This is a genomic window from Nocardioides sp. NPDC057772 (genome assembly GCF_042798075.1).
Taxonomy (GTDB): Bacteria; Actinomycetota; Actinomycetes; order Propionibacteriales; family Nocardioidaceae; genus Nocardioides.
Genome location: NZ_JBHVKN010000019.1, coordinates 1 through 44,420 on the forward strand (window position 1 = coordinate 1; position 44,420 = coordinate 44,420).

Annotated in this window: 50 protein-coding genes; 28 read left to right on the forward strand and 22 right to left on the reverse strand. The window is 70.1% G+C overall.

The window, feature by feature from the left end; all coding sequences use genetic code 11:
- The first annotated feature begins 114 nt into the window (after positions 1-114).
- A complete protein-coding gene (locus ACFVJS_RS05780; protein ID WP_378877949.1) occupies positions 115-918 on the forward strand; it encodes a M57 family metalloprotease in 804 nt (267 codons plus the stop codon).
- Between the two features lie 61 nt (positions 919-979).
- Here ACFVJS_RS05780 and ACFVJS_RS05785 read toward each other — a convergent pair whose 3' ends face one another.
- The gene (locus ACFVJS_RS05785) at positions 980-2,842 is read right to left on the reverse strand and encodes a glycoside hydrolase family 3 protein (RefSeq protein WP_378877950.1); all 1,863 of its coding nucleotides are present in this window, start codon (positions 2,840-2,842) and stop codon (positions 980-982) included.
- A 264-nt stretch (positions 2,843-3,106) separates the two neighbouring features.
- Here ACFVJS_RS05785 and ACFVJS_RS05790 point away from each other — a divergent pair, with 264 nt between their 5' ends.
- Positions 3,107-4,159: a WD40/YVTN/BNR-like repeat-containing protein gene (locus tag ACFVJS_RS05790; protein WP_378877951.1), complete on the forward strand. Its 1,053-nt coding sequence runs from the start codon at positions 3,107-3,109 to the stop codon at positions 4,157-4,159.
- A gap of 8 nt (positions 4,160-4,167) precedes the next feature.
- Here the strand turns inward: ACFVJS_RS05790 and ACFVJS_RS05795 are convergent, their stop codons facing one another.
- The 4 genes from ACFVJS_RS05795 to ACFVJS_RS05810 are packed head-to-tail and all read right to left on the reverse strand — an operon-like array spanning position 4,168 to position 8,074.
- On the reverse strand, positions 4,168-4,575 hold the full coding sequence (locus ACFVJS_RS05795; protein ID WP_378877952.1) for a VOC family protein: 408 nt from the start codon (positions 4,573-4,575) through the stop codon (positions 4,168-4,170).
- A gap of 40 nt (positions 4,576-4,615) precedes the next feature.
- Entirely contained in the window at positions 4,616-6,205 is a 1,590-nt protein-coding gene (locus tag ACFVJS_RS05800) for a PH domain-containing protein (protein ID WP_378877953.1), read from the reverse strand.
- Positions 6,202-6,717 carry a PH domain-containing protein gene (locus ACFVJS_RS05805; protein ID WP_378877954.1) on the reverse strand — a complete coding sequence of 172 codons (516 nt, stop codon included), beginning with the start codon at positions 6,715-6,717 and terminating at the stop codon, positions 6,202-6,204. The genes ACFVJS_RS05800 and ACFVJS_RS05805 overlap by 4 nt, the downstream gene beginning before the upstream one ends.
- A gap of 28 nt (positions 6,718-6,745) precedes the next feature.
- Entirely contained in the window at positions 6,746-8,074 is a 1,329-nt protein-coding gene (locus tag ACFVJS_RS05810; protein WP_378877955.1) for a GH1 family beta-glucosidase, read from the reverse strand.
- 80 nt (positions 8,075-8,154) lie between these two features.
- Here ACFVJS_RS05810 and ychF point away from each other — a divergent pair, with 80 nt between their 5' ends.
- Together ychF and ACFVJS_RS05820 are read left to right on the forward strand one after the other, a co-directional pair.
- Positions 8,155-9,228, forward strand: a complete 1,074-nt coding sequence (gene ychF / locus ACFVJS_RS05815; protein ID WP_378877956.1) for a redox-regulated ATPase YchF — start codon at positions 8,155-8,157, stop codon at positions 9,226-9,228.
- Between the two features lie 51 nt (positions 9,229-9,279).
- Positions 9,280-9,573 carry a DUF1330 domain-containing protein gene (locus ACFVJS_RS05820; RefSeq protein WP_378877957.1) on the forward strand — a complete coding sequence of 98 codons (294 nt, stop codon included), beginning with the start codon at positions 9,280-9,282 and terminating at the stop codon, positions 9,571-9,573.
- Between the two features lie 77 nt (positions 9,574-9,650).
- Here ACFVJS_RS05820 and ACFVJS_RS05825 read toward each other — a convergent pair whose 3' ends face one another.
- The gene (locus ACFVJS_RS05825) at positions 9,651-10,400 is read right to left on the reverse strand and encodes a hypothetical protein (protein ID WP_378877958.1); all 750 of its coding nucleotides are present in this window, start codon (positions 10,398-10,400) and stop codon (positions 9,651-9,653) included.
- 275 nt (positions 10,401-10,675) lie between these two features.
- Between ACFVJS_RS05825 and ACFVJS_RS05830 the strand changes: the two genes are divergently transcribed.
- Complete coding sequence (locus ACFVJS_RS05830; protein WP_378877959.1) at positions 10,676-11,254, forward strand: helix-turn-helix domain-containing protein; 579 nt, start codon at positions 10,676-10,678, stop codon at positions 11,252-11,254.
- A gap of 157 nt (positions 11,255-11,411) precedes the next feature.
- Here the strand turns inward: ACFVJS_RS05830 and ACFVJS_RS05835 are convergent, their stop codons facing one another.
- Positions 11,412-11,540 carry a hypothetical protein gene (locus tag ACFVJS_RS05835; RefSeq protein WP_378877960.1) on the reverse strand — a complete coding sequence of 43 codons (129 nt, stop codon included), beginning with the start codon at positions 11,538-11,540 and terminating at the stop codon, positions 11,412-11,414.
- A 211-nt stretch (positions 11,541-11,751) separates the two neighbouring features.
- Between ACFVJS_RS05835 and ACFVJS_RS05840 the strand changes: the two genes are divergently transcribed.
- Positions 11,752-12,408 carry a hypothetical protein gene (locus ACFVJS_RS05840; RefSeq protein WP_378877961.1) on the forward strand — a complete coding sequence of 219 codons (657 nt, stop codon included), beginning with the start codon at positions 11,752-11,754 and terminating at the stop codon, positions 12,406-12,408.
- Between the two features lie 321 nt (positions 12,409-12,729).
- Here the strand turns inward: ACFVJS_RS05840 and ACFVJS_RS05845 are convergent, their stop codons facing one another.
- Entirely contained in the window at positions 12,730-13,398 is a 669-nt protein-coding gene (locus ACFVJS_RS05845) for an ArsR/SmtB family transcription factor (RefSeq protein WP_378877962.1), read from the reverse strand.
- 127 nt (positions 13,399-13,525) lie between these two features.
- On the opposite strand from ACFVJS_RS05845, the gene ACFVJS_RS05850 reads away from it, so the two are divergent.
- The 3 genes from ACFVJS_RS05850 to ACFVJS_RS05860 all read left to right on the forward strand — a co-directional run bounded on the left by ACFVJS_RS05850 (position 13,526) and on the right by ACFVJS_RS05860 (position 16,993).
- On the forward strand, positions 13,526-14,299 hold the full coding sequence (locus ACFVJS_RS05850) for a methyltransferase domain-containing protein (protein ID WP_378877963.1): 774 nt from the start codon (positions 13,526-13,528) through the stop codon (positions 14,297-14,299).
- Between the two features lie 100 nt (positions 14,300-14,399).
- Positions 14,400-15,743, forward strand: coding sequence for a rhodanese-like domain-containing protein (locus tag ACFVJS_RS05855; protein WP_378877964.1), 1,344 nt, complete (start codon positions 14,400-14,402; stop codon positions 15,741-15,743).
- Complete coding sequence (locus ACFVJS_RS05860) at positions 15,740-16,993, forward strand: MFS transporter (RefSeq protein WP_378877965.1); 1,254 nt, start codon at positions 15,740-15,742, stop codon at positions 16,991-16,993. Before ACFVJS_RS05855 ends, ACFVJS_RS05860 begins: the two co-directional genes overlap by 4 nt.
- Before the next feature lie 39 nt (positions 16,994-17,032).
- Here ACFVJS_RS05860 and ACFVJS_RS05865 read toward each other — a convergent pair whose 3' ends face one another.
- Positions 17,033-17,383, reverse strand: coding sequence for a nuclear transport factor 2 family protein (locus tag ACFVJS_RS05865; protein ID WP_378877966.1), 351 nt, complete (start codon positions 17,381-17,383; stop codon positions 17,033-17,035).
- Between the two features lie 114 nt (positions 17,384-17,497).
- Between ACFVJS_RS05865 and ACFVJS_RS05870 the strand changes: the two genes are divergently transcribed.
- On the forward strand, positions 17,498-18,286 hold the full coding sequence (locus tag ACFVJS_RS05870; RefSeq protein WP_378877967.1) for a helix-turn-helix domain-containing protein: 789 nt from the start codon (positions 17,498-17,500) through the stop codon (positions 18,284-18,286).
- On the opposite strand, the gene ACFVJS_RS05875 is transcribed toward ACFVJS_RS05870, so the two are convergent.
- Positions 18,276-18,728: an Lrp/AsnC family transcriptional regulator gene (locus ACFVJS_RS05875; RefSeq protein ID WP_378877968.1), complete on the reverse strand. Its 453-nt coding sequence runs from the start codon at positions 18,726-18,728 to the stop codon at positions 18,276-18,278. The genes ACFVJS_RS05870 and ACFVJS_RS05875 overlap by 11 nt on opposite strands.
- 63 nt (positions 18,729-18,791) lie before the next feature.
- Here ACFVJS_RS05875 and ACFVJS_RS05880 point away from each other — a divergent pair, with 63 nt between their 5' ends.
- The 4 genes from ACFVJS_RS05880 to ACFVJS_RS05895 all read left to right on the forward strand — a co-directional run bounded on the left by ACFVJS_RS05880 (position 18,792) and on the right by ACFVJS_RS05895 (position 20,959).
- Positions 18,792-19,520, forward strand: coding sequence for an AzlC family ABC transporter permease (locus tag ACFVJS_RS05880; protein WP_378877969.1), 729 nt, complete (start codon positions 18,792-18,794; stop codon positions 19,518-19,520).
- Positions 19,513-19,842 carry a branched-chain amino acid transporter permease gene (locus ACFVJS_RS05885; protein ID WP_378877970.1) on the forward strand — a complete coding sequence of 110 codons (330 nt, stop codon included), beginning with the start codon at positions 19,513-19,515 and terminating at the stop codon, positions 19,840-19,842. The genes ACFVJS_RS05880 and ACFVJS_RS05885 overlap by 8 nt, the downstream gene beginning before the upstream one ends.
- A gap of 52 nt (positions 19,843-19,894) precedes the next feature.
- On the forward strand, positions 19,895-20,293 hold the full coding sequence (locus tag ACFVJS_RS05890; RefSeq protein WP_378877971.1) for a low affinity iron permease family protein: 399 nt from the start codon (positions 19,895-19,897) through the stop codon (positions 20,291-20,293).
- Between the two features lie 225 nt (positions 20,294-20,518).
- Complete coding sequence (locus ACFVJS_RS05895; RefSeq protein WP_378877972.1) at positions 20,519-20,959, forward strand: YkvA family protein; 441 nt, start codon at positions 20,519-20,521, stop codon at positions 20,957-20,959.
- Here ACFVJS_RS05895 and ACFVJS_RS05900 read toward each other — a convergent pair.
- A complete protein-coding gene (locus ACFVJS_RS05900) occupies positions 20,934-21,068 on the reverse strand; it encodes a hypothetical protein (protein WP_378877973.1) in 135 nt (44 codons plus the stop codon). The genes ACFVJS_RS05895 and ACFVJS_RS05900 overlap by 26 nt on opposite strands.
- Before the next feature lie 55 nt (positions 21,069-21,123).
- On the opposite strand from ACFVJS_RS05900, the gene ACFVJS_RS05905 reads away from it, so the two are divergent.
- From ACFVJS_RS05905 to ACFVJS_RS05915, 3 genes are read left to right on the forward strand one after another with little or no spacing between them, the layout of a single operon-like run.
- A complete protein-coding gene (locus ACFVJS_RS05905) occupies positions 21,124-21,354 on the forward strand; it encodes a helix-turn-helix transcriptional regulator (protein WP_378877974.1) in 231 nt (76 codons plus the stop codon).
- Between the two features lie 44 nt (positions 21,355-21,398).
- Complete coding sequence (locus ACFVJS_RS05910) at positions 21,399-22,586, forward strand: winged helix DNA-binding domain-containing protein (protein ID WP_378877975.1); 1,188 nt, start codon at positions 21,399-21,401, stop codon at positions 22,584-22,586.
- Positions 22,587-22,623: 37 nt separating this feature from the next.
- A complete protein-coding gene (locus ACFVJS_RS05915; RefSeq protein ID WP_378877976.1) occupies positions 22,624-23,496 on the forward strand; it encodes a carbohydrate kinase family protein in 873 nt (290 codons plus the stop codon).
- Between the two features lie 25 nt (positions 23,497-23,521).
- Here ACFVJS_RS05915 and ACFVJS_RS05920 read toward each other — a convergent pair whose 3' ends face one another.
- The 5 genes from ACFVJS_RS05920 to ACFVJS_RS05940 form a co-directional block, all read right to left on the reverse strand.
- The gene (locus tag ACFVJS_RS05920) at positions 23,522-24,751 is read right to left on the reverse strand and encodes an MFS transporter (RefSeq protein ID WP_378877977.1); all 1,230 of its coding nucleotides are present in this window, start codon (positions 24,749-24,751) and stop codon (positions 23,522-23,524) included.
- 74 nt (positions 24,752-24,825) lie between these two features.
- A complete protein-coding gene (locus ACFVJS_RS05925) occupies positions 24,826-25,569 on the reverse strand; it encodes an IclR family transcriptional regulator (protein ID WP_378877978.1) in 744 nt (247 codons plus the stop codon).
- 90 nt (positions 25,570-25,659) lie between these two features.
- A complete protein-coding gene (locus tag ACFVJS_RS05930; protein ID WP_378877979.1) occupies positions 25,660-26,640 on the reverse strand; it encodes a DUF5829 family protein in 981 nt (326 codons plus the stop codon).
- A gap of 45 nt (positions 26,641-26,685) precedes the next feature.
- Complete coding sequence (locus ACFVJS_RS05935; protein ID WP_378877980.1) at positions 26,686-27,324, reverse strand: LysE family translocator; 639 nt, start codon at positions 27,322-27,324, stop codon at positions 26,686-26,688.
- A gap of 73 nt (positions 27,325-27,397) precedes the next feature.
- Entirely contained in the window at positions 27,398-27,544 is a 147-nt protein-coding gene (locus tag ACFVJS_RS05940) for a hypothetical protein (RefSeq protein WP_378877981.1), read from the reverse strand.
- A gap of 67 nt (positions 27,545-27,611) precedes the next feature.
- Here ACFVJS_RS05940 and ACFVJS_RS05945 point away from each other — a divergent pair, with 67 nt between their 5' ends.
- Entirely contained in the window at positions 27,612-28,289 is a 678-nt protein-coding gene (locus ACFVJS_RS05945; protein ID WP_378877982.1) for a phosphatase PAP2 family protein, read from the forward strand.
- On the opposite strand, the gene recQ is transcribed toward ACFVJS_RS05945, so the two are convergent.
- Together recQ and ACFVJS_RS05955 are read right to left on the reverse strand one after the other, a co-directional pair.
- Positions 28,286-30,100 (reverse strand): DNA helicase RecQ, encoded by a 1,815-nt coding sequence (gene recQ / locus ACFVJS_RS05950; RefSeq protein WP_378877983.1) that lies wholly within the window; start codon positions 30,098-30,100, stop codon positions 28,286-28,288. The genes ACFVJS_RS05945 and recQ overlap by 4 nt on opposite strands.
- Before the next feature lie 86 nt (positions 30,101-30,186).
- On the reverse strand, positions 30,187-32,670 hold the full coding sequence (locus ACFVJS_RS05955) for an MMPL family transporter (protein WP_378877984.1): 2,484 nt from the start codon (positions 32,668-32,670) through the stop codon (positions 30,187-30,189).
- Positions 32,671-32,864: 194 nt separating this feature from the next.
- Between ACFVJS_RS05955 and ACFVJS_RS05960 the strand changes: the two genes are divergently transcribed.
- The 3 genes from ACFVJS_RS05960 to ACFVJS_RS05970 are packed head-to-tail and all read left to right on the forward strand — an operon-like array spanning position 32,865 to position 34,239.
- On the forward strand, positions 32,865-33,386 hold the full coding sequence (locus ACFVJS_RS05960; protein ID WP_378877985.1) for a TetR/AcrR family transcriptional regulator: 522 nt from the start codon (positions 32,865-32,867) through the stop codon (positions 33,384-33,386).
- Positions 33,387-33,445: 59 nt separating this feature from the next.
- Positions 33,446-33,895, forward strand: a complete 450-nt coding sequence (locus ACFVJS_RS05965; RefSeq protein WP_378877986.1) for a methyltransferase family protein — start codon at positions 33,446-33,448, stop codon at positions 33,893-33,895.
- Between the two features lie 47 nt (positions 33,896-33,942).
- Entirely contained in the window at positions 33,943-34,239 is a 297-nt protein-coding gene (locus ACFVJS_RS05970) for a GNAT family N-acetyltransferase (protein WP_378877987.1), read from the forward strand.
- Here the strand turns inward: ACFVJS_RS05970 and ACFVJS_RS05975 are convergent, their stop codons facing one another.
- Complete coding sequence (locus ACFVJS_RS05975) at positions 34,240-35,151, reverse strand: hypothetical protein (RefSeq protein ID WP_378877988.1); 912 nt, start codon at positions 35,149-35,151, stop codon at positions 34,240-34,242.
- 137 nt (positions 35,152-35,288) lie between these two features.
- On the opposite strand from ACFVJS_RS05975, the gene ACFVJS_RS05980 reads away from it, so the two are divergent.
- Positions 35,289-36,950 (forward strand): FAD-binding dehydrogenase, encoded by a 1,662-nt coding sequence (locus tag ACFVJS_RS05980; RefSeq protein ID WP_378877989.1) that lies wholly within the window; start codon positions 35,289-35,291, stop codon positions 36,948-36,950.
- A gap of 11 nt (positions 36,951-36,961) precedes the next feature.
- On the opposite strand, the gene ACFVJS_RS05985 is transcribed toward ACFVJS_RS05980, so the two are convergent.
- Positions 36,962-37,285 (reverse strand): DMT family transporter, encoded by a 324-nt coding sequence (locus tag ACFVJS_RS05985; RefSeq protein ID WP_378877990.1) that lies wholly within the window; start codon positions 37,283-37,285, stop codon positions 36,962-36,964.
- 84 nt (positions 37,286-37,369) lie between these two features.
- Here ACFVJS_RS05985 and ACFVJS_RS05990 point away from each other — a divergent pair, with 84 nt between their 5' ends.
- A complete protein-coding gene (locus ACFVJS_RS05990; protein ID WP_328532028.1) occupies positions 37,370-37,921 on the forward strand; it encodes a TetR family transcriptional regulator in 552 nt (183 codons plus the stop codon).
- Here the strand turns inward: ACFVJS_RS05990 and ACFVJS_RS05995 are convergent.
- Together ACFVJS_RS05995 and ACFVJS_RS06000 are read right to left on the reverse strand one after the other, a co-directional pair.
- Positions 37,913-38,791 (reverse strand): hypothetical protein, encoded by an 879-nt coding sequence (locus ACFVJS_RS05995; RefSeq protein ID WP_378877991.1) that lies wholly within the window; start codon positions 38,789-38,791, stop codon positions 37,913-37,915. The genes ACFVJS_RS05990 and ACFVJS_RS05995 overlap by 9 nt on opposite strands.
- Entirely contained in the window at positions 38,788-39,798 is a 1,011-nt protein-coding gene (locus ACFVJS_RS06000) for an SPFH domain-containing protein (protein WP_378877992.1), read from the reverse strand. Before ACFVJS_RS06000 ends, ACFVJS_RS05995 begins: the two co-directional genes overlap by 4 nt.
- A gap of 88 nt (positions 39,799-39,886) precedes the next feature.
- On the opposite strand from ACFVJS_RS06000, the gene ACFVJS_RS06005 reads away from it, so the two are divergent.
- The 5 genes from ACFVJS_RS06005 to ACFVJS_RS06025 all read left to right on the forward strand — a co-directional run bounded on the left by ACFVJS_RS06005 (position 39,887) and on the right by ACFVJS_RS06025 (position 44,380).
- Positions 39,887-40,600, forward strand: coding sequence for an NUDIX domain-containing protein (locus tag ACFVJS_RS06005; protein WP_378877993.1), 714 nt, complete (start codon positions 39,887-39,889; stop codon positions 40,598-40,600).
- Positions 40,601-40,954: 354 nt separating this feature from the next.
- Positions 40,955-41,995, forward strand: a complete 1,041-nt coding sequence (locus ACFVJS_RS06010; RefSeq protein ID WP_378877994.1) for an ABC transporter substrate-binding protein — start codon at positions 40,955-40,957, stop codon at positions 41,993-41,995.
- Positions 41,996-41,997: 2 nt separating this feature from the next.
- Entirely contained in the window at positions 41,998-42,780 is a 783-nt protein-coding gene (locus ACFVJS_RS06015) for an ABC transporter ATP-binding protein (RefSeq protein ID WP_378877995.1), read from the forward strand.
- Positions 42,780-43,577: an ABC transporter permease gene (locus tag ACFVJS_RS06020; RefSeq protein WP_378877996.1), complete on the forward strand. Its 798-nt coding sequence runs from the start codon at positions 42,780-42,782 to the stop codon at positions 43,575-43,577. Before ACFVJS_RS06015 ends, ACFVJS_RS06020 begins: the two co-directional genes overlap by 1 nt.
- On the forward strand, positions 43,574-44,380 hold the full coding sequence (locus tag ACFVJS_RS06025; RefSeq protein ID WP_378877997.1) for an ABC transporter permease: 807 nt from the start codon (positions 43,574-43,576) through the stop codon (positions 44,378-44,380). The genes ACFVJS_RS06020 and ACFVJS_RS06025 overlap by 4 nt, the downstream gene beginning before the upstream one ends.
- The last annotated feature ends 40 nt before the right edge of the window (positions 44,381-44,420 follow it).

The window sequence follows — 44,420 nt, forward strand, 5'->3', positions numbered from 1 at the left end:
GTACTCGGCCGCACGAGTTACAGCGCTGTCGAAGAGCAGGAGGCCGAACTGCTCGCCAGTCTTCTCGCGCACCGTGTCGCGGGCGGCCGTTCACAAATCCAGGAGGAAAGAGCTATGCGAGTTCGTATTCCCATGATGATCGCCGCGGCTGCGGGTGCCGCAGCGCTGACTGCGTCGATGGTTCCCGCATTCGCCGAGGAGGCCCCGAGCTATCAGGAGTTCGAGGCGTCAACCTACGTCGACGTCGATGGTCAGTACATCGTCAACGGCGACGAGGTCGTGTCCAACCAGGGTGACCTGCACAAGTTCTACGAGTCGATGGTCTCGACGCCGAAGCACGTCCCCGAGGACGGCCTCATCGTCAACACGATCAGCGGCAAGGACGACAAGTGGTCGGCCTCCCAGGCTCTCAACCTGACCTACTGTGTCTCGGACAAGTTCGGCAGCAACAAGGCCGCCATCGTCACCGCGATGGCGCAGGGCGAGGGGCTGTGGGAGGCGGCGAGCTCGGCGGTCGAGTTCATCTACGTCCCCAGCCAGGACGCCTCGTGCAACACCCGCAACTCCAACGTGCTGTTCTCGGTCGAGCCGGTGAACACCACGCAGTACATCGCCCGGGCGTTCTTCCCGTCGACGTCGAAGCGCTCGCGCAACGTGCTCATCGACGACTCGATCTTCTCGGCTGGCAACTGGGAGCCGGGTGACATCCTCGCCCACGAGCTCGGGCACACCCTCGGGTTCCGTCACGAGCACACCCGCCCGGAGGCGGCGACCTGCTTCGAGGACAACAACTGGCGTGCGCTGACTCCGTACGACTCGTCCTCGATCATGCACTACCCGCAGTGCAACGGCGGCTCGGAGGACCTGGAGTTCCAGGCCTCCGACGCGGCCGGGGTCCGGGCGCTGTACGGCTCCTGATCGCCTAGCGGCACAGAGGCGGCCCTCCCGGTTTTCCGAGAGGGCCGCCTTCGTGCGTTGCCTAGTAGGACAGTCCGTGACCGAGCGGGAAGAGATCGGGGATCTCCACCGGAAGCTTGCCGCTCGGGTCGACCTCGCCGTGGAGCACCCGCACCAGCGACTCGAGCTGGTGGGAGGTGTAACCGTAGGTGTCGAGCACCGTGGTCGCCTCGGGGAAGGACGTGACGTCGTAGGGGTTGCGCATCGCGGTCACGATCACCGGGGTGTCGGTGGCCAGCAGGGCCTTGACCAGCTTGGTCTGCGCCACGGATGCCGCCGTGGGCTGGCCGGTCGCCGGGTTGATCTGCCAGGCGTTGTTGGTCGGCACGACCACCAGGTCCTTGCCCTCGGCCGCTGCCACGGCGGCCTCGATCTGCGCGTCGGTGGGGGTGGTGCCCGACTGCAGCACCTGGGTCGTCGCTCCGCGCTTCTGGAACCCGGTCGCGATGCCGGCGGTCGTGTCGACGCCCCAGCCCGCGACCAGGACGTCCTTGGGGCCGGCGGTCAGCGGCAACAGACCGTCGTCGTTCTTCACCAGCGTGGTGGTGCGGTCGGAGATCGCCTGGGCGTCGGCCTTGTGCACCGGGTTGGCGAAGACCGCCGGAGCGGCGGCCGGGTCGACGTAGGGGCTCTCGAAGATCTTGTTGTCGAGCTTGTGCTTCAGGATCCGGTAGACGGACTCGTCGAGCCGCTGGCGGGAGATGGTGCCGTCCTTGACGGCACCGAGGACCGCGGCGTACGCGGTGTCCATCTGCGGCGGGATGAGCAGCTGGTCGGCGCCGGCGAGGAAGGCCTCGACCGAGGCGACGTCGGGCGGGTAGGTCCCGCTGGCGCCCTGCATGTCAAGAGCATCCGTGACGATCAGACCGTCGAAGCCCATCTCCTCGCGGAGCAGGCCGGTCAGGATCGGCTCGGACATGGTGGCCGGCTCGCCGCTCGGGTCGATCGCGGGCACGGTCACGTGGGCCGTCATGATCGCGTCGATCCCGGCGTCGATCGCCGCCTCGAAGGGCGGCAGGTCGATCTGCTCGAGCTGCTCGCGGGTGTGGGTGACCTCCGGCAGGCCGTAGTGGCTGTCGGTTCCGGTGTCGCCGTGGCCCGGAAAGTGCTTGGCGATCGAGGAGAGGCCGCCCTTGTCGAAGCCGCCCACCTCGGCGGCCACGATGTCGGAGACCGCGGCGGGGTCGGCCCCGGCGCTGCGGATGCCGATGACCGGGTTGTTGGGGTTGAGGTTGACGTCGGCGACGGGCGCGTAGTCCTGGGTGACGCCGACGGCGGCCAGCTCGGTGCCGATCACCTCGGCCGACCGGGACGCGTCCGCGGTCGAGCCGCCGGCGCCGAGCGCCATCTGCCCGGGCATCTGGGTCGCGCCGCTGGCCGGACCGAAACGGGCCACGAGCGCGCCGCCCTCCTGGTCGACCGCGATGTTGAGCGGGATCTTGGGCCGCTGCTGCAGCGCGGCGCTCTGGAGGCCGTTGGAGAGCCTCGCCACCTGGGCCGCGTCACCGATGTTGTCGGGGCCGCGGGTGGTGAAGTAGATGACTCCGCCGGGCTGGTATTTCGCGATCGCCTGTGCCGGGGTGTCCACGCCGTAGAGCTTCTGGTTGCCGGCCTTCGCCGCGTCGCTGACGTTGTTGGCGTCGCGTCCGTAGACCTCGATCACGAAGAGCTGGCCGACCTTCTGCTGCAGCGACATGTGGCGCATCAGCGAGACGATCTGGCGGTGCTGCGGCGAGGCCATGTCCGTGGCGGTCTGCCCGGCGGTCGTCCTGGGCGGGTCGGGCTCCACGGCGTGGGTTGCTGCGTACGGCATCGCAACCGCCACCGCGGCGGCCAGCCCCGCAGCCGCCAGTCTTCCACCTCTGGTCAGTGTCGTTCTGCTCATGACAACCTCGCCATCTGCACCGCTGCTGTGCGGCACGGCGACTCACTCTAGGCGCTACCAACCGGTCACGGAAGAAAATTGCCCACTCCGCGCAAGAGGACACGCCGAATCGGTTGTTGTGGCGACCGAAACGGTCGCCATGGCGGACGAAGCTCGACTTTCGTCGCCCACATCTGCAGATTCGCCTGCCGCAACTGCCGATTCGGCGGATGAATTTGCTCGATCGGTGGACAGATCGACGTCGCCGGGCCAGGGTGAACCTTCGTGCGCATCGTTGTCGGAGCCGCAGCGGCGGCCACCCTTGCCCTCACCACCCTCACCTTGGCGCCGGCGGCGCAGGCCGTGCCGCCAGGAGGTGCGTACGACTGGACGTCGGTGAACGTCGAGACGACGCAGGGCTTCCGGGCGCTGGACGCCGTCGATGCGGAGACCGCGTGGGTCGGCGGGGACCGCGGGGGAGTGTTCCGTACGACGGACGGCGGTGACACCTGGGATCAGGTCTCGCCGCCGGGATCCGAGGGGCTGCTCTTCCGTGACGTCGAGGCCCGTTCGGCGGACGAAGCGGTGGTGCTCTCGATCGGTGAGGGCGAGGCGAGCCGGATCTACAAGACCGTCGACGGCGGCGCGACCTGGACCGAGACGTTCCGTTCCGCGGAGCCGACGGCGTTCTACAACTGCGTCGACTTCTGGCCCGGCGGCAAGCGGGGCATCGCGATGAGCGACCCGGTCGGCGGCGAGTGGCGGATCATCACCACGGCCGACGGCGGCGACACCTGGGAGATCGCGGACACGAGCGGGCTCGAGGCGCCGGGCGAGTTCGGCTACTCGGCGAGCGGGACCTGTCTGGTCACCGCCGGTGCCCGCGACGCCTGGATCGGCGGTGGTGGTGCCGCAGCGTCGATCTACGTCACCCACGACGGCGGTCGCTCCTGGTCGTCGGCCGACTCGACGATCGCGACCGGTGAGGCCGCCGGCGTCTTCGGCCTCGGCTTCCGCAACCCCCGGCAGGGGATCGCGGTCGGAGGGGACTTCGGTTTCGAGGACGACGGTGTCGACCGCGCCGCCTACTCCACCGACGGCGGCCGCACCTGGACCAACTCCACCTCTGACCTGGGCGGATACCGCGAGGCGGTGGACTGGATCGGCGGCCGCACCGCGATCGCGGTCGGCCCCAACGGCAGCGACATCAGCCACGACAACGGCCGTTCCTGGAAGCCGTTCGGCGCGACCCAGACCCGCTTCCACACCGTCGACTGTGTCGGCGGCGTCTGCTGGGCCGCCGGAGCCGGCGGGCGGGTCGGGGTGCTCGGCCGCTGACGGTCAGGTCAGATCGTGAGGCCGATGGTCATCGGGCCGCTCGGCGTCATCTCGAGGTCACCGCGCTCGATGCAGAACTCGTTGCCCTCGGGGTCACGGAGCGCGACGAAGCCGCTCCCGTCCTCCTTACGGTGATCGCCGAAGACGGTGGCGCCGAGCGAGAGCGCCCGCTCGACCAGCTCGTCGCGGGTGGTGTCCTCCGGCTTGATGTCGATGTGGACCCGGTTCTTGGCCGACTTCGCCTCGGGCACGGGGACGAAGAGGAACATCAGCTCTTTCGACGGGAAGCTCTTGGCGACGACGACCTCGGGGTCCTCGTCGTAGAACAGGTGCCAGCCGGTGACCGCCGACCAGAACTCCGCGAGCTTGCGGGGGTCGGCACAGTCGAAGGTGAGATGGCGGATCTGGATCGTCATGGGCGGATCATCCTCCGAAGCCGTTCGTAGTTCGAACGGGTTATTCGACGAACCCCGAGACCGTACGCGGCGTGGCCGCCGTCGCGAGCGCGACGGCGGTCTCGAGCGGCACGTCCGGGATGTCGACGTGCTCCTGCCCGGCCGCGGTCATCGCGGTGACCTGGGCGAGCCCGATGCGGCGGTCGAAGAAGGTCTGCCGGACCCGCCAGCCGATGATGCCGTCGGTCTGAAGGGCGGTGCGTACGGCGGTGTAGGAGCCGGAGCGGACCACCAGGTAGCGGTCGGTGAGGGCGTGGCCGAGGTGGCGGTGACGCAGCTCGGCGCCGAACACGCAGAGGACGAGGGCGACCACCATGACGACGACGGGAACCCACCAGAGCCAGGTGTCACCGAAGGTCCCGATCAGCACCGTCGGGACGAGCGCGACCAGCGTCCAGATCACGGTGGCGACGGCCGCGCGGAACCGGTAGCGCCGGCGCGGCCTCGGACCGTGACCGGTGAGCTCCGCCGAGAACGCGTCCTCGCCGAGGATGTCGGTGCCGACGGCCGACACGACGGACTCCGGCGCCGTCGGCAGGACCGCGGGGAAGTTGTCGTCGAGCCCGGTCGTCAGCAGGTTGAGATCGGCACCCCCGGCCAGCCCGATCAGCGGGCCGACGGTGGAGCTGGCGCCGCGGACCTTCGCCTCCTCCACCGTCGTCGCGCGGGTGCTGGTCAGGCCGAAGCTGCGCCGCAGCGTGGTGCCCTCGCGGCCCTGCTCACGCACGACCTGGAGGTCCCACCAGCGCACCGCGTAGCCCACGCACGACCCGACCGCCCACACCACGACCGCGGCGACCAGGGCGATCGGGATGGCGATGATCAGCATCTGCAGGAAGGAGTCGATCGGCGCGCCGTTGATCTCGCCGTCGTCGACCCGGATCCCGATCGTCCGCTCCCACGGGATGATGTCGGAGAACGCGCCGAAGAACGCGGCCAGACCGCCGAGCGCGATCGCGAGGTTCTTGAGGTTCAGCGGGGCGTACTTGATCCAGGACCAGTCGAGCTTCGCGATGACCTCGCCGCCGGGGTCTGCACGAAGTGGCCCCGGGCTGGTCGCGATCTTCGCTGAGGCATCGCTGCCGGAAGCCTCCGCCGACACGGCGTCCGTGGGTGATGCGGGCGCGGCGTGGAGCAGCTCACGCCGGAGCCGGGCAGCGGCGTCCTTGGTCAGCGAGTCGAGCGTGATCTGGCCGTCGTCGACCCCGGTGCCGACGTTGACCTTGGTGACTCCCAGGGCGCGGTGGATGAGTGTCGAGCTGAGGTCGACGCTGCGCACCCGGTCGAGCCGCGCGGTGAGGGTGGTGCGGTTGAGCAGCCCCTTGCGTACCTCCAGATGCATCGGTGTCACCCGGTAGGTCGTGGTCAGCCACGGGACCAGGCCTGCCAGTGCCGCGACGACCGCGATGCCGACCGCGACGAGCAGACCGATGAGCACGTTCGCCTGACCGGCACCGAACGCGCCGACCGCGGCCGGGATGACCGCCTGGCGCAGCGTCGAGAGCGGGCTGACGATCGCGGTCCAGCCGGCCAGCCGCTGCCACTCCGCGTCCGGGATCTCCGGGATCTCGGGGATCTCAGGTGTGCTCACGTCGCGTCCTCGGGCGTCGCGGCGGTGATCGCGACCAGCTTCGCGACGACCTCGAGCGCGAGCGCGTCATCGAGGCAGGCGATCGAGACGGTGCCTGCCGAGGAGGCCGTGGAGACCTTGACCGTACGCAGCCCGAACTGCCGCATCAGCGGCCCCTGCGTCGAGTCCACCGTCTGCACCCGGGACAGCGGCACGATCTCGTCGACGACGGTGAGCCACCCGTGGCGTACGTAGACGGCGATGTCGGTCACCTCCCACCGGTGGATCCGGAACCGGATCGACGGCACGAAGGTCAGCCCGGGCACCGGCGCGAGGACGAAGAGCACCGCGGCGAGCCAGAGGATCCAGGTCCAGAAGCCCTCCGGCACCAAGACCGCCGCAATCACCGCGCCGACCGCGAGGGCCAGCCAGACCACCGCGCCGATCGCCTCCGCCGTACGCCAGTAGGCCGGTGCTCGTTCGGAGACCTGATGGGCGGGTTCGCGCAGTCGCTGTGGTGCGTCGGCATTCACGGGCGCGAGCCTATTGCGTCCTGTCCCTTTACCGTCTGGATTTGTGCTCGGCGATTACGGACGCGTACCACTCGAACGAGTCCCGCGGTGTGCGCGCCAGGGTGTCGTAGTCGACGTGCACCAGCCCGAACCGCTGGGTGTAGCCCTCGGCCCACTCGAAGTTGTCCATCAGCGACCAGCAGTAGTAGCCGGCGACGTCGATGCCGTCGGCGACCGCGCGCTCGACCTGGCGCAGGTGGAGGTCGAGGTAGGCGATGCGATCGGCGTCGCCGCCACCGGGGTCGGTGTTGTAGGACGCGCCGTTCTCGGTGACCACGAACGGCGGGTGGCCGGGGTAGCGCTGGTGCAGCGCGGTCAGCAGCTCGTGGAGCCCGTCGGGGACCACCGGCCAGCCGAAGTCGGTGGTCGGGTAGCCGGTGATCGGCGGTTGCGCGATCGGGTTCTCGGAGCCCGCGGGAGCCGCGGCCGCCGCGGTCGGGTTGTAGTAGTTGAGCCCGTAGAAGTCGAGCGGCGTGCCGATCACGTCCAGATCGCCGTCCTGCACCGGGAACAGCGCGGCGAGATCGTCCGGGTAGCGACCGAGCAGCACCGGGTCGGCGAAGGAGTGGTTCCACAGGGTGTCCAGCAGCCCGGCGGTCGCCACGTCCGCCTCCGACTCGGTCGCGGGCCAGACCGGCATGTGGTTGGTGGCCGTGCCGATGCTGCGCGCACCCGCGGCGCGCAGCGCCTGGACCGCCAGCCCGTGCCCGAGCAGCAGGTGGTGACCGGCCGGCAGGGCATCGAAGACCAGCGTCTGGCCAGGGGCATGGATGCCCAGCGCGTGCCCGAAGACGGTCACCACGTTCGGCTCGTTCACCGGGCACCAGTGGGCCACGCGGTCGGCGAGCCGATCGCCGATCACCGCCGCGTACTCTCCGAACCGCTGGGCCGTCTTCCGGCTAAGCCAGCCGCCGTGGGCGTCCTGCAGCACCTGCGGAGTGTCCCAATGGAACAGCGTCGCCATCGGTGCGATGCCGCGCTCGAGCAGACCGTCGACGAGGCGGTCGTAGAAGTCGAGGCCCTTCGGGTTGATCCCGCCCGAACCGGTCGGCAGCACCCGCGACCAGGAGATCGAGAAGCGGTACGCATCCAGCCCGAGCCGCTCCATCAGGGCCAGGTCCTCGTCGAGCCGGTGATAGTGGTCGCACGCCACCGCTCCGCTGCTCTGGTCGACGATCCGTCCCGGCTCGGCGCAGAAGGTGTCCCACACCGACGGACCCCGGCCGTCCTCGTCGGCCGCCCCCTCGATCTGATAGGCGGCGGTGCTGGCGCCGAACTGGAAGCCGGTCGGGAGGCTGGTGCCGGGAAGCTCGCTCACGCGACCACAGTGTGCCCGCCCGACCGGGGTCTCGTCCGCGTTTCGGCCGCGGTCGGCGTACGACTCTAGGATTGTCGATCGTGGCACTCACCATCGGCATCGTGGGACTTCCCAACGCGGGCAAGTCGACCCTCTTCAACGCTCTGACCAAGAACGACGTCCTCGCGGCGAACTACCCGTTCGCCACCATCGAGCCCAACGTCGGTGTCGTCGGGGTGCCCGACGAGCGGCTGGCCGAGCTGGCGAAGATCTACGGGTCCCAGAAGGTGCTGCCGGCCACCGTGCAGTTCGTCGACATCGCCGGCATCGTGCGCGGTGCCTCGCAGGGTGAGGGTCTGGGCAACAAGTTCCTCTCCCACATCCGCGAGTCCGACGCGATCTGCCAGGTCACCCGGGTCTTCCGCGACGACGACGTGACCCACGTCGACGGCAAGGTCGAGCCCGCCAACGACATCTCCACGATCCAGACCGAGCTGATCCTCGCCGACCTGGAGACGGTCGAGAAGGCGATCCCGCGGCTGGAGAAGGAGTCGCGCAAGCAGCCCGACCTGAAGGCCAACCTCGCCGCCGCACAGGAGGCCAAGGAGGCCCTCGAGGCCGGCACCCCGATCATCGCCACGAAGATCGACCGCGACCTGATCCGCGACCTGATGCTGCTCACCGCGAAGCCCTACATCTTCGTCTTCAACTGCGACTCCGACGAGCTCGCCGACGAGGCCCTCAAGGACTCGATGCGCGAGCTGGTCGCCCCCGCCGAGGCGATCTTCCTGGACGCCAAGTTCGAGTCCGAGCTCGTCGAGCTCGACGAGGACGAGGCTCGCGAGTTCCTGGCCGACGCCGGCGTCGAGGAGCCCGGCCTCGACATCCTCGCCCGCGTCGGCTTCGACACCCTCGGCCTGCAGACCTACCTCACCGCCGGACCCAAGGAGGTCCGTGCGTGGGAGATCCCCAAGGGCGCCACCGCCCCCGAGGCCGCCGGTGTCATCCACACCGACTTCCAGAAGGGCTTCATCAAGGCCGAGATCGTCTCCTACGACGACCTCATCGCCGCCGGCTCCGTCGCCAAGGCCCGTGACCTCGGCAAGGTCCGCATGGAGGGCAAGGACTACGTCATGGCGGACGGCGACGTGGTGGAGTTCCGCTTCAACGTCTGACCGACGGCCGTCATCGGTCGTCCCTGCACTCACGCCAACACTGGAGGTTCCATGCCCAAGGGCTACTGGGTCAGCGTCTACCGCAGCATCTCGGACCCCGAGAAGCTGGCTGCCTACGGCAAGCTCGCCCCTGCGGCAGTCGAGGCCGGCGGGGGCCGGGTCCTCACTCGTGGCAGTCGGGTCGTGGCGCATGAAGCCGGGGTCGCCGAGCGCACCGTCCTGATCGAGTTCGACAGCTTCGAGCAGGCCGTCGCGACCCATGAGAGTGCGGCCTACCAGGAGGCGCTGGCCGCCCTCTCCGGCGGCGTCGAGCGCGACTTCCGCATCGTCGAAGGCATCGACTGACCGGACCGCCGAGCGTACGGCCGACAGCCACGGCTGAACCCTCCTGCGCCACGTCGCATCGGGCGAGTTGGATCTGCCTACGGTGAGCCGTCGGCCGGTGATGAACCAAGCGCCTCCCTGGCTTCGTCGCTGTCCATGAGGTCGGCCATCGTCGTCGATCCGGTCGATGAGTTCGAGACCGCGCGCACCGCGGCGAGGGCCGTGAGTCGGCCGGTGGCCTCGGACTGTCCGGTGCCGTGGGCTCGCAGGTGCTGCCCGGTGCGGCGGTTGCGGGCCAGGACCTGCCAGTCTGCGCTCCCGATCCGCGGCGCGTGACGGAGCAGCCCGTGCAGCCGCGGCAACCGCCCCACCGCGGCGAGGACAGCGGTCGCGGGGGCGGAGCTCAGCGCGAGGTAGGAGCGGATCGCGAGCCCGCGGTCGGCGCCGAGCAGGACATGGTCGGGGAAGTCCGCGCGGAAGTGGCGACGGGTGCGTCCGTCAGGTCCCTCGGCCTTGGTGCTCGTGACCAGATTCCGCACGGGCCCGTGCTCGGGTGGCCGGTAGATATCGGTCCCGACGAGATCTGCCGTCCAGGCCACCGCCGCGGGTCCGTGCTTCTCGCCGGAGCCGAGCATGACGAGGACATCGACATCGTCGCCAGGACGGCTGTCGAGCTCCGCAGCGAGAATCGTGCTGAGGCCAGGGGCCAGGCCCGCGCCGAGTACGACCGAGCCCGATGACGCCGCCCGAAGCGCATCCAGATAGGCACCTGTCGCGGAGATCTCGACCAGCGGCGTTCCGCCGACGGCGACGCCGAAGTCGGATCGTTCGATCCCGGACGCGTTCACGACCACATCGTGCGTGCCGGCGAGCCTGGTCAATGCCGTGAGATCTCCACGCAGATCGACCGCGGTATCGCCGCTGGCTGTCCGGCTCGCCGCCGTCACGGTGTGTCCGGCTCGGCTGAGTTCGCGGCGAACCACGGTCCCGACCGCGCCGCGTGCTCCCAGCAGAAGTGTCCTCACCAGATGACCTCGCTTCCGTTCCTGTTCCGTGTTCGACACATCCTCCGGGTGAGGCTCCACTGAGGCGAGGGAACTTGCAGATCCTGCAAACTGGCGGCATGGAAGCGGATGTAGCGGCGATCATCGATGCCATCGGACCGAGGCTGCGGGCGCTACGGACCGCACGCAGGCTGACCCTGGCCGCGGTCTCCGAGCGGACGGGACTGTCGGTGAGCGCTCTGTCCCGACTCGAGACCGGCCGCCGCCAACCGACACTGGATCTGCTCATCCCTCTGGCCGAGGCGTACCGCGCGTCGCTGGATCGGATCGTCGGGGCGCCTGCGACCGGCGACCCGCGAACGCACCTCGAGCCATATCGTCATCCGAGCGGTGGCCTGGCGGTTCCGCTGACCCGGTATCCCGGTCGGATCCAGGTCTTCAAGCACGTGCTCGGACCGCGCGAGCCCAGGCTCGTCTCTCACGAGGGCCACGCGTGGCTGTACGTCCTCGCCGGCACGCTCCGTCTCCTCCTCGGCGACGACGAGCACGTGCTCGCTCCGGGGGAGACCGCCGAGTTCGACCCGATGACGCCGCATTGGTTCGGGCCCGCCGACGCGGATGGTGCTGTCGAGGTCCTGCACCTGTTCGGGCCCCGTGGCGACGCGGCCGTTCCACGGGTGAAGCAGCAGGCAGGATGAACCTCAGCGCCACGTGGGCCGACACCGCACCCGAGAGCAGCAGTTCGGCCCGTGCCGGGGTGGAGACACGAGCACCGATTCGAGTCGACGGGACGCATGGCTGAGGGATGCCCTCCGGTGCCCTGGTCTACTTCCTCATCGCGTTCCTTCGTCATCGTCAGGGGTCTGGACCCGTGGTCGCCGGGTCGCCGGCGATCGTGGAGACCGAGACGACGTTGCGACGGGTCGATGAGGCGTACGCCCGGGCCTGGGCCGAAGCGCGTACGGCCGCCGACGATGACCTCATCGACGCGCTAGACGAGGCAGGACTCGGGCCGAGCTGGACGGAACCGGGCCGACCCCGGGCCGATCTGTTGCTCGCCATCTGGCGCGCGGGCGCTACCCCGCGGTCCGCCGCGAGACAGCTTCGCGAAGTGCTCCGCGCTCGGTCCGGGCGTGCCAGCGCGTAGTGCGCTGAGGTGCTTGACCCGGGCGGAAACCAGGAGAACTCTGGAGGGATGACCAGCCGTGCCGTCGATGAGTCCCGTTCGCTGCTGACGCTCGGCCGGGTGGACTCGGTGCGAGTCCAGGTCGGCTATCGGGCCAGCCCGGACCGGCGGGTGGATCGCCATTACCTGCTCGACCTGTCGGTCCCGGAGCCGGAGGGTGAGGACGTCCTCGAGGAGAGCGCTATCCTCGCCGCACTGGAGCCGGTCCTGTACGCCGGGACCGACGCACGGCGGCACTACTCGCTGCACCAGCACCGATGGCACACCAGCTGGGGCGCGAGCCCGGGTGCCCTGGAGATCGGCCTGCTGGTGGACACCGGGCCCCGGACCACGGCCCTCTCGGAGGCGTCGTACGACGGCGTGACCCGCGCCTTCCGCGACGTGATGGCGGTGGTCGGTCAGCCGGACCTGACGCCGACCTCGCGGGAGTCGGCGGTCCAGCGCTCCCGAAGCGCGGCCGCCACGGCGTACGCCGTGGACCCGGACACGCTGTCGCTCCGCGCGGAGGAGCACCACCCGGCAGACGACTCCTGGACGATCACGCTGCGCTCCACCGCGGGGGACGAGTACGACGTGGTGGTCGGCTTTGTCGGGGGCTACGCGGGTTCTGTGTCGGTGCGGGACGCACATCGGATCGAGGCGTCCGACTCCATCGGTCCTGAGTGACCTGGCGCTATGAGGCCGAGTTGGCGACTCAGGTGTCGAGCGGGAAACGTACGTCGGTGAGCTCCTCGGACACGGACCGCAGCCGCTGCTGGACGACTTCCTGAGCAGGTGGCTCGACGAGCTGGGGGAGGAGCTGGCCGCCGGCATCGAGACAGCGGCCTCGCCGGAGGTACGCGCGCCGGCCACCTGCCCGAGGTGGGCGCCGGCGCTCAGACGTTCTGCATGACGAGCCCGACCTCGGCGTGCTGGAACCGGACCGTGCGGGATGCCCTGCGGACCTCCCGCGATGTCGCCCTCATGGGCGTGCTGCCGCGCTCCTGATCAGTGCCGGAGCGCTGCGACCGGGAGGCGAGCTGCGGCCCACTCGGGATAGCCGTCCTCGAGCCTGAGCGCGTCGCGCCCGGCCGCCTGAAGGGTGCGGACGGCGTCGTCGGCGTAGACGCAGTAGGGCCCGCGGCAGTAGGCGACGACGGTGGCGCCGTCCGGCAGCTCGGCCAGGCGGCTACGGAGCTCCGCGGTCGGGATGGAGAGAGCGCCGCGGATGTGGCCGGCGTCGTATTCGGGACGAGGGCGGACGTCGAGCACGACCACGTCGCCGGCGCGGAGGCGCGTGCGCAGCTCGTCCCGGGTGATCGTGCTGAGCTCGTCGCGGTTGCCGAGATAGGCGCCGGCGACGCGGTCGAGCTCTGCGACGTGCTGGGCTGCGGTCTCGCGCAAGGTCTGCCACAACGCGAGGACCGTCGGGCTGGCGAGCGAGTAGAAGATCCGGTTGCCGTCGCGACGCGAGGTCACGAGCCCGGCACGCAGCAGTCGTTGCAGGTGCTGGGAGGTGTTGGCGATGGACTGCCTGATCTCGCCGGCCAGGTCCTCGACCGGGCGCTCTCCCTGGGCCAGGACGTCGACCAGCTCGGCGCGGCGCCCGTTGGCGAGGGCTTTGGCTGCCTCGGCGAGCGTGTCGTAGAGCGCGTCCTTGGCCTTGCGGTCACCCATGATCGCCTCCTCGTGCCTCGCGCGCCGGGCGCCGTGCGTCGACCAAGTATTCAAGGTTTTTCTTGACAAGACAAGGCGGCAGGCGTTCCATCTATTCAAGAGATAGATTGAATAGGAGGTGGTCGACATGGCTGTCGACACCCAGGAGCTGGAGGCGAAGGTCCAGCAGATGTACCGGGAGGTCGCGTTGCATCCCGACGCGGGCTTCCACTTCGAGCTGGGGCGAGGCTTGGCCGAGTCCGTCGGCTACGACCCCGCCCGGCTCGACCTCGTGCCCGTCGACGCGGTCGCGTCCTTCGCCGGCGTCGGACACTTCTTCGACCTGGCCGATCCGCGACCGGGGGAGACCCTCCTCGACCTCGGCAGCGGGTCCGGCATGGACGTCTTCTACGCCGCCACGCTGGTCGGTGCGGCCGGACAGGTGATCGGTGTCGACTTCACCCGCGAGCAGCTGGCCAAGGCACGTCGTCTCGCCGCCGGTCACGGCACCGCCGCAACCGTCGAGTTCCGGGAGGGGCGGCTCGACGATCTCCCGGTCGACGACGCCTCCGTCGACTGCGTGATCTCCAACGGCGTGATCAACCTCTGCCCCGACAAGGCCCTGGTCTTCGCCGAGGCCGCCCGGGTGCTCCGACCGGAAGGGCGGCTGGCGCTCGCCGACATCGTCACCGACGTACCGCTCGCGGAAGGCATCGTGTGCAACGCCGACCTCTGGGCTGCCTGCATCGGTGGCGCCGCCCAGGTCGACGACTACGTCGCCGCGATCGAGAAGTCCGGTCTCGTCGTCGAGGTGATGCGCCGCAACCGCTACGGCTTCCTGTCAGCAGGAGCCCAGGGCGCCGAGAAGACGTACGGCGTCAGGAGCGTCTCGCTCCTGGCCCACAAGCCGGTGCAGCCGTGAACCCGCTGACGCGCCGGCACGAGCTCCGCGCCCTGCTCATGGCACTCGGAGCGCTGTCGAGGGATGATCGACGGCGGAGCGTCCATCGAGGAGGTCCGCCGTGATCCATGACCTCGTGACCGCCGTGCCTGATCGCGGGCTCGGCAACAACGCCTACCTGGTCGATCTCGGCGACGGCGCGGCGCTGGCCGTGGATGCCAGCCGCGACCTGCGGGCTCTGCGCGCCGAGGCCGGCCGTCGCGGACTGCGGATCACCCACGCCGCTGACACCCACCTGCACGCCGACTTCCTCTCGGGAGCCGTCCAGCTCGCCGCCGACGAGGGCGCCCAGGTGCTCGCCTCGAGGGCAGGCAGGCGAACGTTCGAGCACACCGCGCTCGAGGACGAGCAGGAGATCGTCTTGAACGACGGGTTGATCCTGCGGGCACTCGCCACGCCGGGACACACCGACGAACACCTGTCCTTCGCCCTGCTCGAGGGTGATCGGGCACTCGGCGTCTTCAGCGGTGGTTCTCTCATCGTGGGGTCGGCGGCCCGTGTCGACCTGGTCGACCCCGCGCGCACCGAGTCCCTGGCGCGGGCACAGTTCCGCTCCGTGCGCCGGATTGCCTCGCTCGGCCGCGACGCGGCGCTGTGGCCCACCCACGGTGGAGGCTCGTTCTGCTCGGCAGCGGCCAGGGCCACGTCGACGAGCACCATCGGCGAGGAGCTGGCCACCAATCCGCTGCTCGACCTCGACGAGGAAGGATTCGTACGCGCGCTCCTGGACTCGCACGGAACCTACCCGACCTACTTCGGGCGCCTGGGTGAGCGCAATCGTCACGGGCCGGCCGTCCTCGGCGGCCGACCGGCGCTCGAGGCGCTTCCCCCGTCGGTCGTGGCGGGCGGGCAGCGGGCTGGTGCCGTTCTCGTCGACGTACGCCCGATCGCGGCCTTCGCGGCTGCGCATCCTCGGGATGCGCTGTCGATCCCGTTGCGCGGCGCCTTCGCGAGCTGGCTGGGTTGGCTGGCGCCGCACGACCGGCCGCTCATCGTCCTGCGGGACGAGGATCAGGATCCCGACGAGATCCTCTGGCAGGCGCTGAAGATCGGCTACGAGAACATCGCCGGTGAGGTCTCCGGCGGCCTCGCGGCATGGGTGGCTGCCGGGCTCCAGACAGTCACCCTCCCGTTGGTCGACGGTGTCCGTGTGAGCGCCCAGCGCGTGCTCGATGTCCGTCAGAAAAGTGAGTACGCCGCCGGACATGTGGCCGGCGCCCTGCACCTCGAGCTCGGGGCCGTCGACGAGGCGGCCGCGGCGCTCGCAGACGTGCCCACCCTGGTGATGTGCGGCCACGGCGAACGTGCCATGAGCGCAGCGAGCATCCTGCAACGGCACGGCTTCACACAGCTGACGGTCTTGGACGGTGGCCCCGAGTCCGTGGTGACGGAGACCGCCGAGTGAGCGGCGATCTCGGCACGGCGCCCCGGCTCGGGCTGCGCGCCAACATGGCGCAGTTCTCGCTGCTCGTCGTCGTCAACGCACTCGTCGGGGGGATGCTCGGCCAGGAGCGCACGGTCCTCCCGCTGCTGGCCGAGGACGTGTTCGGGCTCGCCTCCTACACCGCCGCGCTGACCTACATCCTCGCCTTCGGCCTGGCGAAGGCCGCGACCAACTACCTCGCCGGCGTCTGGTCCGAGCGTCACGGGCGTAAGCCGGTCCTGGTCGCGGGGTGGCTGGTCGCACTGCCGGTTCCGCTCCTGCTGATCTGGGCGCCGAGCTGGTGGGTCGTCGTCGGCGCCAACGTCCTGCTCGGCATCAGCCAGGGCCTGACCTGGTCGACCACCGTGATCATGAAGATCGACCTCGTCGGTCCCGGCCGGCGCGGTCTCGCGCTGGGCATCAACGAGTCGGCCGGCTACCTCGCCGTCGCGGTCACCGCGCTGCTGACGGGCAGGATCGCCGCAGAGGCCGGACTCCGGCCCGAGCCCTTCCTGGTCGGCGTCGCGTACGCAGCTCTCGGGCTCGGGCTCTCGACCGTGGCCGTCCGCGAGACCCGGGGTCACGCCGACCACGAAGCCGGACAGGGGCAGCGGACCGCGAGCCCGATGAGCGACCGCGAGGTGCTGGTCCGTACGTCGCTGCGCGACCCTGCCCTGTCCTCGGCCAGTCAGGCGGGGCTGGTCAACAACCTCAACGACGGTCTTGCCTGGGGACTGTTCGCGGTTCTGTTCGCATCCGCCGGGCTCGACATCGCTCAGGTGGGCCTGCTCGTCGCGGCCTACCCGGCGGTGTGGGGTGTCGGCCAGCTGGCCACCGGTGCCGTCTCGGACCGCTGGGGCCGGAAGCCGCTCATCGTCGGGGGCATGCTGCTCCAGGCCGCCGCGTTGGCGGTCGTCGCGGCGGTCGGCTCGGCGGGGTGGTGGCTCGCCGCGGCGGTGCTGCTCGGCGTCGGAACCGCGATGGTCTACCCGACGCTCCTGGCAGTCATCGGCGATGTCGCCCATCCGTCGTGGCGCGCACGAGCAGTCGGGGTCTACCGGCTGTGGCGGGATCTCGGGTTCGCGGTCGGTGCACTGATGGGCGGTGTCCTTGCCGACCTGTGGGGAGTGCGAGGTGCGGTCTGGGCCGTCGCGGCGGTCACAGCCGCATCAGGGCTGGTGGTCGTGCTGCGGATGCCGGAGACGCACCGGACCGGCGCCGGGCCCTGGTAGCGGGCCCGGCCTCGGCCGGGCCCGTCCCAGGACACGCCCTCAGGCAGGCACCTTGTCCAGGAACCCGCGTACGTCCAGGATCCGCTGGTCCGCGTCGACCACGACGACGTCGAAGCCGATGATGAGCGGCTCCTCGCCGGCCGGCCCCAGCCCCCACTGGAAGCGGGCCTGCTGGTGATGGGCGTCGACCTCGCCGACCTGGGTGAACACGAAGCCGGGGAACTGCGCGTGCACGGCCTGGATGGTCGCCTCGACGGCCTCGCGGCCCTGGACCTCGGCGAGCGGGTCGACGTAGACACAGTCGTCGGACCAGTGCTTGGCGAGCAGGTCGGTGAGCTCCTCGCCGGCGGCGTTCCAGGTGTCCAGGTAGCGCGTCACGATGTCGGTCATGGTGTCTTCCTTCTCTCGATGGGATCGTGGAAGAAGGTTCGCCGCCGGGAGGTGCATCGGTCGATAACCTCGGAGGTCATGGCCGACGGATGCGGGCTTGGCTAGCCTCGGGCCGTGATCTCAACCGCGACGTCACCGTCATCGTCGGTCGGGAGCGAGCTTCGCCGCTGGCGTGAGCTGCGCTCCCTGAGCCAGCTCGCGCTCGCCACCCAGGCCGAGGTGAGCACCCGGCACGTGAGCTACGTCGAGAACGGGCGCTCCCGGCCGACCCCGGAGATGATCGTCCGGCTGGCCGAGGTGCTGCGGGTGCCGATGGCCGAGCAGAACCGGCTCCTGCTCGCCGGAGGGTTCGCCCCTCGCTACCCGCACCGCGCCACCGACGACGCCGCGCTCGCGCCGGTGATGGCCGGCCTTCGCAGTCTGCTCGACGCCCACGCGCCGTACCCGGCCCTGCTTCTCGACGACCACTGGGACATCGTCGATGCCAACGCCCCCGTCGATGCGCTGCTCGAGGGCTGCGACGCCAGCCTGCTCGAGCCTCCGTTGAACGTGATCCGGCTCTGCCTGCATCCGCGCGGCGTCGCCCCGCGCATCCGCAACCTCCCCGTCTGGCGGGCGCACCTGCTTCATCAGCTCGGCCGCCGCATCACCCACACCGGTGGTGACCCGGCGCTGGTCTCGCTCCGGGACGAGGTGACCGCCTACCCCTGCGACGGCGAGCCGTCCGCCCGGCCGCTGGCCGACCCTGTGGTGCCGCTGGAGATCGAGATGGGCGGTGCCGCGCTCCGCTTCTTCAGCGTCGCCAGTCAGATCGAGAGCGCCTCCGACGTCACCCTCAACGGCCTCCATCTGGAGACCTTCGTCCCCGCCGACGACCGGACGCGACAGACCCTCAGCCCTTGACCAGCCGCATCGTCTGGTGCGACAGCACCCGGCTCACCGCGGGCAGCCGTGAGATCGTCCCGAGGATGAGCGCTTCGTACGCCTCCGGGTCGGCGACCTGGACACGCAGGTAGTAGTCGGGCTGACCGAGCATGCGGCGCATCTCGGTGACCTCGGGAATGGCGACCGCGGCGGTCTCGAAGTCCTCGATCGTCTTGCCGTCGTTGACGGCGATGTCGATCGCGACGATGACCTCGAACCCGCGCCCGCCGCTCTTCGGATCGATACGTGCGTGGTAGCCCCTGATCACCCCGTCGGCCTCCAGACGCTGCACGCGGCGCAGGCACGGAGCCGGGGTGAGGCCGACCCGTCGGGCCAGCTCGGCGTTGCTCAGTCGGGCGTCTTCCTCGAGCTCGGCAATGATTGCTCGATCCAGGTCATCGATCGAATGATCATTGCGCACAGCGGCACTTTAGCATCGCCAATGGGCAACCCAAGGAAGCCTGAAACTTCCTACGCTTGCGGCATGCAGGTCATGGAGATGGAGACAGCGTGCCGGGAGCCCGCGGGGACCCGCGAGGAGATCGTCGCCGGCTGGCGGGCCGTGCTGCCCGCCTGCGTCGCGGTGGTGCCGTTGGGGCTGGCCCTCGGTGTGCTCGTGGTGCACTCCGGGCTCGCCTGGTGGTGGGCGCCGGTGCTCGGGGCGATCGTGTTCGCGGGCACCATGGAGTTCCTGCTCGTGGGCTTGATCGCCGTCGCGGCACCCTTGGCGCAGGTGGCCGTCAGCACGCTGCTGGTGAACTTCCGCCACGTCTTCTACGCGATCTCGTTCCCCCTGCACCGGGTGCACGGCGCCGGCTGGAAGGCCTACAGCACCTTCGCCCTCACCGACGAGGCCTACGCGCTCACGGTGACACCCGAGTCGGCCGGATGGTCACGGGCGCGGATCATCGCCATCCAGGCGTTCTTCCACGTGGCCTGGGTGATCTGTGTGGCCGCCGGCGCCGGGCTCGGCTCGCTGATCCCGCCGCAGGTCGTCGGTCTCGAGTTCGCGGTCACCGCGCTGTTCGTGGTGCTCGGGCTCGAGGCGTACAAAGTTCGTCGGTCGTTGCCGATCCCGGCGCTGGCGCTGGGCTGCGCGATCGTTGCCGCGCTGATCTCGCGGGAGAACATGCTGCTGATCGCGATGGGGATGTTCGTCGCGGCGATCGTCGGTTCGTACGTCCTCACCGGCCGGAGGCGCCGCCGTGCCTGATCCCTGGTACGTCCTGTCCGCCATCGCCGTCTCCGCGGCCGTCACCTGGGCGCTCCGCGCGGTCCCGTTCGCCATGCTCGCCCCTCTGCGGCACAGCGTGCTGATGGCCCACGTCGGCGAGCGGATGCCCGTCGGGATGATGGTCATCCTCGCCGTCTACACCCTCCGCGACACCGATCCCGCCGCCGTCACTTCCGCCGGCCCCGCCGTCCTCGCCCTGGCGCTCACGGTCGGCCTGCACCTGTGGCGAGGCAGCATGACGCTGAGCATCTTCGCCGGGACCGCGGCGTACGTCCTGGTCGCCTCGGTCATCGCGGCCTGAGTTCAGGCCGTTTCCCGCGATCCATACGTCGGATCGAGGCTACGGTGACCGCATGACCGTAGAGAACGAGGCCAGGAAATCACGCCAGCGAGGCGACGGGCGCAACAGGTTCGAGCGCTTCGTGGAGGTGGTCACCTCTGTGGTCAGTCATGCGCCGTTCTTCTATGTGATCGTGGGCGTCCTGCTGCTGTGGGCGGTCAGCTTCCCGTTCTGGTCCTCGAGCACCAAGTGGGAACTGGCCGTCCACACCGGCTCATCGGTGCTCTCGCTGCTGTTGCTGGTGCTGCTCCAGAACGCCGGGCGGCGCTCGGAGGAGGCCTCGCACGAGAAGCTCAACGTCATTGCCTCTGCCCTCTCCGACCTCATGGAGTCGCGGGCTCGTGACGACGAGGACCTCACCGAGTCGGTACGCATCCTGCGCGAGGCTGTGGGCTTGGAGGAGCGCCACTGAGGGCTAGTTGATGATTTCGGCGTCGTCGCCCATCGCGGCGAGTCGGTCGCGCCACATCTGCAGGGCCTCCGGCGTCTGGCGCGTCACGGACGGCAAGACCATCATGCTCCTGCGGCGGGACGCCCTCGACGGCCCTTTCGCTGGGGCCTGAGGGGCCACCTCGCCGGGGTGCTGTGATGGAATCAGGGTCGCGGCGCCACAGCGGGGTCGGAGGCGGAGGTGTCCATGACCGGTTCGTTCTGGTGGGATCTGGCGATCGGGATCGCCGCCGCCATGCTGCTCACTTGGATCTGCCTCGTCGTCGCACTGCTCGTTGTCCGCCCGCGCGGTGACCTGCTGCGCGAAGCGCTGCGGATCCTGCCGGACGTGATCCGGCTGCTCCGGCGGCTCGCAGCGGACAAGACGATGCCCCGTGGCGTACGGATCAGGCTGGGGCTGCTGATGGTCTACCTGGCCCTGCCGATCGACCTGGTGCCCGACTTCATCCCGGTGCTGGGCTACGCCGACGACGCGATCATCGTCGCCGCCGCGCTGCGCAGCGTCGTCCGTCGAGCCGGGATCGACGCGGTGCGGGCGCAGTGGCCGGGCACCGAGGACGGCTTCGCGGCGCTGGCGCTGATCGCCGGGCTGGACCGCTCGGTCAGTCGTGGAACCGGGCGCCCTTGACGATGCGGTCGACGGCCTTGCGGGGACCACGGAGGGCGATGCCGACCCCGGTGACCTGATGGCGGCCGAACACTGGCTGCTGACCGTCCGCGACGAGGTGCTCAGGCATCTCGGAAGTCCCGTGCCGACGTCTGCGGGCGCTCCTCGACGACCGGCTGACGGAGTTGTTCACGATCGCCGCGGCCGCCGCCGAGCTCGGCACCCATCCCAGTCATCTGGCCCGGGTGTTCTCGCAGACCTACGGCATCGCTCCGCACAACTACCTCGTCGGCCGCCGCGTCGATCTCGCCCGCCGTTGCTCGTCGACGGCCATCGTCCTGCCGAGGCGGCGGCGCTGGCGGGGTTCCACGACCAGGCTCACCTCACCCGCCACTTCCGTCGCATCCTCGGCGTGACGCCGGCGATCTTCGCGGCGTGAGCCGGACCGTACGCTGGGATGATGGCCGAGCGGTTCGAGCGGGAGAGCGTGGTCGCCTTCCGGCTGGCGTCACATCATCTCGACGTCCGGCTGGGCGAGGGCGACCTCCTCGCGGCCGCGGGACGGTGCGGCATCCAGGACTCGCCACCGGGATCGGCGTTGCTGGCCCTGCATGCGCGGGTGGATGGAGCCGTCGCCGGTACGGTCGCCCGAGCGATCGAGGACAGGAGCATGCTGCTCACCTGGAGCATGCGCGGTGCTCCGTACCTCTTCCCGACTTCCGAGGCCGATGTCTACACGACCGGGGTCCTTCCTCCGGTGGAGACGGCGTTACGGCACTTCGTGCGAGGTGTCGAGCACGCCGTCGACCGACTCGGGCTGAGCCTCACCGAAGCGGTCGACATCGTCGCCGCGGCGACACGTGAGGTCCTGCCGGGGCGACAGCTGGCGATCAACGAGCTCGGCGCCGAGGTGGCTGGGCTGATCACGCCCCGACTGACGGCAGCGCAGCGAGAGGTCTGGGTCGAGGAGGGTCCCTACGCCGAGGGCCAGCCCATCGGTGAGGCCGTCGTGCACTTCTGTGTCCGTGTGCTCGCACTGCGACGGATCGTGTGTCTCGCGACGCGAGCCGGGAACAGGGCGCCGTTCGTCCTGACCGAGGAGTGGCTCGGCCACCCGGTTGAAGAGGCGGACCCCGCGGTGTCGCGCGCCGAGCTGCTCCGGCGCTACCTGCACTGCTACGGGCCGTCCACCCGAGGCGACTTCGCGGCTTGGCTCGGGGTGCAGGCGGGTGACGTCGATCCCTGGTGGGGCTGCCTCGAGGACGAGCTGGTGGAGGTCGACGTCGGCCGGTCGGCATGGGTCTTGGCCACCGACCTCGCCACCCTCCGAACCTCGACCATGCCTTTCGGGGTGCGGCTGCTCCCGCCGCGAGATCCCTACACGCAGTTACGTGATCGGGAGACCATCGTCGACAAGGCGCATCACCGGGACATCTGGAGGACGGCAGGCGACCCTGGAACCGTCCTCGTCGACGGCGACATCGTCGGAACCTGGCGACCACGCAAGCGCGGACGTGAGCTGCGCATCGACCTGACGACCTTCGAGGCGTTGAGCCGAGAGCGGAGGGAGGCGCTCGCCGCAGAGGCGGAGCGTATCGCTCCCCTCCGGAAGGCATCCTCCGTCACCGTCGATTTCGCCACCCATTAGCCGTGCGCGCGGCGAGCTGATGGTGCTGAATAGGCGCATGCCTTCCTCGCCCCGTGTCGTCGTCTGCGGCCCTGCTTCCTGGAACCACCTGATCGAGCTCGACCATCTGCCAGAACCGGTGCCGCACATGCAGTTCGCGCGCGGTTCCTGGCACACGGTCGGTGGCACGTCGGCCGGCAAGGCGCTGCACCTGGCCGGGCTCGGCATCGACGTACGCCTGTGGGCTCCCGTCGGCGACGACGAGGACGGTGAGCGACTGCTGGAGCGGCTCGAGAAGGCCGGAGTCGTCGTGGAGGCGGTCGCCAGCGAGCAGACCGAGCGGCACGTCAACCTCATGGCCGACGGGGGCGGCCGGGTCTCCTTGTACGTCACGACCCCCTCGACCCCGCCCGCGGCGGCGGTCCAGGCCGCCGTGCGTGCGGTCGAGGCGGCGGATCTCGCGGTGATCGACCTGAGCGAGCTGGGCCGGCTGGTGCTCGAGGCCATGCCCTCGCCGCACACCCCGCTGTGGATGGACCTGCACGACTACGACGGCACCTCGGCGTTCCACGAGCCGTTCGTGCGGGCGGCCGCAGGCGTGTTCATGAACGACGACGGCACCGAGGACCCCTGGGGGCTGATGGCCTCGTGCCTCGACCGCGGCCCGCGTCTCGCCGTCTGCACCCTCGGGGCGAAGGGCGCGATCGCGCTCGAGGCGGACGGGACCCGCCACGAGGTGGCAGCCGCGCCGGCCACCGTCGTCGACACCAACGGTGCCGGCGATGCCTTCATGGCCGGGTTCCTCGCTGCGCGGCTGCGTGCGCAGCCGGTGGACGAAGCCCTGCGAGCGGCCGCGGACCAGGCCCGGGTCGCGATCGAGACCGAGCACCTCCACCCGGCGCTCGGTCGCCGGGTGGAGGGCGAGAGGTGATGGCCCTCGTCGACCTGCCGGTGGGCTACTCGGCGACCGCCTCGTCCGGATGCGCCGGGACCGTCAGCAGGGCCAGCAGGGCGATCACCGCTGCGCCGGCGAACGCGTAGAAGCCCCACGGATAGGCGATGCCGGCGGTGAGGAGGGCGCCGCCGAGGAACGGCCCGACGATGGCACCGACCCGGCCGACCCCGGCGGACATCCCGAGTGCCGTGCCGCGGATCCGGGCGGGATAGAGGTGGCTGACGAACGCGTAGACCAGCACCTGCGCGCTGAAGACGAAGATGCCGGCTGCCAGCACCGCCGCGTACACCACGAGGCTGCTCTCCATCTTGATCGACAGCAGCGCCAGCATCACCGCGGCGATGCCGAACCACATCACCACGGTCGGCTTGTTGCCCCTGGCGTCGGAGATCTGGCCGGCGAGGACGAGTCCGATCACGGCACCGACGTTGAGGGTGAGGAGCAGGCCGAGCCCGGCGTTGAGGGAGTAGCCGGCCTCACCCATGATCGTCGGCAGCCAGGTGTTGAGGCCGTAGACCAGCAGCAGCCCGCAGAACGACGCGGCCCACAGTCCCAGGCTGACCCACAGCAGGCGGCCGCGTACGACCTCGGAGGGGCGTACCTTCTCGGTCTCGACCGTCTCCAGATAGATCTGCGACTCCGGCAGCTTCGCCCACATCACCGGGACCGTCAGCAGCCCGGCGATGCCGCCGATCACGAACATCGCCTCCCAGCCCAGGTTCGGGATCACCCACAGGGCGAGCAGCGCGGTGAGCACGGCTCCCACGTGGTAGCCGGTCATCATCCGGGTCATGGCCGTTCCCGAGCGACCCGGGCGGGCGTGCTCGCTCATGAACGCCAGGGCGGTCGGCAGGCAGGCGCCCAGGCCGAGCCCCGCCAGGAAGCGCAGTGCGATGAAGACCGTCGCGTTCGGTGCGAAGGCGACAGCCAAGGTGAGGAGGGAGAACAGGGCGATGCTGCTGATCAGCGTCGTGCGCCGGCCGAACCTGTCGGCGAGCGGACCGATGGCCACCGCGCCGATGCCCACCCCGACCAGACCGACCGTGGCGGCGGTGGTCAGTGAAGCCTCGGTGAACCCGAGTGCTCCGGTCTCGGCCAGGGTGGGGATCACCGCGCCGAGCACGACGAGGTCGTAGCCGTCGAGGGCGACGGCGAGCCAGCAGAGCACGACCGGCCACAGGCTCCGGTCGCCGCCGGTGACGGGGGACGATGTGGTTGGGGACACATTCATGGGAGGAACGTACGCGGCATCGCGCTGTGACCATCCACACAGCTTCCGCTCAGCGGAAGAACTGGCGGAATTCGTCAGAGCCGGCGCCCGATCGACTGTGCGGCCACGCGCACCGCGCCGTACAGCCGCTGCTCGCTTCCCTTCAGCGTCGGGACCACCAGGCCCAGGGACGCGACCACCTCGTCGTGCCGGCGGACCGGGACGGCGATCGAGCAGGCGCCGAGGCTCATCTCCTCGTGGGTGGTGGCGTAGCCCTTGTCGAGCACCTGCCGCAGCTGTCGGCGGAGGGCTCCGGGCTGGGTGATCGTGTAGGGGGTGACCCGCGTGAGTGCGCCGAGCACCGCGTCCTGGACCTCGACCGGAGCGTGGGCGAGGAGAACCTTGCCGACGCCGGTGGTGTGCAGCGGGAGGCGCCCGCCGACCTTGCTGACGACCGGGACGGACTGGTTGCCGCGCAGCCGGTCGAGGTAGACCACCTCGGTCCCTTCGCGTACGGCCAGGTGCACGGTGGCCAGGGTCGCGCCGTAGAGGTCGTGCAGGAACGGCTCGGCGACCTGGCGCAGCCCGGTCTCGGTGGGCGCGAGGTGGCCGACGTCCCAGATCCGCCGGCCGATGACGTAGTCACCCGACGGCAGCCGTTCCAGGGCGCCCCAACGGAAGAGCTCACCCAGGAGCCGGTGCGTCGTGGCGAGCGGAAGGTCCGCTCGGGTGGCGATGTCGCTGAGCGACAACGTCCGGTGCTCCTCGTCGAAGGCGCTGAGGATCGCCAGCGCCCGGCTGGTCACGCTCGTGCCGGTCTGCCGGCTGTTGCCCGCCATCGTCGTCTACCTTCACCCCGTCGGATCCGACGCCATCATCCTCCTGGAAGGGGTCGGCCGGGAACGCCGCCCCGACGGGAAGCGACGACGTCAGCCGCCGAAGGCAGGGTGGAGCGGCTTCCCGGACTCTTGGGACCGGGCGGCGGAAGCGGCCTCGATCGGGTCGAAGGTCCACAGCGCGTACGCCCCCGGCCCGACGTGCAGCGTCGAGTTGCCGATGGTCTCGGTGTGCGGCTCCTCGGCCGGCTCGTTGAGGGCGAGGATGATGTGGCGTACGCCTGCCTCCTCCGCCGGCACCGGGAGCAGGCGGATCGTGGTCATGCCGTCGAAGGCGAGGACGCCACCGTCCCTCAGGACGCGGATCGTGATCCCGGCGGCGCGCCACAGCGGGACCATCTTCTCGATGTCGGCCTCGGTGGTGGCGATCTGGATGCCGATGACGTCGCGCATCTGGTGGTCGAGGTAGCGGTCGCGGTTGTAGCGGTCGCGGCTGACGTCGCCCTCGTAGGCGGGAGGCGGGAAGGAGAGCCGCGGGTCGCTGAGGAACTCGTCGCGATACTCCATCGCCCAGGAGAAGAAGGTGTCGTAGGTCGAGGTCGTGTAGGTGACGTCGAACCACGGGATCGGCTTGCCGTCGCCGAGATCGGTCACCTGGGTGAACTCGACCGGGTCGACGCCGAGCTTGCGCAGGTTGTCGGTCGCGACGGCCAGGTCGCCGTCGTCGTCCGCAGAGACGGCGAGCCCGGTGTCACCGGCGACCGCGTCGGGCGCGTCACCCGGCCCGAAGAACTCCAGGTAGGTCTCCTTGCCGAGCAGGTAGCGACCGGTCCAGGTCGAGGTGCCGTCGTTGCCGGTGCTGATCCGGCGGTCGGCGAACTGGCCCAGATACTCGGAGTGCTCGATCGCGTCGGCGGTCTCCCGGTCGACCATCGCCCATGCGTGGTTGAACGCGAGGAGTGGCTCCTGACGCTTCTCCTCGGCGTGAGCCGGGGCGATCGAGGTGCCCGAGGTGATGACGAGTGAGGCGATCGCAGCCGCGACGAAGCCCGAGATTCTCCATGGAGTCCGCATGGGTCCCAGTCTCTGCGACCGGGGCGTTCCTGTCCTCGGAATTCGTCAGGCGCTGTGGGAAGCGGTGGCCATGGTCGCCCCGAGGCCGATCATGAGGACGCCGCCGCCGGCGCCGAGGCTGTCGAGGCGCTTCGGCTTGCGGGCGAACCAGGCCTTCGCCCGGCTGGCGGCGAGCACCCAGCCGGAGTCGCAGACGAAGGCCATCGCCGAGAAGATCGCGCCGAGCAGCAGGATCTGGGGCATCGCCGGCGCGGAGGTGTCGATGAACTGCGGCAGGAAGGCCAGGTGGAAGACGATCGTCTTCGGGTTGGTCGCCCCGACGATCATCCCGGTGCGGATCGCGCCCCACGCGGTCGTCCGTGCGACATCCTCGCCGTCGAGCGCTGTCCGGGCGTCGGCACGGTGACGGATCGCCTGGATGCCGAGATAGACGACGTACGCAGCGCCGACGAGCTTCACGACGGTGAACGCGGTGGCAGAGGCTGCCACGAGTGCCCCGAGCCCGATGGCCACCGCCAGGACCTGGCCGAACTGGCCGAGAGCGTTGCCGCCGACGGCGAGCACCGCCTCGCGGCGGCCCGCGGTCAGAGCGCGGCCGAGCGCGAAGAGCACGCTCGGGCCAGGGATCAGGATGAAGACGACGGACGCGAGCGCGAAGGCGGCGAACTGGCTCAGGGTCGGCACGCCCACCATTGTCCGGCACCCGCGGTCCGCAGCGCCAAGGGTTTCAGCTGTCGTACGCCGGGGTCGTCCTCGGCTAGCTCGCCCGGGCGGCCTGGATCTGCTCGACGAGGATGTCGCCGTGGCCGGCGTGGCTCCGGCCGCCGGGCGCGCCGGCCGCCCGACCGAGGTGACGCAGGCCACCCGCAGGGAACCCGGCTCGGACACAGGTCGGCGGTGGCAATTAGCGTCATATGACTGTGAACCGATCTCGGAGGCTCATATCGGTATCAGCGCTGGGTGGCGCGCTGGTGCTCCTCACCGTCCTCGCCGCCGGACCGCTGCAGCATCTCGACATCCACGGTCACGAGTACTGGGCCCGGATGCTACCGCCCGAGGCGCACCACGTCCTCCAGCACGTCCTCGACCCGATCGCGGGACAGGCGGTCTGCCTGCCGGTGCTGATCACGGTCGCGGTCGTGATCGCCGTGCGGCGCCGCAGTTGGCGGCCGATCATCTGTGCCGTCGCCGCCGAGGTGGCCTTCTATCTGGGCGTGGGCGGCACGAAGGTATTGCTGGCGCGCCCGGCCCCGACGGAGCGCGACGCGGAGTTCTTCGCAGGCGGGCTCCTGAAGGACGGCTGGCACGGGATCAGCTACCCGTCCGGGCACGCGGCCGAGGCGGTCCTGATCTACGGCACCGCCGTCTACCTGATCGCCCGCTACACCGCGGTGTCGCGGTCCACGGTGCGTGTCCTCGGCGTCGGCGTCGGCGTGATCGCCCTGAACGCCGTCGCGGTCTCCTACACCCTCGGCTGGCACTGGGCCAGCGACCTGTTCGCGGGCCTGCTCACCGGAGGTCTGCTGCTGCGGTTGCTGGTCTGGTGGGACACCGAGGCCATCGCGCGAGAACGCGCCGAGCAGGACCTGGCCGAGGAGCGCACCATCGTGCCTGCCAGCTACGAGCGCACCGAGAAGCTGGCCGCCTAGAGAACGGCGAGCACGCCGTCGGCGTACTTCTCCAGCTTCGCCTCGCCGATCCCGCTGATCGTCCCGAGCTCGTCGCGGCTGGCCGGCAGCCGGGTGGCGATCTCCCGCAGCGTGGCGTCGTGGAAGACGACGTACGCCGGCACTCCCTGCTCCTTGGCGACCTCGCCGCGCCACGCGCGCAGGCGCTCGAAGACCTCGGCGGCCTCCGGCGAAAGGTCGGCGGCCGCCACCTTCGGCTTCCGCTCCGCAGAGCTGCGACGGGCCTGTCGGGGCGGCTCCTTGCGGAGCATCAGCTGCTGCTCGCCGCGGAGCACGGGGCCGGCCGCTTCGGCGACCGAGAAGACGCCGTAGCGGGTGTCGACCGCGAGCATCTCGCGGGCCAGCAGCTGGCGGATGACCGAGTGCCAGTCGGATTCGGCCAGGTCGGTGCCGATCCCGAAGACCGAGAGCTCGTCGTGGCGGAACTGGCGGACCTTCTCGGTCTCCTTGCCCCGCAGGATGTCGACGATCTGCCCGGCGCCGAAGCGCTGTCCGTTGCGCTCGCGGTCGAGCCGGATGACCGTTGACAGCACCTTCTGGGCGGGGACGGTGCCGTCCCACGACTCCGGTGTCGTCAGGCAGGTGTCGCAGTTGCCGCAGGGCTCGGCGGCCTGGCCGAAGTAGCGCAGCAGCTGCACCCGCCGGCAGTCGACGGTCTCGCACAGCGCCAGCATCGCGTTGAGATGCTGGCCGAGCCGGTGCTTGTGGGCCCGGTCGCCCTCGGAGGTCCCGATCATCTGCCGCTGCTGGACGACGTCGGCCAACCCGTAGGCCAGCCACGCGGTCGACGGCAGGCCGTCGCGCCCGGCCCGGCCGGTCTCCTGGTAGTAGCCCTCGACCGACTTGGGCAGGTCGAGATGGGCCACGAAACGCACGTCCGGCTTGTCGATGCCCATCCCGAAGGCGATGGTGGCGACCATGACGATGCCGTCCTCGCGCAGGAAGCGGGACTGGTTCTCCGCGCGGGTGCGGGCGTCGAGGCCGGCGTGGTAGGGCAGCGCGGGGATGCCCTGGCCGACCAGGGAGGCGGCGGTGCGCTCGACGGAGGCACGGGAGAGGCAGTAGACGATGCCGGCCTCACCCGGGTGCTCGGTGCGGATCAGGTCGACGAGCTGCTTGGCGGGCTTGTCCTTCGGGGCGATCCGGTACTGGATGTTGGGACGGTCGAACGAGGCCACGAAGTGGCGGGCGTCCTCCAGGTCAAGCCGGGCGGCGATCTCCCGTCGGGTCTCCGCAGTCGCGGTCGCGGTCAGCGCGATCCGCGGCACCTCCGGCCAGCGCTCGTGCAGGTGGGAGAGCTGCAGGTAGTCGGGCCGGAAGTCGTGACCCCACTGCGAGACGCAGTGGGCCTCGTCGATCGCGAACAGCGAGATCTTGGCCTGGTCGAGCAACCGGCCGGTCTCCGGCACCCGCAGCCGCTCGGGGGCGAGGTAGAGCAGGTCGAGCTCGCCGGCCAGCAGTGCCTGCTCCACCTGCTGCCGCTCGTGCGGCATCTGGGTGGAGTTGAGGAACCCGGCGCGCACACCGAGCGCGGACAGCGCGTCGACCTGGTCCTGCATCAGCGCGATCAGCGGCGAGATGACCACCCCGGTCCCCGGCCGCACCAGCGACGGGATCTGGTAGCACAGCGACTTCCCGCCGCCGGTCGGCATCAGGACGAGGGCGTCACCGCCCGTGGCCACGTGCGCGACGATCTCGGCCTGGTCACCGCGAAACTCGTCATAGCCGAAGACACGGCGCAGGACATCCAGCTCCGGGGTCAACTCACTCACGCAGGTGACCCTACCGGGGGCCACCGACGGTCCGGAGTTGTGAAGCTGAGCGTGGCCTATGGGTCACTCTCAGCTTCACAACCTCCTCAGACCGAGACCTTCTCGCGCGTGACCGTGGCCTCTCCGGCGTCTGCGGAGCCGCCGTGGGCGCGCTCGAGCGCGGCACCCTCGACGTCCACGTTGGGGAGGATGCGGTCGAGCCACTTCGGCAGCCACCAGGCCGAGCGTCCGAGCAGGTGCATCAGCGCCGGCATCAGCAGCATCCGGACGATGAAGGCGTCCAGCAGCACGCCGAGCGCGAGCCCGAAGCCCATCGAGCGGATCATCACCGACTCGGCGAAGATGAACCCGCCGAAGACGGAGACCATGATCAGGCCGGCCGCGATCACCACCGAACGCCCGGCACGGAAGCCCTGGGCGACCGCGACGCGGGCCGGCGCGCCGTGGACGTACGCCTCCCGCATGCCGGAGGCCAGGAACAGCTGGTAGTCCATGGCGAGGCCGAAGAGGATCCCGACGAGCAGGATCGGCAGGAAGCTCAGGATGGGGCCGGTGCTGTCGATGCCGATCCACTCGGCGCCGATGCCCTTCTGGAAGACCGCGACCACCACGCCGTACGTCGCCAGCAGCGAGAGCACGAAGCCACCGGTCGCGATGAGCGGGACCAGGATCGAGCGGAAGACCAGGATCAGGATGAGCAGGGAGAGGCCGACGACGACGCCGAGGTAGGGGAGGAGTACGTCGTTGAGGCCCTGCGACACGTCGATGGCGACCGCGGTGGCACCGGCGACGCCCAGGGTGATGTCGCCGTTCACCGGCGGCATGTCACGGATCGCGTTGACCAGCTCGTTGGTGGAGACGCTGTTGGGGCCCTCCTCGGGCACGACCTGGAAGGCTGCCGTGCGACCGTTCTCGGAGACCGCGGCCGGCGCCACGGCGCGTACGTCGTCGAGGTCTGCCAGCGCCTTGGCGACCGTCAGCTGGGCCTGCTGGACACCGGCCTCGTCAAGCCCCTCGGGAAGCTCGGCGGCGACCAGCAGCGGGCCGTTGGCGCCGGGACCGAAGCTGTCCTCGGTGATCGTGTAGGCGGTCTTGGCCAGCGAGCCCTCGGGCTCGGAGCCCCCGTCGGGCAGGCCGAGGCGCATGTCGAGGGCGGGGACCGCGAGGGCGAGCAGGGCGACCACGGAGGCGACGACCGTGACCAGCGCACGCCAGGTGGGCATCGGCTTGGCGTGGGCCTCGGCGGCGTCCTGCTTCGCGACCTTCTTCCGGGCGCGCTTGGAGACGATGCGGCCGCCGACGAGGCCGAGGATGGCCGGGGTCAGGGTGATGGCGACCAGGACCGCGATCGCGACGCAGGCGGCGCCGACCGAGCCCATCAGGCCGAGGAACGGGATGCCGGTCATGTTGAGGGCGACCAGCGCCACGATCACCGTGGACCCGGCGAAGACGACGGCGGTGCCGGCGGTGCCGTTGGCGAGCGCGATCGACTCGGTGACGTCGGAGCCGTGGAGCAGCTGCTTGCGGTGGCGGTTGAGGATGAAGAGCGAGTAGTCGATGCCGACGGCCAGGCCGAGCATCAGCCCCAGGATCGGGGTCATCGAGGCCATCTGCACGACACCGGAGAGGGAGAGGGCACCGAGCGCTCCGATGCCGACCCCGGTCAGTGCGGTGACCAGCGGGACGCCGGCGCCGATGATGGTGCCGAGCATGACCAGCAGGACGACGGCGGCGACCCCGACACCGACGATCTCGCCCGGACCCATCGGGTTGGGCGCCTCCTGGGAGATGTCGGAGGAGACGCCGATCTCGACGCCGTCGATCGGGTTGTCGGTGAAGTGGTCGACCGTGGCCTTCTTGGTCTCCTCCGACATCTCCAGGCGACCGACCGAGTAGGCGACGTTGACCAGGGCGGCCGAACCGTCGGCGGAGACCATCCGGATCCCGTCTGCGAGCTCGAGGAGCTCGGCGCCGTTCTGGGCCTTGGCGGTGTTGGCCTCGAGGTCGGCGGCACTGTCGTCGAGCTTTGCCTGCTGCTTGTCGATGGCAGCCTGCTGGGCGTCGATCTGGGTGGTCGGCATCCCGGCGGCCTGCAGCTGGGCGCGAGCCTTGTCGATGTCGCTCTGCGCCTTGTCGAGCTTCGCCTGGGCGCTGTCGAGACGGGTCCGGCCGGCCTCGAGCTGGGCCTGGCCCTCGGCGACCTTCTCGGCCTGCGCCTCGCGCTGGGCCTCGGTCTGGAAGGGGTCGGTGACCGCGGCGACGTCAGGAAGGTCCTCGGCGCTGGTGATGAGCGCCTGGATCTCCTTCTTCTGGGTCGCGCTGAGCGGGGTGCCGTCCTTGGTCTGGAAGGCGATGGTGCCGGAGCCGCCGGCCAGGTCGGGCAGGTCCTTCTGGAGCTCGTCGACGACCTTCGACGAGGGCAGCCCCGGGATGTCGAAGCTGGTGGTGAGCTCGCCGGACCAGGCGACGTACGCCCCGGCAGCGCCGGACAGCGCCAGCACCCAGGCGAGGATCACAAGCCAGGCGCGGCGCGCGGCCGTCTTGCCCAATCGATACAACAGCTCCGCCATGGCGGCATCCCTCCGGTAATTCGCAACGGTGCGTCCAGTTAATCACCTGATCGCCGCTGGACAAGAGTCGCTGAGCGAGTGATGGGTCACACCTGTGCCTTGGCCATGAGGTGATCCGGGCTCTTAAGATGCCGTTCATGCCAGCGTCAGCAGGAGTGCGCCGTCGAGGTGCTGTACGCAGCGAAGAGGCTCGGATGGCAGTCCTCGACGCGACCGGGCGGCTCTTCGCGACCCAAGGCTATGACCACCTCACCGTCGAGGGCATCGCGGCCGAGGCGGGTGTCTCCAAGCAGACCATCTACCGCTGGTGGTCCTCGAAGAGCGCCGTCGTCGCCGACGCACTGATCGAGGACAAGCTGCTGCCGGACCACCCGGTGGTTCCTGACACCGGTGACATCCGTGCCGACCTCATCGCCTGGATGCAGAGCCTCATCGATCTCGTCGCCGAACCCGGCAATGACGGCCTGGTCCGCTCTCTCGTCGCGGCCGCCTGCGAGAGCCCCGACATCGGCACCCGGCTCAACGACGCCCTCGGCATCACCGCCACCGTCTCCACCCGCATCGAGGCCGCAGTGGCGGCCGGCCAGCTGCCCGCCGACCTCCCGGTCAAGGAGTTCGTACGCGCCCTGGTCGGTGGATTCGTCCTCCACTCCCTCGAGCGCACCGAGCCCGCGCCGGACGTCGCCGAGCGGCTGGTCCGCGCACTGCTGCACTGACCTCCCTTTACCCAAGACAGAGGGGGTGCCGGCGCCCGGGTCGGGGCTACGGTGGAGGCATGCCGAAGGTGCCGCCGCCCGTCTATGTCGCCGTGGGCCTGGTCGCCCAGCATCTGCTCTCCCGGGGTCGCCGGCCGACGATGGCACGGTCCCTCGCGGCCGGGCTGGTGGCCGCCGGGTCGGTGTATGTCGCGGGCAGCGCGGCTCGTGCCTTCAAGCACAAGGACACCACCTTCAACCCGCTCGAACCGGAGCGCGCCACCGCGGTCGTCACCGACGGGCCGTTCCGCTACACCCGCAATCCGATGTACGTCGGCATGGCCGGTCTGCTCACCGCCCACGCGGTCTTTCGGGGTGGCCTGCTCTCGTTCGTCCCCGTCGCGGCCTTCGTCGCGGTCATCGACCGCACCCAGATTCCTGCCGAGGAGCAGGCTCTGTCGTGGGGCTTCGGCGAGGCGTACGAATCCTACCGGGCCGCCACGCCCCGCTGGCTCGGCACGCGGCGCTGAGACGACCACCCGTGGCGAGCGTTGGGACGAGCAGTGAGAATGTCTGCGTGAGCGACATCGAGTACGTAGACAACCCGGCCCGGCACCGCTACGAGATCCGCGACGGGGAGACCGTTGCGGGGTTGGCGGCCTACCGGCTGCCCGACGACGAGCACGTGGACTTCGTGCACACCGAGGTCGGGGAGGCCTACAACGGGCAGGGACTCGCCTCGAAGCTGGTGGCGTTCGCGCTGGCCGACGTGAAGGCGAAGGGGAAGCGGATCATTCCGCACTGCCCCTACGTCGCGGGGTGGCTGAAGCGGCACGGCGAGGAGTACGCCGACATCACCGACTGGCCGGCCTGATCAGATCTCCGACGGCTTCCGCGGCTCCAGGCCGAGCTTGGCCAGAGGAGTGCGGGTCATGTGGGCCGAGGGCCAGGCCTGACCTCGGGTCGAGTTGCCGCGGGAGTAGGGCCGCGCGCCCGACTGGTACGTCACGAAGAACTCGTCGCCGACCTCGGCGATGCCTTCGGCCAGGTTGGGGAGCCACTGCAGAGCGCGGGGACGGATCGTGACCCGGTCCTGCACGATCAGCTGGCTGCGCTTGGCGGGGCCGCGGGAGACGCTGAAGACGTACTCCTCCTCACGGACCACGACGCCCTGGGTGCCGACGGGGGTGCGCACGCCGATCGGGGTCTTGATCTGCCAGGAGTCGTCCTTGCGGATGTACTTGTAGAGGCGGTTGTTGGCGTGGGAGCCGACGTAGAGCAGGTCCTTGCCGGCGGCAAGGTAGGAGCCGGCGGCGAGGGCGATCAGCGGGGCGACGGTGGAGACCGTCGAGAGCGGTTCGGCGTGGATGATCTGGGTCAGTGAATAGCGGTAGAGGCGGGGTGGGTTGCCCTCGCGGCACACGTAGACCTCGTCGCCGATGACCGCGACGCCGCCAGCGTTGACCGGGCCGCTCACGCTGCCCTTCGGCCCGCCCAGGTAGACGGCGTTGATGAGCTCGCCCGACGGCTTGTCGACCAGGGCGAGGGCCGAGCCGAGCTTGTCGCCGTAGTAGCCCTGCAGGAGCAGGTCTGCCTCGGGTGAGTAGGCCAGGCCCTGCGGGATCCAGCCGCGGTCCTCGTCCCCGACGAGCACCATCGACGAGGCGATGTGCGGGATCAGCGGACCCAGGCTGCTGCCGCTGCGGGCCAGCCAGGCCTCGGTGCGGTCGATGCCGCGTTGGACCCACTTCTGCTGCCTTCGAGCGGTCACCTTGGGGTCGATCACAGGCAAAAAATCTATCCGCTCCGACCTCGATCGGCGGCGGCTTCGGGGTGCGAGTCCGACATCTGTCCACCTGGCGGAACGGTCGGACGACAGGTTCCATGTACCCACCGGTATCGAAGGTGGCAGGATCTGCGGACATGACGAAGCGCGCCGACGTGATCGTGGTGGGAGCCGGCCTCGCCGGCCTGGTGGCGGCGGCCGAGGCCGCCGACGCGGGGAAGAGCGTTCTGCTCGTCGACCAGGAACCAGAGCAGTCGCTCGGCGGCCAGGCTTTCTGGAGCCTGGGCGGACTCTTCCTCGTCGACAGCCCCGAGCAGCGCCGGATGGGGATCAAGGACTCACCCGAGCTGGCGCTCCAGGACTGGATGGGATCGGCCCAGTTCGACCGCGACGAGGACCTGTGGCCGCGGCGGTGGGCCGAGGCGTACCTGGACTTCGCGGCGGGGGAGAAGCGGTCCTGGCTGCACCAGATGGGCCACCGGATCTTCCCGGTCGTCGGCTGGGCCGAGCGCGGTGACGGCCGCGCCGACGGTCACGGCAACTCGGTGCCGCGCTTCCACATCACCTGGGGGACCGGACCGGGAGTGGTCGAGCCGTTCGAGCGCCGGGTGCGTGCCCACGCCGACACCGGCCGGATCACCTTGGCCTTCCGGCACCGCGTGGACCACCTCGTGGTCGAGGACGGGGCCGTCGTCGGCGTACGCGGCAAGGTGCTCGAGCCCAGTGACATCGAGCGTGGGCAGGCGTCCTCGCGCACGGAGGTCGACGACTTCGAGCTCGGCGGCCAGGCCGTGATCGTCACCTCCGGCGGTATCGGCGGAGACCACGACCTGGTCCGCAAGCACTGGCCGGCCCGCCTCGGCACCCCGCCGCAGTCGATGGTCTCCGGCGTGCCCGCGCACGTCGACGGCCGGATGCTCGCCATCACCGGAGCGACCGGCGCCCGGATCATCAACGACGACCGGATGTGGCACTACGTCGAGGGCATCCGCAACTGGGACTCGATCTGGGCCAACCACGGCATCCGGATCCTTCCCGGCCCCTCGTCGCTGTGGCTGGACGCGACCGGCAAGCGGCTGCCGGCGCCGTTCTTCCCCGGCTTCGACACCCTCGGCACGCTCAAGCACCTGCGCCAGACCGGCTACGACTACTCCTGGTTCGTGCTGACCGAGAAGATCATCAAGAAGGAGTTCGCGCTCTCCGGCTCGGAGCAGAACCCCGACCTGACCGGCAAGGACCTCAAGCTGCTCGCCGAGCGGGCGCGGAAGGGGCCGGGCCCGGTGAAGCGGTTCATGGAGCACGGCGAGGACTTCGTGGTCGCCGAGAACCTCACCGCCCTGGTCCACGGCATGAACGGCCTCGCCGAGAAGGAGCCGACCGGCCCGGAGATCAACGAGGCCGAGCTGCGCCGGATCATCGAGGCGCGCGACCGCGAGATCGCCAACAACTTCACCAAGGACGCCCAGATCACCGCGCTGTACGCCGCCCGCCACTACCGCGGCGACAAGCTGCAGCGCACCGCCAGGCCCCACCGGATCCTCGACCCCGAGGCCGGCCCGCTGATCGCGGTCAAGCTCCACATCCTCTCCCGCAAGACCCTCGGCGGGCTCGAGACCGACCTGTCGGGCCGCTGCCTGACCTCGGCCGGGACCCCGCTGCCCGGGCTCTACGCGGCCGGCGAGGTCTCCGGCTTCGGCGGCGGCGGGATGATGGGCTACAACGCGCTCGAGGGCACGTTCCTCGGCGGCTGCCTGTTCTCAGGACGTACGGCGGGCCGGGCCGCGGCAGCGGCGATCTGACCCGGTCCGGCTCAGTGAGCGCCGGACAGGTTCAGGCCGACGACCCCCACGACGATCATCGCCAGGAAGCCGGCCTTCGCCGCGGTGAGGTGCTCGCCGAGGAACATCACGCCGATGCCGGCGACCAGGGCGGTGCCGAGGCCTGACCAGATGGCGTACGCCACCGAGACCGGCATCCGCTCCACGACCACGGACAGGAGCCAGATCGAGACGCCGTAGCCGGCCAGGACGGCGATCGACCAGGGCAGGTTGCGGAATCCCTCGGTGCGGGGGAGCAGCGCGGTGCTGGCGACCTCGATCGCGATCGCGACGACGAGCAGGGTGGCGGCGTACATGGGTGGGGTCCTCCTGGAGCGGGTGTAGCGACTGCTACATCAGAGAAATGTAGCAGTCGCTACATGTTCGGCATAATGCTTTCCATGGACCGCAAGGAGGAGCTCCTCGAGCAGGTGGTCGAGCACGTGCACAAGCACGGGCTGATCGGGCTGACCCTGCGTCCGCTGGCCGCCGCGATCGGCACCAGCGACCGGATGCTGATCTACCACTTCGGCGGCCGCGACGAGCTGGTCGCCGCCGTGGTCGCGCGCACCAACGAGCTCTCCGTGGCGGCGGTCGCGGCGCTGGAACCGGCCGAGGACGTGCGCGCCGGGGTGGAGGCGCTGTGGCGGGCCTACCGCACCGACCCGCTGCACAGCTGCCTGCAGATCTACCTGCAGGCGGCCGCGACCGGCCTGATCGGGATGGAGCCCTACCGATCGGTCGTCCGGGAGACCAACGAGCTGTGGTACGCCGCGCTGCGCGACTACATCACCGCCTGTGGCGCCCCGCCCGACCGCGCCGGCCGGATCGTCACCCTCGTCGACTCCTCGCTGTTCGGGTTCCACCTGGACCTGGCCACGGACCGGCCCGACGAGCTCGCCGCGGGCGTGGCCGACCTCGCGGCGGCCGCGGGAGCGATCGCCTCAGCCTGAGACCAGCCGCAGCCTGCGCTCCGCGCGGCGTACGACGACCCGCTGGCCCCACGACAGCGCGAGCGTGTCGGTCTCGATGCCGTCGCCGAAGGCGACCAGGCGGTCGGACTCGACGTCGATCGCGAGTGCGCCATCGGCCAGCGTGCCCTCGGTCTGGGTCGTCCCGGTGGCCGGCGAGGGCCACGCCTCCCGCACGAACCAGGCCAGCTCGGGGGCGGTCGGCGTGGGAAGCGTGAGCGTGCTGTGTCGCTCGACCCAGGCCGAGCGGGCCCAGCCGGTGGCGCCCGTGCCGGTCGCGACGATCAGGCCGGAGGAGGCCTGCGACTCGGTCCGGCCGCCCACGGTGAGCCGGTAGCGGGCGGTCTGGTGGGTGGCCTGGCCGACGTACACCTCGTTGAGCGCGACCAGCGACTGGCCGTCGTCGGCGACCGCCTCGACCATGGTCCGCGCCTCGCACGTGCCGGTCGAGCGGATCAGGTCGGCGGCGGCGCGCGGCGGGTAGCGCACGAGCACGCCGGCGTTGCGGCCCGGCTCGGGGTCGATCCCGACCACTGGCTGCCCGTCGAGGTACTTCGCCACGTTGGCGACCAGGCCGTCCTGACCGACCACGACCACGATGTCCTCGGGGCCGAAGAGGAACCGGTCGAGGTCGCTCCGCTCGACCGACCCCTGCCGCCAGTCGAGCGGGATCGCGGCGCCGACCTGCGAGATCGCCGCCTTCAGCGCCTCGTGGCGGCCCTGCACCTCCGCCAGATCGCGCCCCCTGCTGGAGAGGAAGAAGCCGACCTGGCCGAGGGTGCCGTGGCGGGCGACGAGCTCCTCCAGCTCGGTCGCCCGATGGACCAACACCACGCGAGGGGCGACGCTCATGCCGCCTCCGTGCTCCGCGCGCCGAGCTTGGCGAGGACCGGCGCGAGCAGGTCCGGGGTGAGTGCCAGGTGCTCGATCTGGGGCAGGTTGGCGGCCAGCTCCTTGAGTGCGAGTCCGAGCAGGACCGCCTCGGGCAGATCGCGGTAGGCGGCCAGAGCGGCGGCCTCGGCATCGGCCTTCGCCAGCCCGGTGACCCGGGTGGCCTGGGCGTTCGCCTCGGCCAGCACCTGGGTGCGTTCGGCCTCGGCAGCGGTCGCGATCCGCGCCGCGGCGGCCTTCTCCTCGGCGCTGCGCCGCGCGTTGGCGCCCTGCTGGCCGACCAGCTGCTCCTCGCGGCGGGCGAGCTCGATCTTGTTCTGCAGCTCGTTCTCCGAGATGGCCCGCTCGCGCTCGACCGCGGTGGCGCGCCGTTCGTACGTCGCCTTGTCGGCGTCCGCCTGGACGCGCTCGCGGGTCGGCGTCAGGAGCGCCTTCTCCATCTCCGGCTCGGGTCGCAGTGCGACGATCCGCACACCCAGGATCGCGAGCCCGGTGGCCGCCAGGCGCTCGTCACCACCCAGGCCGGCGGCGATCGCGTCGCGCACCGGTCCGACGCCGCCGGCGAGCACGTCCGCCAGGCTCCGCGCGGCGATGAGGTCCAGGGCGTACTGCTGCGCGGTCTCGGTCAGCAGCCCGGCGACCTGGTCGAGCGGACTGCCGCGCCAGTGGCCGTTCTCGGGGTCGATCGAGAAGTCGATGCGGCCGGCGACCGCGGCCGGATCGACGATGCGGAAGCTGACCGTGGCCTGCGTGGTCAGGTCCTGGAAGTCCGCGGTGCGCGCGTGGAAGAGCAGCGGCAGCTCGCGGTCGTCGACCGGGACCTCGGACAGGACGGCCGACAGCGGGCGGTACCAGAACGAAACGCCGACGCCGCTGTGGCGGACCGTGCCGTTGTGCAGGTGCTGGACGTGGGTGGTGGTGCTCCCGCGCAGGTGGCGAAGGAAGGGGTAGCGGGCGATGTCGGCCATCTCGGACTCCGTATCTGTTTCATCGAATTATTAGCGTCACAATGACGATAAGGCGTGGCGCGCTTGTCGTCAAGATGACGATTGGTGCATGATCGGCCTCATGGAGCACCCCTCAGGCCACGTGAGCAAAGTCGCCGTCACCGTCGACCTCGTCGTGCTCACCGTCCGTGACGAGGCGCTCTGCGCCCTGGTCGTACGCCGTGGCATCGAGCCGTTCGCCGGCGCCTGGGCGCTTCCGGGTGGGTTCGTCCTCGAGGACGAGGGCCTGGAGGAGGCGGCGGCGCGCGAGCTCGCGGAGGAGACCGGCCTGCGGCCGGGGAGCGTGCACGTCGAGCAGCTGGCGACGTACGGCTCTCCGGGGCGGGACCCGCGGGCGCGAGTGGTGACGGTGGCCTATCTCGCGCTGGCTCCCGACCTCCCCGTACCTGCGGCGGGATCGGACGCGGCGGACGCGCAGTGGTGCCCGGTCGACGCCCTGCTGGCCGGTGACGGGCTCGCCTTCGACCATGCGGAGATCCTCCGCGACGGTGTCGAGCGGGCCCGCTCGAAGCTGGAGTACTCACCGCTGGGTGCGGCGTTCTGTGCCGAGGAGTTCACCGTCGCCGAGCTGCGCAGGGTCTACGAGATCGTCTGGGGTGCGCGGCTCGACCCGCGCAACTTCCACCGCAAGGTGACCAAGACCGAGGCGTTCCTCGAGCCCACGGGCGCCACCACGACCCGCGACGGCGGCCGGCCGGCCCAGCTCTTCCGGCGAGGCTCCGCCGAGCACCTGCACCCGCCGCTGCTGCGGCGTACGACCTGAGGTTGGTCACCGGAAGATCTCGGCGCGATCACGAACCGATAACGGCCGATCCGGTGTGTCGGATGGCACATGCGATGCGGCGTACGCGCGTTGGGTAACTAGACAACAACCACGGCATTGTTGTCCAGCGGACGCCGTGGCTCGGGATAGACCTTGCATCGAACACCACGTTTGAAAAGGTCGTTACAACGCCGAAACGCCGGTGCCAGCACCTGAAACCTCCGCTCGCTACGGTCCCCGGGACCTGTGCGTGAAACTCCTTGAAGGGAACTCGTTTCGATGTCTACCCCCGCCTCTCGGACCTCGCGACGTAAGTCAGTACGACTCCGGGCCGCCGCGGCCCTCCTGTCCGTCGTGGCCGCCTCGACGCTGGCCGCCTGCGGCTCCGACTCCGAAGGCAGCAGCACCGAGGAGGGCTTCGGCACCATCTCGATGCAGTACTCGTGGATCAAGAACGAGGAGTTCGCCGGCGAGTTCTACGCCGAGGACAAGGGCTACTACAAGGAAGCCGGATTCGACGCGGTCAACGGCATCTCCGGCCCTGACACCGGCGTCGCGAAGCTACTCTCCGGCAAGGTCCAGGTGGCCATCAACGACGCGGCCTCGGTCGGCTCCGCGATCGCCGAGCAGGAGGCGCCGCTGAAGATCATCGGCGCGACCTTCCAGAAGAACCCGTTCACCATCCTCTCGCTGAAGGACGGCGGCAACATCGCCAAGCCGGCCGATCTCAAGGGCAAGAAGATCGGCGTCCAGGACTCCAACGTCAACGTCTTCAAGGCGATCCTCGCGGCCAACGGCCTGGAGGAGAAGAAGGACAACATCACCGTCGTCCCGGTCGAGTTCGACCCGACGCCGCTGATGGAGGGTCAGGTCGACGGCTTCATGGCCTACCTGACCAACGAGTCGATCACCGTCGAGCTCGCCGGCCACGAGGTCACCAACCTGCCCTACGCGGAGAACGGCGTGCCGTACGTCGCCGAGACCTACACCGTCACCGACCAGTACCTCGCCGAGAACCGCGATCTCCTCAAGGCGCTGCTCATCGCCGAGATCAAGGGTTGGACCGAGACGTTCAAGAACCCCGCCGACGAGGTGGTCAAGGTCGTCACGACCCACTACAACGAGGCGGCCAGCGACTCCGACGGTCTCGAGGCCAGCTTCGGCGAGCTCGACCCGGTCAAGACCAAGCGTGGTCTGGAGGAGTCGCAGAAGCTGATCTCGACCCCGGAGACCGAGAAGAACGGCCTGTTCACCATCTCCGAGGAGCTCCAGCAGCAGACCGTCGAGTCGCTCGCCGCCGCCGGCTGGGAGGTCAGCGTCGAGGATCTGTTCGACACCTCGATCATCGACGAGATCTACGAGGAGAACCCCGAGCTGAAGGACTACCAGAAGTAGTCATGGCTGACGGCATCGACATCTCAGGAATCAGCAAGGTCTTCGGCTCGGGCAACAAGGCCGTCACCGCGCTGAAGGACACCGAGCTCCACACCGACCAGGGCTCGTTCCTGGCCCTGCTGGGCCCCTCCGGCTGCGGCAAGTCGACGATCCTGCGGATCCTCGCCGGTCTGGAGACGCCGACCAGCGGAGAGGCGTACGTCGACGGGAAGGCCCCCGCCGACCTGCGGCGTGACTCCGAGCTGGGGATCGCGTTCCAGGACCACGCGCTGCTCCCGTGGCGCTCGGTGGTGGGCAACATCAAGCTCGTCTTCGAGGTCGCCGGACGGCGTCCCGACATGGACTACATCCACGAGCTGATCAAGCTGGTGGGGCTGGCGGGCTTCGAGAAGGCTCGTCCCGCGCAGCTCTCCGGCGGGATGCGGCAGCGCGTCTCGATCGCCCGGGCGCTCGCGCTCAAGCCGTCCGTGCTCCTGCTCGACGAGCCGTTCGGCGCCCTCGACGACATGACCCGGCAGAACCTCAACCTGGAGCTGCTCCGGATCTGGACCGAGAAGCCCGCGACCACCCTGCTGGTCACCCACGGCGTGAACGAGGCGATCTTCCTCTCCGACCGGGTCGCAGTGATGTCGCCGCGACCGGGCCGGATCAAGGAGATCATCGAGGTCGACCTTCCTCGGCCGCGTACTCCCGAGATGATGCGTACGCCGGAGTTCCACGCGCTCGCCGACCGGGCCTCCGAGCTGCTCTTCGGTGACGACGGGCGCGCCGAGGCGGAGTCTTGATGCGGGTGCCGGGTTGGCTCGCCGGGATCATCGGCGTCGTCACCCTGTTCGTGCTGTGGGCGGTCGTGGCCGTGCTCGGGTTCCCGCCCGATGCCGGGACCGGGTTCACGCCGGTGCCGCCGCCGTGGACGGTGCTCTCGGAGATGGCCGCGGCCGGCCCGTCGGCGTTCTGGGGCGGCGTGCTCCGGGAGACGCTGATGGAGGCGTCGATCGGCTTCCTGTGGGGCAACCTGATCGCGCTGCTGCTGGCCTCGCTGGTGCTGCTGGTGCCGTGGCTGGAGCCGGTGGTCATGCAGATCGCGGTGACGACGTACTGCCTGCCCGTGGTCGCCGTCGGCGGCATCTCGATCGTCGTCCTCGGCGGCGCCGAGCAGCCCGGTGACCCCTCGAAGACGTCCGTCTTCCTGGCTGCGCTGATGGTCTTCTTCACGACCGTGGTCGGCGCGGTGCTGGGCTTCAAGTCGGCCGACCGCGCCTCCCTCGACGTGGTCCGGGTCTACGGCGGCTCGGTGTGGACGCAGCTGGTGAAGGTACGCCTCGTCGCGGCCCTGCCGGCGATCCTCAACGCGCTGCAGATCGCGGTGCCGACGGCGATCCTGGGTGCCGTGCTCGGCGAGTATCTCGGCTCCACCGACCGTGGCGTCGGACGCACGCTGATCGTGCTGCAGGGCAAGCCCGACCCGGAGCGGCTCTGGGCGGTCTTCCTGGTCTGTGCTCTGGTCGCCCTGGCCGGCTATCTGCTGCTGGGTCTGGTTTCGCGTCTGGTGACGCCGTGGGTCGCTGGGAGGTCCGGATGAGGTCGGGTGCTGGATCGTTGTCACGGGCCGTTCTCGGCCCGGTGCTGCACACCGTCGCGGCGCTGGCGATCGTGGCGGTGCTGTGGCAGGCGTTCGTGTCGTTCTCCAGCGTCTCCGAGTTCGTCGCGAAAGGTCCGCTGGACGTCGTCGACCACCTCTTCACGGGGCCGGAGGCGGCCGCCCACCGAGCGGAGCTGTTCCCGCTGACCTGGGTCACGCTGAAGGACGCCGGGCTCGGCTTCCTCGCCGGGATGGCCCTCGCGATCGTGGCGGCGGTGCTGTTCAACCTGTCGCGTACGGTCGAAGCCGGCGTGATGCCGCTGGCCCTGCTGCTGCGCTCGATCCCGCTGGTCGCGATCGCGCCCGTGGTCATGCTGATCACCGGTCGCGCTTCGACCGCCTCGGTCGTGGTGCTCGGGATCATCGTGGTGCTGTTCCCGGCACTGGCCGCCGTCCTGTTCGGGCTCTCGCAGGCCTCGCCCCAGTCGCTGGACCTGGTCGCCGTCTACGGCGGCTCGCGGCTCACCGCGATCCGCAAGGTCTCGCTGCCCGGCGCGCTGCCGTCGATCTTCGCCGCCGCCCGGGTCTCGGTGCCCGGCGCCGTGACCGGTGCGCTGCTGGCCGAGTGGCTCTCGACCGGGAAGGGCATCGGCGGCAACATCCAGAAGTTCCCCGCCGCCGCCCGCTTCGACGACCTGTGGGCCGCCGTCGCGATCATCACCGTGGTCACGCTGGTGCTCTACAACCTCGTCCAGCTCCTCGAGTCGGTCGCGCTGGAGCGGATGGGGATGACAACCCGCTGACGCCGAGACGTCGCGTACGTCGCGCGAAGCGTCACTCCCG

Bases quoted from the DNA above. Each gene is read 5' to 3' on its own strand.
- ACFVJS_RS05780 (WP_378877949.1), top strand. From the start codon at position 115: ATGCGAGTTCGTATTCCCATGATGATCGCCGCGGCTGCGGGTGCCGCA.
- ACFVJS_RS05785 (WP_378877950.1), bottom strand. From the start codon at position 2,842: ATGAGCAGAACGACACTGACCAGAGGTGGAAGACTGGCGGCTGCGGGG.
- ACFVJS_RS05795 (WP_378877952.1), bottom strand. From the start codon at position 4,575: ATGACGATCCAGATCCGCCATCTCACCTTCGACTGTGCCGACCCCCGC.
- ACFVJS_RS05820 (WP_378877957.1), top strand. From the start codon at position 9,280: ATGCCCAAGGGCTACTGGGTCAGCGTCTACCGCAGCATCTCGGACCCC.
- ACFVJS_RS05830 (WP_378877959.1), top strand. From the start codon at position 10,676: ATGGAAGCGGATGTAGCGGCGATCATCGATGCCATCGGACCGAGGCTG.
- ACFVJS_RS05835 (WP_378877960.1), bottom strand. From the start codon at position 11,540: ATGAGGTCATCGTCGGCGGCCGTACGCGCTTCGGCCCAGGCCCGGGCG.
- ACFVJS_RS05840 (WP_378877961.1), top strand. From the start codon at position 11,752: ATGACCAGCCGTGCCGTCGATGAGTCCCGTTCGCTGCTGACGCTCGGC.
- ACFVJS_RS05845 (WP_378877962.1), bottom strand. From the start codon at position 13,398: ATGGGTGACCGCAAGGCCAAGGACGCGCTCTACGACACGCTCGCCGAG.
- ACFVJS_RS05850 (WP_378877963.1), top strand. From the start codon at position 13,526: ATGGCTGTCGACACCCAGGAGCTGGAGGCGAAGGTCCAGCAGATGTAC.
- ACFVJS_RS05865 (WP_378877966.1), bottom strand. From the start codon at position 17,383: ATGACCGACATCGTGACGCGCTACCTGGACACCTGGAACGCCGCCGGC.
- ACFVJS_RS05880 (WP_378877969.1), top strand. From the start codon at position 18,792: ATGCAGGTCATGGAGATGGAGACAGCGTGCCGGGAGCCCGCGGGGACC.
- ACFVJS_RS05890 (WP_378877971.1), top strand. From the start codon at position 19,895: ATGACCGTAGAGAACGAGGCCAGGAAATCACGCCAGCGAGGCGACGGG.
- ACFVJS_RS05895 (WP_378877972.1), top strand. From the start codon at position 20,519: ATGACCGGTTCGTTCTGGTGGGATCTGGCGATCGGGATCGCCGCCGCC.
- ACFVJS_RS05900 (WP_378877973.1), bottom strand. From the start codon at position 21,068: ATGCCTGAGCACCTCGTCGCGGACGGTCAGCAGCCAGTGTTCGGCCGC.
- ACFVJS_RS05910 (WP_378877975.1), top strand. From the start codon at position 21,399: ATGGCCGAGCGGTTCGAGCGGGAGAGCGTGGTCGCCTTCCGGCTGGCG.
- ACFVJS_RS05915 (WP_378877976.1), top strand. From the start codon at position 22,624: ATGCCTTCCTCGCCCCGTGTCGTCGTCTGCGGCCCTGCTTCCTGGAAC.
- ACFVJS_RS05920 (WP_378877977.1), bottom strand. From the start codon at position 24,751: ATGAATGTGTCCCCAACCACATCGTCCCCCGTCACCGGCGGCGACCGG.
- ACFVJS_RS05925 (WP_378877978.1), bottom strand. From the start codon at position 25,569: ATGGCGGGCAACAGCCGGCAGACCGGCACGAGCGTGACCAGCCGGGCG.
- ACFVJS_RS05930 (WP_378877979.1), bottom strand. From the start codon at position 26,640: ATGCGGACTCCATGGAGAATCTCGGGCTTCGTCGCGGCTGCGATCGCC.
- ACFVJS_RS05955 (WP_378877984.1), bottom strand. From the start codon at position 32,670: ATGGCGGAGCTGTTGTATCGATTGGGCAAGACGGCCGCGCGCCGCGCC.
- ACFVJS_RS05960 (WP_378877985.1), top strand. From the start codon at position 32,865: ATGGCAGTCCTCGACGCGACCGGGCGGCTCTTCGCGACCCAAGGCTAT.
- ACFVJS_RS05965 (WP_378877986.1), top strand. From the start codon at position 33,446: ATGCCGAAGGTGCCGCCGCCCGTCTATGTCGCCGTGGGCCTGGTCGCC.
- ACFVJS_RS05980 (WP_378877989.1), top strand. From the start codon at position 35,289: ATGACGAAGCGCGCCGACGTGATCGTGGTGGGAGCCGGCCTCGCCGGC.
- ACFVJS_RS05985 (WP_378877990.1), bottom strand. From the start codon at position 37,285: ATGTACGCCGCCACCCTGCTCGTCGTCGCGATCGCGATCGAGGTCGCC.
- ACFVJS_RS05990 (WP_328532028.1), top strand. From the start codon at position 37,370: ATGGACCGCAAGGAGGAGCTCCTCGAGCAGGTGGTCGAGCACGTGCAC.
- ACFVJS_RS05995 (WP_378877991.1), bottom strand. From the start codon at position 38,791: ATGAGCGTCGCCCCTCGCGTGGTGTTGGTCCATCGGGCGACCGAGCTG.
- ACFVJS_RS06000 (WP_378877992.1), bottom strand. From the start codon at position 39,798: ATGGCCGACATCGCCCGCTACCCCTTCCTTCGCCACCTGCGCGGGAGC.
- ACFVJS_RS06005 (WP_378877993.1), top strand. From the start codon at position 39,887: ATGATCGGCCTCATGGAGCACCCCTCAGGCCACGTGAGCAAAGTCGCC.
- ACFVJS_RS06015 (WP_378877995.1), top strand. From the start codon at position 41,998: ATGGCTGACGGCATCGACATCTCAGGAATCAGCAAGGTCTTCGGCTCG.
- ACFVJS_RS06020 (WP_378877996.1), top strand. From the start codon at position 42,780: ATGCGGGTGCCGGGTTGGCTCGCCGGGATCATCGGCGTCGTCACCCTG.
- ACFVJS_RS06025 (WP_378877997.1), top strand. From the start codon at position 43,574: ATGAGGTCGGGTGCTGGATCGTTGTCACGGGCCGTTCTCGGCCCGGTG.